The organism is Kitasatospora sp. NPDC049258, from assembly GCF_040678895.1.
In the GTDB taxonomy this organism is placed as follows: Bacteria; Actinomycetota; Actinomycetes; order Streptomycetales; family Streptomycetaceae; genus Kitasatospora.
In genome coordinates this window covers 1-57671 of sequence record NZ_JBFAQT010000013.1, presented here as the reverse complement: position 1 = coordinate 57671, position 57671 = coordinate 1, and the positions used below count along the sequence as shown (strand labels likewise).

Sequence of the window (57671 nt, the reverse complement as noted above, 5' to 3'; positions counted from 1 at the left end):
GGGCCAGCAGTGCGCCGGTGCCCTCGCCGAGCCGCAGGTCGAGGTCGATCAGCGGGCGCAGGCCGAGCTTGGCGAGCGCGGCCTGGTGGCCGGGCTCGGCGGACCGGTGACCGGCAATGCAGGCGGCCAGCACCTCGGGGGCGATGGCCTTGGCGGCGAGCGCGGCGGAGCCGGCGATCACGCCGTCCAGGATCACCGGGGTGCGCAGCGAGGCGGCGCCGAGCAGGAAGCCGGCGATCGCCGCGTGCTCCAGGCCGCCGACGGCGGCGAGGACGCCGATCGGGTCGGCCGGGTCGGGCCGGTGCAGGGCGAGCGCCCGGCGGACGACCTCGACCTTGCGGGTGTGGGTGTCGTCGTCGATGCCGGTGCCGCGGCCGGTGACCTCGGCCGGGTCGGTACCGGTGAAGACCGAGATCAGGGCGGCGGAGGCGGTGGTGTTGGCGATGCCCATGTCGCCGGTGATCAGCACCTTGTTGCCGGCCGCGACCAGGTCGCGGGCGGTCTCGATGCCGACCTCCAGGGCCTTGAGGGCCTCTTCCCTGGTCATCGCCGGGCCCTGGGTCATGTCGTCGGTGCCGGGCTTGACCTTGCGCGGCAGCAGGCCGGTGGAGCGGCCCTGCTGGACCGGCTCGGGCAGCTCGGCCTTGACGCCGACGTCGACCACGCATACCTCGGCGCCGACCTGGGCGGCGAAGGCGTTGACCACCGCTCCCCCGGCCAGGAAGTTGGCCACCATCTGGCCGGTGACCTCCTGCGGCCAGGGGGTGACGCCCTGGGCGTGCACGCCGTGGTCGCCGGCGAAGATCGCCACGCAGGCGGGCTCGGGGATCGGCGGCGGGCACTTGCGGGACAGGCCGCACAGCTGGGCGGCGATTATCTCCAGCATGCCGAGCGAGCCGGCCGGCTTGGTCATCCGCTTCTGGCGGTCCCAGGCCTCGCCGAGGGACTTGGCGTCCAGCGGCCGGATCCCGCGCAGGGTGTCGGAGAGCAGGCTGTGCGGCTCCTCGCCGGGCAGCGCGCGGTTGCCGTACTGCTCCTCGTGGACGACCCAGGCCAGCGGGCGCTTCTTGGCCCAGCCCTGCTGCTGGAGCTCGGGCTCGTCCGGGAAGGCGTCGACGTAGCCGACGCAGAGGTAGGCGACCACGTCGAGGTGCTCGGGCAGGCCGAGCTCGCGGATCATCTCCTCCTCGTCGAAGAAGCTCACCCAGCCGACGCCGAGGCCCTCGGCGCGGGCGGCCAGCCAAAGGTTCTCGACGGCCAGGGCGGCCGAGTACGGGGCCATCTGCGGCTGGGTGTGCCGGCCGAGGGTGTGCCGGCCGCCCCGGGTGCGGTCGGCGGTGACCACGATGTTGACCGGGGTTTCGAGGATGGCCTCGATCTTGATTTCCTTGAACTGCTTGGCCCGGGCCCTGGGCAGCGAGTCCGCGTAGACCTCGCGCTGGCGCTCGGCCAGCGCGTGCATCTTCTGCCGGGTCTTGGCGGACCGGATGACCACGAAGTCCCAGGGCTGGGAGTAGCCGACGCTGGGTGCGGTGTGGGCCGCCTCCAGCACGCGGATCAGCACCTCGTGCGGGATCGGGTCCGGGCGGAAGCCGTTGCGGATGTCGCGGCGCTCGCGGATCACCTGGTGGACGGCGTCGCGGCCGGCCTCGTCGTAGCCGGGGGCCGCGGGCGGACGCTCGGCGGCGGGGGGCTGCTCGGTGGGGGGCTGCTCGGCGGGGAGGTCGGGCTCGGCCGCCTGTGCCGCTTCGGCGGGCTGCTCGGGCTCGGCCGCCTGTGCCGCTTCGGCGGGCTCCTCGGCGGGCTGCGCGGGCTCGGTCGGGTCGACCGCCGTGGTCGGGGCGGGCTCCTCGGCGGCGGGCTCGGGCTGGGCTTCGGGCTGGGCCTCGGGCTGCGGCTCGGCGGGCTCGGGCTGGAGGGCCTGCGGCGCCTCCGGCTCCGGCTCGGCCGCCGCCTCGGCGGGCTGCGGCTCGGGGCGGGCCTCGGACTGCGGCTGCGGCTGCGGCTGCGGCTCGGTGATCGCGACCGGCTCGGCCACCGGCTCGGGGGTGCTCTCGACGGCCGGGGCGAGCGGCTCGGTGAGCAGGTCACCGGTGCCGGCCGCGACCGGTGCGGACAGGCTCCCGGGGGAGGTGAGCGGCTCGACCACCGGCAGGCCGTGCGGCGCGGGGGCCGCGAGGAAGGCCGAGATCCGCCGGTGCTGCGCGGCGGGGGCGGGTGCCTGCGCGGGGATGGTGACGGTCTGCGGCGGCTCCTCGACGGCGACCTCGGCCGGGGCGGGGGCCAGGACGGTCGCCGCCGCCCCGGCCTCGGGGGCCGGCGCGGCGGCGGTCGGGCCCGCCTCGGCGAACACCGGCTCGACGAAGACGGGGGCGACCGGCGCGACCGCCACCACGGGCTGCTCGGCGGGCTGCTCGGCGGCCTGCTCGACCGGCTCGGGCTGTGCGGCTACCTCGACCGGGGGCGCCGCGGGGGCGTCGAGCACGATCGCGGCGGGCGCGGGCGCGGGCTCGGCGGCGGGCTCGGGCTCAGGGCTGGACACGGGTTCGGGGGTGGGCTCGGCGACGGGCACCTCGACGGCGGCCGGCACCTCGACGATCGGCACCTCGACCACGGGCGGGGCCTCGACCACGGGTGCGACCGCGACCGGCTCGACGGCCGGCACCTCGACCACGACGGGCTCGGCGACGGGCGCCACCGGCAGCACCGGCTCCGCGGCGATCGGCGGCGGCACGGGGGTGCCGTGCGCCGGCGTGCCGCCCAGCGGGCGGACCTGGTACGCCTGCGGGTCGAGGCTGCCGGACGGCCCGCGGTCGGCGAGCGAGCGCACCGGTACGTGGCCGGTCATCAGCGAAGGGTCCGGGATCGGCGGGCCGGCGTGCAGCGGGCGCCGCACGGGCTGGGCGGGCGCCGGCGGAGCCTGGGCCTCGACCGGGGCGGGCGCCACCGGCTGCGGGGCCGGAACCGGGGCCGGGGGGACAACCGGTTCTGCGCCTGCCGGCGCGAGCTGCTCCGGCACCAGCTGCTCAGGCACGAGCTGCTCAGGCACCGGCTGCCCGGGCAAGAACTGCGCCGGCACCGGCTGCTGGAGCTCCGGTGCGAACACCTCGGCGACCGGCAGCGGCGGGTTCAGCGGCGGCCAGGAGGGCTCGACCGGGACGCCCGCGGGCGGCGTCTGCGGCAGCGGCTCGGCGACCGTGCGCAGCGGCATGGTCTCGCCCAGCGCGGCGGGCACCGCGACCGGCGGGGCCGGGTGCTCGATCACGTTGACGGTCTCCACGGCACCGAGCAGCGGCTCGCCCCAGGAGCCCTGCGGACCGGGCATCAGGAGCTCGTCCTCCTCCTCGTCCAACTGGTCGAGGAAGGTGTACGCCGGGCGCGGCTCGGTCGCCCAGACCTGGCCGGGCGGCTGCGCGCCGGGCATGCCGGTGCCCTCCGGCGGGCCGAGCGGGTCGGCACCGCCGTGCGGCTGCTCCGGTACTCCCGCGCTCGGGACGCGGCCGCCATCGGTCATGTCAAAGCTCCTTCCAGGCCGCATCCGCGACCTCGGCGGCGCGGCCATGACCGCAGCGCCCAACTCCGCTGGGGCAGGGCCGCGGACGGCCCGCCCCTGCACCTACTGGCGGCCACCGCGCACACGGCGGCCGTCGGCTCCGGCGCGCTGCTCCACCCCGGCGGCGCAGCGGGCCCTGCCGGGCTGGCGCACCATCAGGAACAACGACGGCCCGGGGCAACCGGCACGTCCGCGCCGGAACCCTAGGGCATTCTTCCGGCCCGGCCCGCATCGCGTCGAATGTACGCAAGATGTGTCGATGCAGGTTGCACCGCGTCAAATCGGTACCAACCAGTCCGGATCGGACACGATCCATCGGGTGTGCGCAGCCCGGACGCCACCCTACCGGCCGGGGCCGACGCTCTCTCGAATCCGTGTCCGGATGCGACGTGGATCACCGTCGGCCGCACCGTACACGGTTTCAGGCGGCCTTGGCCCAGAGGATCAGGGTGTGGTCGGCCGGGCCGAAGGAGGGGCGGTCCTGACCGGCGCGCGCCGGAGCGAGCGGCGCGGACTGGAGCAGTGCGCCGTCCACCCGGTAGCCGGCGCCCTCGGCGATCCGCCGGAGCTCCCCGGCCTCGGCCAGGTTGCTGGCCACCACGACCAGGCGGTCCGGCCGCCGGGCCACCACGGCCCGGACCAGTTCGGCGCCGCCGGACCCGACCAGCACCGCGTCCGGCTCCGGCAGTCCGCCGAGCGCCTCGGCGCCCACCCCCTGGACCACCTCGACCTCGACGGCGTGCCGACGGGCGGCCACCGCGAGCCGGGCGCAGGCGGCGGCGTCGGCCTCCACCGCGACCACGGCGGCGCCGAGGCGCGCGGCGTCGACCGCGAGCGCGGCGCCGCCGTCGCCGACCGTCCAGACCAGGTCGCCGGGAACCGGCCCCAGCCGGGCCAGGGCCAACGCGCGGACGTGCGCGGGGAGCTCAGGCTCCTCGTCCTCCGCGCCGGCCCGGGCATCGGCCCCCGCGTACGCCGGGGCGGGCAGGGCCCAGCCGCGCTCCGGCGCGGGGAAGCCGAGCGGGCGCCCGGCGAGCCAGCCGGCCGCCTCGGTGCCGGCGGGGGGCCGGCCGCCGCCGATCACCAGCACCACGCTCGGGTCGCGCCAGTCGCGGTCGGGCACCCGGTCGGAGGTGAGGACGGTGACGTCCTCCTCCGGGGTGCCGAGCGCCTCGCAGACCACGAAGGTGCGGTGCACCCCGTGGAGCATCAGGGCGAGTTCGGCGGGGCCGGCATCGGCGGTGGTGAGGACGGCGACCTTGGGATGGGCCCGGCAGATGTTGGCCGCGCGGCGCAGCCGGCCGCCGTGCACGGAGACCACCTGGGCGTCCTCCCAGGCCATCCCGGCCCGGGCGAACGCGGTGGCGACCGAGGACACCGCGGGCAGCACCTCGAGTTCCAGCCCGTACTCGGGACGCCGCAGGGTGCGCACCACCCCGAAGAAGCCGGGGTCGCCCTCGGCGACCACCACGGCGGCGCCGCGGTGGTCGGCCAGCCGGTGGGCGGCGTCGGCGATGCTGCCGAGTGCGATGCGTTCGGCCTCCGCCGGGACGGGCAGGGCGTTCAGTTGATAGGGCGCCCCCGCCACCAGGGTCGCCCCGGCCAGCGCGGAGGCCGCCGCCTCGGTGAGTGGGGTGCCGTCCCACCCGATGACCGTGATCCGGTCAGCCATCTGCGGCTGTTCTCCCTCGTCCGTCCACCCCGCGGGCGGCCTGCCCCGGCACGCCCCAGGAGAGGCTACCCGGTGCGCTCCCCCGCTCGTCGCAGGACCGATCCGTCCGGACCCGGGCGGCCGCCGGTCAGTCCCGCAGCAGGTAGCGCTGCTCCGCCCAGTCGGGCTGGGGCTCCTCCAGGTCCTCCGGCAGCAGGCTCCAGACGATCAGGTCGGATCTGCTCCCGGCGGCGGGGCGGGTGGTGCGGTCGCCCGGCGCGCGGTCGTCCCGGACTATCCAGGCGCTGCGCAGCACTCCCTCGCTGATGCAGCCGGTCTTCTGGGCGACCTGCTGGCCGGCGGTGTTGCCGGCGGCGGTGCGCAGCTCCAGGCGGTGGAAGCCGCGGTCCTCGAAGAGCCACTGGGCCACGCCGAGCACGGCCTCCGGGGCGTAGCCCTCGCCGCGCGCCCAGGGCGCGGTGATCCCGGTGAGCTCGGTGGAGCGCAGCCGCCAGTCGGTGCCGCGGAGTTCGACCCGGCCGACCACCCGTTGGGTGAGGTGCTCGGTGACCACGAAGCCGATGCCCCGGCCCTCGGCCCGCCGGGCCGGGGCGAGACGGCGGATCCACTCCAGCGCGTGCGCCTCGGTGAACGGTTGCGGGACGGCCGTCCAGGTGTTGACCTGCTCGTCGGCCATCATCGCCACCAGGCTGGGGGCGTCGGCGTCCGCGGGCGGGCGCAGCAGCAGCCGTTCGGTGCTGATGGCGGTCTCGGGGAAGCTCGCTGCCATTGCCGTCTCTCCTCGCCGGGTCGTCGACGCACGGTACGCCGCGCCCCTCCTCGGGCGTGCCAGGGTACCCGCTGTCCCGCGACGGTCCGTCAGGTACGCCGCCGTTGTGACGACGGCTCGTCAGATTCGCCTCCGGCGGTGCCGTCCCCCCTGCATACTGCCCGACCGGGCCCCCGCCGTGGTGCGGCGGGGGCCCGGTCGCGGGGGTCCGTGGGCGGCTCAGAAGGCGGGGATCACGGAGCCCTGGAAGGTGTCGTCGATGTACTTCTTCACCTCGGCGGAGTGCAGCAGCTCGGCCAGCTTCTTGACCCGCGGGTCGGCCTCGTTGCCCTTCTTGACGGCCAGGATGTTGGCGTACGGGTTGCCCGCGGCCTTCTCCAGCAGGATGGCGTCGGTGGCCGGCTTCAGGCCGGAGTCCAGGGCGTAGTTGCCGTTGATGACGGCGGCGTCCAGGTCGTCCAGGGCGCGCGGCAGCTGGGCCGCCTCCAGCTCCTTGAACTTGAGGTTCTTGGGGTTGGTGGCGATGTCCTGGACGGTGGCGGCGGTGCCGGCGCCGCCCTTGAGGGTGATCACGTTGTTGTCGGCGAGCAGCTTGAGCGCCCGGCCCTCGTTGGTGGCGTCGTTGGGGACGCCGACCTGCGCGCCGTCCTTGAGGTCGCCGACGGCCTTGGCCTTCTTGGAGTAGACGCCGAGCGGCTCCAGGTGCACCGGCTCGACCGAGACGATGCTGGTGCCGTTCTTCTGGTTGAAGTCCTCCAGGTACGGCACGTGCTGGAAGAAGTTGGCGTCCGCGGAGCCGTCCTGGACCGCCGTGTTCGGGGTCACGTAGTCGCTGACCACCTTGATGTCCAGCTTGAGCCCCGCCTTGGCCGCCAGGTTGTCCTTGACGTACTGGAGGATCTGGGCGTGCGGGGTGGGGCTGGCGACGACGGTCAGCGCCTTGTTCGGGTCGGCCGAGGCACCGGCGGTGGAGGAGCCGGAGCTGCTGCAGGCGGCGAGCGAGAGGGCGAGGCCGGCGGTGGCGATGACGGTGGTGGTCTTCAGGACGTTACGCACGAAAAGTGCCTTTCTGCGGGGTTGCGGTCGGCCGTCCGGGCCGTGGTGACGGACCGGAGGCCGGGTACTCGCCGGGCTCTGGATCGGCCGGCGGGGTCAGTGGGAGACGAGCTCGTCGTCCGCGGCGCCGCGGCGGCGGCCGCCGAACAGCAGGCCGAGCGGGCTGGGGTAGGAGCCGCGGTGGGCGAGGTGGCGGGCGATCCGGTCGCCGATCAGCTGGAGCACCGTCACGATGACGACCAGCTCGGCGACGATCACCCACATGAAGGTGGTCTGGAAGCGCAGGTAGCCGTAGCGGTACGCCAGGTCACCGAGGCCGCCGCCGCCGACGGTGCCGGCCATCGCGGAGAAGCCGATCAGGGCGATCACCGTGGTGGTGACGGAGGCGACCAGCGCGGGCAGCGCCTCCGGCAGCAGGGTCTTGCGGACGATGGTCCAGGTGGAGCCGCCCATCGCCTGGACGGCCTCGACCAGGCCGGGGTCGACCTCGCGGACGGAGGTCTCGACCAGCCGGGCGAAGAACGGGACGGCGCCGACCGCGAGCGGCACGGCGGCGGCCTGCCAGCCGAGCGAGGTGCCCACCACCCAGCGGGTGAACGGGATCAGTGCCACGATCAGGATGATGAACGGGATCGAGCGGCCGACGTTGACGATGACGCCGAGCACCCGGGCGACCGGCAGGTTCTGCAGCATCCCGCCCTTGTCGGTGAGGACCAGCAGCAGACCGACCGGCAGGCCGATCACGATGGTCGCGGCGGCGGCGACGCCGACCATGCCGAGGGTCTCCCAGGTGGCGGGCCACATCAGGTCCTGCATCTGGTCCCAGGTCAGGGTGTTGCTCATGCCACCGCTCCGTCCGCCGCGCCGAGTACGTCCACCTGCAGGCCCTGCTCGCGCAGGAAGCCGATCGGCACCACGTTGTCCTGGTGGCGGCCGGGCAGTTCGACCCGCATCCGGCCGACCATCCGGCCCGCGATGGTCTCCACCGCGGCGCCCAGGATGTTGATGTCGATCTGGTAGGTACGGGCCAGCTGGGAGATGAACGGCTGGGCCGGGGTGTCGCCCTGGAAGGTGACCTCGACGACGGTGTGGCCGGGGTGGCCGGACCCGAAGTCGCCGAGCGGGAAGAGGTCCCGGGCGAGCTGGGAGCCCTCGGTGGCGAGCAGGTCGTTCAGGGCCCCGGACTCGACCACCCGGCCGCCGCGCATCAGGGCGGCCGAGTCGCAGACCGACTTGATCACGTCCATCTCGTGGGTGATCAGGAGCACCGTCAGGCCGAGCCGCTGGTTGAGCTCGCGCAGCAGCTGCAGGATGGAGCGGGTGGTCTCCGGGTCGAGGGCCGAGGTGGCCTCGTCGGAGAGCAGCACCTTGGGGTCGCCGGCCAGGGCACGGGCGATCCCGACCCGCTGCTTCTGCCCGCCGGAGAGCTGGCTCGGGTAGCTGCGGGCCTTGTCGGCGAGGCCGACCAGGTCGAGCAGCTCGGCGGCGCGGCGGCGGCGCTGGGTCCGGTCCTGGCCGATGATCTCCAGCGGCAGCTCGACGTTCTCCTGCACGGTGCGCGAGGCCAGCAGGTTGAAGTGCTGGAACACCATGCCGATCCGGCGGCGGGCCTCGCGCAGCTCGCGGCCGGCCCGGTGCTCGCTGCCGGCCAGCGCGGTGAGGTCGAGGCCGTCCACGGTGACGGTGCCGGAGCTGGGCCGCTCCAGCATGTTGACGCAGCGGATGAGGGTGGACTTGCCGGCGCCGCTGGTGCCGACGACTCCGTAGACCTCGCCCTCGCGGACGTGCAGGTCGACGCCGTCGAGGGCGGTGACCTCGCGGCCCCGGGAACGGTAGACCTTCCTCAGGTCCTTGGTGGTGATCACAGCTGCTTCCGTTGTTCGTGGGCGGACGGCCGTGCGGCCGGAACGCCGATGGCGGTCAGCGGCATGCCGGGCACGCCGGTGCAGGTGAAAAAAGGGGGGGTCGGTTCGGTCCGTACGTCGATCGTGGCCGCTGGGCGGCGGTGACGCGCGGGGACATGGCCCTAACGAGTCATCAGTGACCCGTGGACCGGTGCGCCTGGGACGGCGCGAAGGGGATTACTCGCTTCGGGGCGCGAGCGGGGGGACGGTGGCCCTCAGCGGTGACACATTCGACGGCACATGCATCGCTCACCTGCCGGCGCGGTGCCGGTGGGGATGCATGTCGTCGTCGCAGTCATGGATGCAAGTAAATCAGACATATGCACGCGGTCCCAATGAGCAGGACCAGCTGTCCGGAATGCGGACACGGCCTTTGTGCGCCAAGGCCGACGGCGCCCGCCTGTGGAGGCGGGCGCCGTCGGCGGGGCGGAGTTCAGGCAGCGAGCGAGGTCGCGACCGGCTTCTCCAGGGTGACGATGCTGAGCCGGCGGGAGACCTCCCGCACGGCGGTCTGGCGGTACCCCTGGCGGGCGTACAGGCGCAGGTTGGCGAGGCTGCGGTGGCCGGTGAACAGCGCGAAGGCACTGACCGCGTGCTCGGCGGTCAGCCGGCGCTCGACCGCGTCCAGCAGGCGGCGGCCCAGGCCGTGCCGCTGGATCCGCGGGTGCACCACCAGCCGGCCGATGTGCCCGACGCCCTGCTCGTCCACCCAGCCGCGCACCGTGCCGACGACCTCGTCGCCGAGCCGCGCCACCAGGACGTGCCGCTCGGCGATCTCCTCCCGGAGGCTCTCCAGGCTCTGCGTCAGCGGATCGATCGACCAGTCCGAGTACAGCTCGGCCTCGCTCTGGTAGCCGAGGTACTGGAGCTTGAGGATCTGCTCCGCGTCCTGCTCGTTCGCCGCCGAGATGCTCACACTCATGCCCATGTACGGGGCCTCCCCATGGATCGTGCCCGGCGCGACGAGTGAGGGTCTCGCACCGGCCGCCTGCCGAGGTGTGCCCGGACGGGGATCGGCCCGGTCCGGGGGATAGCGCACGCCGCGCCCCTCCGGACGGCATCGCCGCCCGCCGGACCGGACCAGCGCTCACGCTCAGTATCCGGAACCACGGGCGACCGTCAAGAGCGACGTTCGCCACCGCTCTACCCAGCGGCCGCCCGCTCTCAACCTCCCGGCCGCCCGACGTGGCGAGCGTCACTCAACCTTCACCGGCCGGCCAGTCCTGGCGCCGGGCCGCCAGGAGCACCCGAAGACAGCCCAGGCAGCGGGATCTGGTCGGGCCGAGCGAGCCGCGCGGCACCCCGAGGCGGCGGGCCAGCTGGCCGTACGTGAGGTCCGGCGAGGCGGCCAGGGCGGCGAGCAGCTCGGGGCAGCGGCCCGGCAGGGTGGCGAGGGCGCGGCGTACGGCGCGGTGGAGTTCGGCGCGGGCGAGGTGCTCGGCCGGATCGAGGTGACGCTGCGTCACGATGGGGACGGGGGTCTCCGGTGGGTGCCGGCGGGCGATGAGGGCCTCCCGGACGGCCAGACCGCGGAGCCAGGCCTGGGTCTGGGCGGGGATTCCGGCCGCGGCCCGTTCCAGCGCCCGGAGCCAGACGGACTGCTCGAGGTCGTCGGGGTCGGCGCCGCTGCCGCGGGCCAGCGCGGCCAGGAAGGGGAGCAGGTCGGGGCGCAGGTCGCGGACGGGGATCACACCGGGTATGACCTCGGCCGCGGGCTCCCGGACACGGCCGGGGGCCGCCGACCACCCGCACGGGAGGGGGAGGTGCCGCAGGGACGGAGGCCACGGTGCGGCGGTCGCACGCCGAGCGCCACTGCCGGGGGGTCGACAGGGGCGCTCGGGGCTGCGGGGGTCAGGGCCGGAGCCACTCCTGCTGGGCGGCCAGGTCGGTCTTCAGCTCTTCGAGTTGGGTGGCGACGGCGCTGGGGGCGGTGCCGCCGCGGCCGTTGCGGGAGGCGATCGCGCCATGGACGCTGAGGACGGAGCGGACCTCGGGGGTCAGGTGCTCGGAGATCTCGGCGAACTGCTGGTCGGTCAGGTCGGCGAGCTCGATGCCCCGGGCCTCGCAGACCTTGACGCAGGCACCGGCGACCTCGTGCGCGACCCGGAACGGGACGCCCTGCCGGACCAGCCACTCGGCGATGTCGGTGGCCAGCGAGAAGCCGGCCGGGGCCAGCTCCTCCAGCCGCTCGCGGTGCACGGTGAGGGTGGCCATCATGCCGGTGAAGGCCGGCAGCAGGACCTCCAGGGTGTCGCAGGAGTCGAAGACCGGCTCCTTGTCCTCCTGCAGGTCGCGGTTGTACGCGAGCGGCAGCGCCTTGAGGGTGGCCAGCAGGCCGGTGAGGTTGCCGATCAGGCGGCCGGACTTGCCCCGGGCCAGCTCCGCGATGTCCGGGTTCTTCTTCTGCGGCATGATCGAGGAACCGGTGGAGAAGGCGTCGTGCAGCGTGATGAAGCCGAACTCCTTGGTGTTCCAGATGATCACCTCCTCCGCGATCCGGGAGAGGTTGATCCCGATCATCGCCGTCACGAAGGCGAACTCGGCGACGAAGTCCCGCGAGGCCGTGCCGTCGATCGAGTTGCCGACCGAGCCGCGCTCGAAGCCCAGCTCGGCGGCGACCGCCTCCGGGTCCAGGCCGAGCGAGGAGCCGGCGAGGGCGCCGGAGCCGTACGGGGAGACGGCGGTGCGGGTGTCCCACTGGCGCAGCCGCTCGGCGTCCCGGCCGAGGGCCTGCACGTGCGCGAGGACGTGGTGGGCGAACAGGACGGGCTGCGCGTGCTGGAGGTGGGTGCGGCCCGGCATCGCGGTGTCCGGGTGGGCCTCGGCGAGGCCCACCAGGGCGTGCTGGAGGTCCAGCAGCAGACCCCCGATGATCTTCGCGTGGTCCCGCAGGTACATCCGGAACAGGGTGGCGATCTGGTCGTTGCGCGAGCGGCCGGCCCGCAGCTTGCCGCCGAGGTCCGGGCCGAGCCGCTCCAGCAGGCCGCGCTCCAGCGCGGTGTGCACGTCCTCGTCGGCGACCGTGCCGGTGAAGGCGCCGGAGTCGACGTCGGCCAGCAGCCGGTCGAGGCCGGCCAGCATCGCGGCCAGTTCCTCGTCGTCGAGCAGGCCGGCCTTGTGCAGCACCTTGGCGTGCGCCTTGGAGCCCGCGATGTCGTAGGGCGCGAGGCGCCAGTCGAAGTGCACCGAGGCGGAGAGCCTGGCCAGTGCCTCGGAGGGGCCGTCGGCGAATCGCGCGCCCCAGAGGCGGACGTCTGCGGGCTGGTCGGCGGGCATCGCTCGGGCTCCTTCAGCGGTAGGGGAGGTCCCGGCTGCCGGGGGTGACAGCCGGGACCGGGTGGGGATGGCTCAGGCCAGGTCGCGCCGGGCCGCGATCTTCGAGGAGAGGCCGAAGATCTCGATGAAGCCCTTGGACATCGACTGGTCGAAGGTGTCGCCGGTGTCGTAGGTGGCCAGGTTGAAGTCGTACAGCGACTGGTCGGACTTGCGCCCGTTGACCACCGCGCGGCCGCCGTGCAGGACCAGCCGGATGTCGCCGGAGACGCTCTGGTTGGCCTCGTTGACGAAGCCGTCCAGCGCGCGCTTGAGCGGGGAGAACCACAGGCCGTCGTAGACCAGCTCGGCCCAGCGCTGCTCGACCTGCCGCTTGTAGCGGGCCAGTTCGCGCTCGACCGTGACGTTCTCCAGCGCCTGGTGGGCGGTGATCAGGGCGATCGCGCCGGGGGCCTCGTAGATCTCCCGGGACTTGATGCCGACCAGCCGGTCCTCGACCATGTCGAGCCGGCCGACGCCCTGGGCGCCGGCGCGCTTGTTGAGCTCCTCGATGGCCTGGAGCACGGTGACCTTGCGGCCGTCGATCGCGACCGGGACGCCGGCCTCGAAGGTGATGACCACCTCGTCGGCCTCGCGCGGGGTGGCCGGGTTCTGGGTGTACTCGTAGACGTCCTCGATCGGGGCGTTCCAGATGTCCTCCAGGAAGCCCGTCTCCACCGCCCGCCCGAAGACGTTCTGATCGATCGAGTACGGGGACTTCTTGGTGGTCGCGATCGGCAGGCCCTTGGCCTCGGCGAAGGCGATCGCCTTGTCCCGGGTCATCGCGTAGTCGCGCACCGGGGCGATGCACTTCAGGCCCGGGGCCAGCGAGTTGATGCCGACCTCGAAGCGCACCTGGTCGTTGCCCTTGCCGGTGCAGCCGTGCGCGACGGTGGTGGCACCGTGCTTGTGCGCGGCGGCGACCAGGTGCTTGACGATGGTCGGCCGCGAGAGCGCGGAGACCAGCGGGTACTGGCCCTGGTAGAGGGCGTTGGCCTTGAGCGCCGGGAGGCAGTACTCGTCGGCGAACTCCTCGCGGGCGTCCGCGACCTCGGCTTCGACCGCGCCGCAGTCGAGCGCACGCTGGCGGATCTTCTCCAGGTCCTCGCCGCCCTGGCCGACGTCGACGGCGACGGCGATGACCTCGGCGCCGGTCTCCTCGGCGATCCAGCCGATGCAGACGGACGTGTCCAGACCGCCCGAGTAGGCGAGTACGACGCGCTCGGTCACGGCTTTCTCCTTCACAAGAGGTAACGAACAGGGCAGGGGAACGGCGCTGTGCGGGATCCCATGCGGCGTTAGGCATAAGTATGCATCACCGCGTATGAAACGCCAAACAGCGTTCCGGGGACGGAATGCGGGCTACTGGACCTTGGCCTGGGCCAGCTGCATCAGGTGGTCGGCCAGTGCCTGGCCGCCCGCCGGATCGCGGCTGATCAGCAGCACGGTGTCGTCACCGGCGATGGTGCCGATCACCTCGTAGACCTCGGCCGCATCGATCGCCGAGGCGAGGAACTGCGCGGCCCCGGGCGGGGTGCGCAGCACCACGAGGTTGCCGGAGGCGGTGGCGGACACCATGAGCTCGCCCGCCAGCCGGGCCATCCGGCCCTCGCTGGCGGACTCCCCCATCGGCGCGCGCGGCGTCCGGTCGCCGCCCTCGGCCGGGACGGCGTAGATGAGCGCGCCGTCCCGGTTGCGGATCTTCACCGCGCCCAACTCGTCCAGGTCCCGGGAGAGCGTGGCCTGGGTGACCACCAGCCCGTCGTCGGCCAGCAGCTTGGCCAGCTGGCTCTGCGAACGGACGGGCTGACGGGTCAACAGGTCCACGATCCGCCGGTGGCGCGCGGTGCGGGTCTGTGGGACCTGCGACGTCGGCCCGGCGGCGGACTGGTCGGAGTGGGGAGCGGTCATACGATGATTCTCCTGGACTGCGCTCAGCTGTTCGCGTCGGGGGCGGGCTCCCGCACCGACCGGAGGATCTCCGGCAGCGCGGCCAGGAAGGTGTCCGCGTCCTGCTCGGACAGCACCAGCGGCGGCACCAGCCGGACGGCGTCCGGCACCGCCGCGTTCACCAGGAAGCCGGCCTGCTGGGCCGCGGCCTGCACCTGGCCGGCCACCGGCTCGGTCAGCACGATGCCCAGCAGCAGGCCGCTGCCGCGGACGTGCCCGACCAGCGGGTCGCCGATCGCCTCGACACCCTGGCGGATCCGCTCGCCGAGCTTGGCGGCGTGCTCCAGCAGGCCCTCGGACTCGATCGTGTCGAGCACCGCCAGCCCGGCCGCGGCGACCACCGGGTTTCCGCCGAAGGTGGTGCCGTGCTGGCCCGGGTGGAGCAGCTCGGCCGCCGGACCGAAGGCGACGGCGGCACCGATCGGCAGGCCGCCACCCAGGCCCTTGGCCAGGGTGACGACGTCCGGCTCGATGCCCTCGAAGGCCTGGTGGGCGAACCAGTGGCCGGTCCGGCCGATCCCGGTCTGGATCTCGTCCAGCACCAGCAGGGTGCCGGTGGCCCGGGTGATCTCGCGGGCCGCCCGCAGGTAGCCCTCGGGCAGCGGGACGGCGCCATTCTCGCCCTGGATCGGCTCCAGGAAGACGGCGGCGGTCTCGGTGCTGACGGCCGCCCGCAGCGCCTCGATGTCGCCGAACGGGACGTGCAGCACCTCGCCGGGCAGCGGGCGGAACGGGTCCTGCTTGGCGGGCTGGGCGGTGAGGGCGAGCGCGCCCATGGTCCGGCCGTGGAAGGCGCCCTCGACCGAGATCAGCTGGGTCCGGCCGGTCAGCCGGCTGATCTTGAACGCCGCTTCGTTGGCCTCGGCGCCGGAGTTGCAGAAGAACACCCGGCCCTCGCGGCCGAACAGCCCGAGCAGCCGCTCGGCGAGCCGGACGGTCGGCTCGGCGATGAACAGGTTGGAGACGTGGCCGAGGGTCGCGATCTGGGCGGTGACCGCCTCGACGATCGCCGGGTGGGCGGTGCCCAGCGCGTTCACCGCGATGCCGCCGACCAGGTCCAGGTACTCCTTGCCGTCGGCGTCCCAGAAGCGGGCGCCGGCGCCCCGCACCAGCGGGATCCGCGGGGTGCCGTAGTTGTCCATCAGCGCGTGCTGCCACCGCTCGGTGAGCTCGGTGTTGGTGCCGGTCATGCCAGTCCCCCCCGTACGGGCACCTCGTCGTCGGGGACGACCATGGTGCCGATTCCTTCGTCGGTGAAGATCTCCAGGAGCAGGCTGTGCTGCACCCGGCCGTCCAGGACCCGGGCGGTGCCCACGCCGGAGCGCACCGCGCGCAGGCAGCCCTCCATCTTGGGCAGCATGCCGGTGGCCAGGGTCGGCAGCATCTCCTCCAGTTCGGAGCCGGTGAGCTTGCTGATCACGTCGTCCGAGTCCGGCCAGTCGCGGTAGAGGCCCTCGACGTCGGTGAGGATCACCAGCATCTCGGCACCCAGCGCCACCGCCAGCGCCGAGGCGGCGGTGTCCGCGTTGATGTTGTAGACATGGCCGTCGGCGCCGCGGGCGATCGAGGAGATCACCGGGATCCGGCCGTCCCCGATCAGCGCCTTCACCGCGCCGGCCTCGATGTTGACGATGTCGCCGACCAGGCCGATGTCCACCTGCTCGCCGTCCACCACGGCGTACCGCTTGACGGCCGTCATGGTGTGCGCGTCCTCACCGGTCATCCCGACCGCGAACGGACCGTGCGCGTTCAGCAGGCCGACCAGCTCGCGCTGCACCTGGCCCGCCAGCACCATCCGCACCACGTCCATGGTCTCCGGCGTGGTCACCCGCAGACCGGCGGTGAACGAGGACTCCAGGCCCAGCTTCTCCAGTTGCGCGCTGATCTGCGGGCCGCCGCCGTGCACCACCACCGGGTGCAGCCCGGCGTAGCGCAGGAAGACCACGTCCTGGGCGAAGGCCGCCTTGAGGTCCTCGTCCACCATGGCGTTGCCGCCGAACTTGATCACGATGGTCTTGCCGTGGAAGCGCTCCAGCCAGGGCAGCGCCTCGATCAACGTGCGGGCCTTGGGCAACGCGGTGTTGTTACGGGCCTGTTCGCCCTTGGGTGCGATCTGCACGGTGTCCCCCGGATCAGGTCGAGTAGGCGCTGTTCTCGTGCACGTAGTCGGCGGTCAGGTCGTTGGTCCAGACACTGACCGCGGCCCGACCGGCCTTCAGGTCGGCGGTGATGACCACCTCGCGGTCCGTCATCGAGACCAGCGAGCGGTCCTCGCCCACGCTGCCGTCGCGGCAGACCCAGACGCCGTTGATCGCGACGTCCAGCCGGTCGGGGTCGAAGGCGGCGGCGGTGGTGCCGATCGCGGCCAGCACCCGGCCCCAGTTCGGGTCCTCGCCGTGGATGGCGCACTTGAGGAGGTTGTTGCGGGCCACCGTACGGGCGACCTCGACGGCCTCCTCCTCGGTGGCGGCGTTGACGATGTCGATCCGGATGTCCTTGCTGGCGCCCTCGGCGTCACCGATCAGCTGGCGGGCCAGGTCGGCACAGACCGTGCGGACGGCCTCGGCGAACTCGACCTGGTCCGGGACGACGCCGCTGGCGCCGGAGGCCAGCAGCAGCACGGTGTCGTTGGTCGACATGCAGCCGTCGGAGTCGATCCGGTCGAAGGTGGTGCGGGTGCCGGCGCGCAGCGCGGCGTCCAGCGCGGGGGCCTCGACGGCGGCGTCGGTGGTGATCACCACCAGCATGGTGGCCAGGCCGGGGGCGAGCATGCCCGCGCCCTTGGCCATGCCGCCGACCGTCCAGCCGGCCGGGCCGGCGACCTCGGCGGTCTTGTGCACGGTGTCGGTGGTCTTGATGGCGATGGCGGCCGACTCGCCGCCGTCCGGGCTGAGCGCCTTGACCGCCTGCTCGACCCCTGGCAGCAGGATGTCCATCGGCAGCCGCTCGCCGATCAGGCCGGTGGAGCAGACCGCCACCTCGCCGGCGCCGGTGCCGAGTTCGGCGGCCACCTTCTCGGCGGTGGCGTGGGTGTCCTGGAAGCCGAGCGGGCCGGTGCAGGCGTTGGCGCCACCGGAGTTGAGGACCACGGCGGCCAGCCGGCCGGCCTTCAGCACCTGCTCGGACCAGAGCACCGGCGCGGCCTTGACCCGGTTGGAGGTGAAGACGCCCGCGGCGGCGAAGGCCGGACCGTCGTTGACCACCAGCGCGAGGTCCGGGGTGCCGGAGGCCTTGATGCCGGCGGTGACACCGGCTGCCCGGAAGCCCTTCGCCGCCGTCACGCCCACGTTCTGACTGTCGGTCACGGTGCGACTCCGTTCAGCGGAAGGCCCAGCTCCTCGGGGAGGCCGAGGGCGATGTTCATGCTCTGCACCGCGCCGCCGGCGGTGCCCTTCACCAGGTTGTCGATCGCGCTGATCGCGATGATCCGCCCGGCGTGCTCGTCCAGGGCGACCTGCACCAGCGCGGCGTTCGAGCCGTAGACCGAACTGGTCTGCGGCCACTGGCCCTCGGGCAGCAGGTGGACGAACGGCTCGCCTGCGAAGGCCTCCGCGTAGGCGGCGCGCAGCGAGGCGGCGGTGGTGCCGGGCTTCGCCTTGGCGCTGCAGGTCGCCAGGATGCCGCGGGGCATCGGGGCCAGGGTCGGTGTGAAGGAGACGGTGATCTCCTCCCCCGCCACCGGGCCGAGGTTCTGCGCCATCTCCGGGGTGTGCCGGTGGCCGCCGCCGACGCCGTACGGGCTCATCGAGCCCATCACCTCGCTGCCGAGCAGGTGCGGCTTGGCCGCCTTGCCGGCGCCGGAGGTGCCGGAGGCCGCCACCACCACGGCCTCGGGCTCGGCCAGCCGGGCCGCGTAGGCGGGGAAGAGCGCGAGCGAGACGGCGGTCGGGTAGCAGCCGGGGACGGCGATCCGCTTGCTGCCCTTGAGCGCGGCGCGGTGGCCGGGCAGCTCGGGCAGGCCGTACGGCCAGGTGCCGGCGTGCGGCGAGCCGTAGAACCGCTCCCAGGTGGCGGCGTCCCGGAGCCGGAAGTCCGCGCCGCAGTCGACCACCAGCACGTCCTCGCCGAGCGCCTCGGCGACGGCGGCGGACTGCCCGTGCGGCAAGCCGAGGAAGACGATGTCGTGGCCGGCGAGCACCTCGGGGGTGGTCGGTTCCAGCACCCGGTCGGCGAGCGGGATCAGGTGCGGCTGCAGGGTGCCGAAGCGGGCCCCGGCGTTGGACCCGCCGGTCAGCGCGCCGATCTCGATCTCGGGGTGGCCGAGCAGCAGGCGCAGCGCCTCGCCCCCCGCGTACCCGCTCGCGCCGGCGACGGCGACTCGCAATGCCATGACGTTCCCTTCTCGGACTTGGCATGAATATACGCAGCTCGGAACATTCATGCAAGGAGCTCCCAGGTAAGGGTACCCTAAATCACTGGGTGGGTCCGTCGGTCGGCGGCCCGGGGTGCCGCTCACCTTCCGGGGCCCGGGTGACGGCCCCGCAGAATGCCGCTGTCCTCAGGGGGAACGGGACCCGGCCGGCGGGCGGCCCGCGGCGGTCAGCCGAGGTCCAGCCGGCGGGCCAGGTCGAGCAGGTCCGGCAGGCGCAGCACCCGGCCGGCGAAGCCCGGCAGCGGGACGTGCAGCGGCTCCCGCCAGCGGGCCGGGACCGCATCGAGGCCGTACACCGCACCGGCCAGGCCGCCGGTGACCGCGGCGACGGTGTCGGTGTCGCCGCCCAGGTCGACCGCGGCGCGCAGGGCGCGCTCGAACGAGCGGGTACTGCGCAGCGCCCACACGGCCGACCCCAGGCAGGGCCAGACCGCCCCGTTGAACTCGGTCGCCCGCTCGGGCTGCCAGTCGGGTGCCAGCACCACCGCGTACCGCTCCCGGTGGTCGGGGTGGACCTCGGCCAGCGCGGCGGGCAGCTCGGCCAGCGGGTCGCCACCGGCCAGCGCGGCGCGGACCAGGGCGTGGAAGAGCGCGGTGCCCTCCCAGGCGGCGCGGTCGCCGTGGGTCAGCGCGGCGATCCTGCGGGCGGCGGCCATCGTCCCGGCCCGGTCGAGGCGGGCGAAGTGGACGGCCGAGGTGGTGGCGCGCATCAGCGAGCCGTTGCCGGCCGCGCGCAGCGTGGACCGGAAGTGGACGCCCGCGGCCACGTCCCAGGGCAGCCCGCCGCCGAGCACGCACTCGGTCTGGATCCCGATGTCCTTGGGCTCGGCGGCGGCCCAGCGGCGGAAGCGGTCGAAGATGTCCGGCAGGTCGAGCCCGCCGCGCTCCAGCAGCGACTCGGCCAGCAGGACGGCCTGCTGGGTGTCGTCGGTGGCCTCGCCCGGCTCCCAGCCCCCGCCGCCGCACATCTCGCCGCCGTCGCCCGTCTCGCCACCGGCACCGGCACCGGCACCGGCACCGGGCGGGCCGTCGTCGGGGAAGCGGGCCGAGAACGCCCCGGGCGGGCCGAACTCGAACGGGGCTCCCAGCGCGTCACCCACCGCGGAGCCCACCACCGCACCGGCCGCCCGGCCGCCCCCCGCTCACCGGCTAGCTCCTGACCGCGCGCAGCACGACGAACTTCGGGTTGCCGGAGACCAGTTCGCAGTTGCCGAACAGCCGGCGCAGCTTCAGGTGGTAGCCGAGGTGGCGGTTGCCGACCACCCACAACTCGCCGCCCTGGCGCAGCGCGTCGCGGGCGCCGGTGAACATCCGCCAGGCGGTCGCGTCGGTGGTCGCCTGGTGGCTGTGGAACGGCGGGTTGTTGAGCACCAGGTCCACCGAGCCGGCCGGGACGCCCGCGAGTCCGTCCCCGACCCGGAAGTCGGCCACCGCGCCGAGGCCGGTGTTGGCCCGGAAGGTGGCTTCGGCGGAGGCGAGGGCCTGGTGCGACTCGTCCACGAAGATCAGCTCGGCCGCGGGGTTGGCGAGCGCCGCAGCCGTACCGACCACGCCGTTGCCGCAGCCGAGGTCCACCACCCGCTCGGGGCCGCGGCCCTGCGGGAGGTGCTGCAGGAAGAACCGGGTGCCGATGTCGAGGCGCTCGGCGCAGAAGGTGCCGGCGTGGTTGGTGACGGTCCGTCCGGACATCGCACCGATGCCGGACGGCAGCGGGTAGCTGAGCGGCCAGGGGTTGGTGGGCCGGGTGCCCTCCTCGCCCCCCTGGTCCGGGGTGCAGAAGATCAGGCGGGCCTTGCGGGCCGCCAGCGAAGTCCGGGTCGGGCCGAGCAGGCGCTCGAAGAGCTTCAGCGTGGAGGTGTGGATCTCGGTCACCATGCCGGTGCCGACCACCACCGTCCCCGGGTGGACGGCGGGGGCCAGGCGGTGCAGCTGATCCTCCAGCAGGGCCAGGCTCTTGGGCACCCGGATCAGCAGGACGTCGATCCGCTCCGGCACCTCGTCCCGGGTGGACAGCAGCCGGACCGCGTCCGGGGCGGCACCGTTGCGCCGCAGGTTCGCCGTGGTGGCCCGCTGGCCGAGGTAGGAGTCGCTGATCTGCACCGGGCTGATCTGTGCCGGGCCGCTCGGCACCGCCCCGGCCGGCGCGGTGGCCAGCGCGGTCGCCAGCGCGCCCCAGCGGTCGCCCAGCACGACGACGGTGCCGGACAGGTCGACCGGCGGCGCGTCGTCGATCCCGGCCAGGTGCCGCAGCAGGTACTCGTCGGCGGCGTCCCAGGCACGGAGCCGGTCGCGGGGGTCCTCGGGGAAGCGGGTGAGGTCGAGGTCGCCCCAGGGCGTCGTGAAGCAGTTCATCGTGGACTCAGGCTAGCCGAGCCCGGGGCCGCCGGAGTTCGCCTCCCGCCCGCGGAGCAGGTTCGCTAGTTTGTTCGCCGACACCGCAGACCAGCTGCGCGAACACGACGGAGACCACCGCCAGCCATGGATGCCACGCACCCCGCCGACGGCCCGCAGACCCCCGAGACCCGGCCGGACCCGGTCTGCTTCCGGCATCCCGGGCGGGAGACCCATGTGCGGTGCACCCGGTGCGACCGCCACATCTGCCCGGACTGCATGCACGAGGCCCCGGTGGGCCACCAGTGCCCGGAGTGCGTCCGGGCCGGCAGCCAGGGCCTGCGGCCGGTGCGCACGCAGTTCGGCGGGCGGGTGAGCGGCGCGCCGTACGTCACGTACCTGCTGATCGGGCTGAACGTGCTCGCCTACCTGGTCGAGCTCGCCCGGCCGTCCGTGGTCGACGACTTCGAGATGCGCGGGCTGGCGGCGCTCGGGCCGGACGGCGGGTACTACATCTTCCACGGGTACCTGCTGCCGCCCGAGCTGCACGGCATCGGGGTCGCCACCGGCGAGTGGTACCGGCTGGTCACCGGAGCCTTCCTGCACCTGCAGCCCACCGAGGGCACCTTCGGGATCGCCCACATCGTGATGAACATGTTCTCGCTCTGGGTGGTGGGCCGGGTGCTGGAGGAACGCCTGGGCGCCACCCGGTACCTGGCGGTCTACCTGCTGTCGGCGGTCGGTGGTTCGGCGCTGCTGTACCTGCTGGCCCCGACCCAGGGCGCGGTCGGCGCCTCCGGGGCGATCTTCGGCCTGACCGCCGCGTACTTCGTGCTCAGCCGCCGGATGCAGCACGACCCGCTGGGTGGCAACCGGCAGATGGTCAGCCTGGTGGTCTGGCTGTTCGTCTCGGCCGGCATCACCTCCTGGCAGGGCCACCTCGGCGGGCTGCTGACCGGCCTGGCCACCGGTGCGGTGCTCGCCTTCGCCCCGCCGAAGCGGCGCGCCGCGGTGCAGGCCGTCGGGCTGGTCGCGGTCGCGCTGGTGCTGGTGCTGCTGGTGGTGCTGAAGACCGGCGACCTCGCCGACACCTACCCCTGGTTGCAGAGCTGAGGCGCCCCTGGTCGCGGCGCGGCCCGGACAGCTGACGACCGGGCCGACGGCCACCGCGGGCCCGGGGTAGCGTCGGCCCATGGACACGGACACCGCCCGGCCCACCCTGCACGGCGCCGCCGTCACCCTCCGCCCCGCCACCGAGGCGGACATCCCGGCGCTGGCCGCCATCCGGGCCGCACCCGAGGTGTACGAGCGCTGGCGCGGCGGCGCCGACCTGGCGGCCGAGGTCGCCGAGGACCTCGCCGACCCGAGCACCCCGACCCTGGCCGTGGAGTACCGGGGCCGGGTGGCCGGGGCCATCCAGTGGCACGCCGAGGAGGAGCCCGACTACCGGCACGCGGGGATCGACATCTACCTCGACCCCGCCGTGCACGGCCGCGGCCTGGGCACGGACGCCGTCCGCACCCTGGCCCGCTACCTGGTCACCGAGTTGGGCCACCACCGCCTGGTGATCGACCCGGCCGCCGACAACGCCGCCGCCATCGCCTGCTACCGCAAGGCCGGCTTCCGGCCGGTCGGCGTGATGCGGCGCTACGAGCGCGGCGCGGACGGCAGTTGGCACGACGGCCTGCTGATGGACCTGCTGGCCGACGAGCTGACCTGACCGGCCGGGTGGACGCGTCCGTGGCCCAGCTCAGGCCTGCGCCACCGCGGCGGCGAGCAGCTGCGCCGCCCGGCGCAGCCGGTGTTCGGGGAGCAGGCCGTAACCGAGGGCGAGGGCCGGCGGGCCCGGGGTCAGCCGCATCGGGGCCACCGGCTCCACCCGCACGCCCCGGGCCAGGGCGGCCGCCACCACCGCCTCCTCCGCGCGATCGGGCGGCAGTTGGAGGTAGAGGTGCAGGCCGGCGGCGACCCCGTGCGGCTCGGCGGCGGGCAACTCGGCCCGCAGGGCGTCCACCAGCGCGTCCCGGCGGCGGCGGTAGCCGGCCCGGACGGTCCGCAGATGGCGGTCGTAACCGCCGCCGGACAGCAGCTCGGCGAAGCTGAGCTGCTCGATCACACCGGTGCCGAGGTCCGCGTAGCGCTTGGCGTGCTGGAAGTCCGCGGCGAGGTGGCCCGGCAGCACCGCCCAGCCGAGCCGCAGCCCCGGGGCCAGCGACTTGCTGAGCGAGCCGAGGTGCACCACCAGGTCCGGGGCGAGGCCCTGCAGGCAGCCGACCGGCTCGCGGTCGTAGCGGAACTCGGCGTCGTAGTCGTCCTCCACCACCACGGCGCCCGACTCCCGGGCCCAGGCGACGAGTTCGGCCCGGCGGTCGGGGGCCAGCACCACGCCGGTGGGGTACTGGTGGGCCGGGGTGAGCACGACGACCGTGGCACCGCAGGCGGCGAGCGCGGCCACGTCCAGGCCGTCCGCGTCGACCGGGACGCCCACCGGTTCGACCCCGTGCGCCCGCAGCAGCGCCAGGGTGCCCGGCGAGCACGGGTCCTCGACGGCGAACCGCCGGTGCCCGCGGCCGGTCAGCACCCGGACCAGCAGGGACAGCCCCTGGGCCACCCCGCTCACCACCGTCACCTCGCCCGGGCCGGCCGCCGCCGCCCGGACCCGGCCGAGGTGGCCGGCCAGTTCGGCCCGCAGCTCGGGCAGGCCCGCCGGATCGCCGTAGCCGAGCCGGTCGTGCGCGGCGGCGGCGAGCGCCCGACGCCCGGCGGCGAGCCAGGCGGCCCGGGGGAAGGCCGCCAGGTCGGGGGTGCCGGGCTTGAGGTCGTACGGCGGTGACGGCGCGGTCCGCTCCGGGAGGCCGGACGCCGGCGGCCGGGCCACGCCGGGCGCGACCCGGGTGCCGGAGCCGTGCACGGCCACCAGATAGCCGGCGGCCACCAGTTGCGCGTACGCCTCGACCACCACGCCCCGGGAGAGCCCGAGTTGGGCGGCCAGCCGGCGGGTCGCCGGCAGCCGGGCGCCCGCCGCCAGCCGGCCGTCCTGGACGGCCCCGCGCAGCGCCCTGGTCAGCTGGCCGGCGAGGTCGCCCAGCGCATGGTCGACCTCGATGATCAGTTCCGACACAGTGGTCCTCCCGATCGCACCCCGAGTGGACCTGTCCGATGGACCACTTCTGCTCCTAGCGTGGCAGACATGCCACTCTCCGACGCCGCCTCGGGCGGACTGCGCGCCGCCGCCGCGATGACCGTACTGGGCTGCTCCACCGGCGCCACCGCCGGGATCACCGCCTTCCCGCTGTACGGCGGGCAGGCCGTGCGCTACCTGCTCGCCGCCGTCCTGCTGCTCGCGCTGGCCCGCCGCGGCGGACCGCTGCGGCCCCGGCCGAGCCCGGCCGAACTCGGCCGGCTCGCGCTGCTGGCCGCCACCGGCCTGTTCGCCTTCAACATCCTGCTGATCCAGGCGCTGCGCCGGACCGACCCGGCCGCCGTCGGCAGCGTGGTGGGCTGCACCCCGCTGCTGCTGGCCGTACTCGCCCCGCTGCTGGCCCGCCGCCGCCCGCAGGGCCGGCTGCTCGCCGCCGCCGCGGTGGTGGTCGCGGGCGCCGCCGTCACCCAGGGGTTCGGCCCCGGCGACCCGCTGGGCTTCCTGTTCGCGCTCGGCACGCTGGCCTGCGAGGCGGCGTTCTCGCTGCTCGCGGTGGACCTGCTCCCCCGGCTCGGCCCGGTCCGGGTGTCCGCGTACACCACGGCGCTGGCCGTGCCGATGTTCGGCCTGACCGGCCTGGCGCTGGACGGCACCCGGCTGCTGCGGATCCCGACCGCCGGCGAGGCGGCCGCGTTGCTCTACCTGTCGGTGGTGCTGACGGTGGTGGCCTTCCTGCTCTGGTACGCGGCGCTCGGCCGGCTCGGCGCCGAACGGGCCGGGCTGTTCGCCGGGTTGATCCCGGTGACGGCCGCGCTCTCCGGCGCGGCCCTGGGCACCGGCGGCCTGCACCCGGGCGAGCTGCTCGGCGCCGCCCTGGTCGGCCTCGGCGTCTGCGCGGGCATCACCACCCGTCAATCCCCGTCCCCGGTACGGCCGGTGGTGGAGCCGGCCGGACGGTGAGCCGGGGGCACTCCCCACCCCGGATCGGCCCGCTGGCCCGATGGGAACGGACCGGCGGGCCGACCAGACTCCTGGTCATGGGAATCGCCAACCGCGCCGCGGCCCTGCTCGCCGCCGCCACCGCCGTCATCGCCGCCACCGCCGTCACCGCCCCCGGCGCCGGGGCCGCGCCCCGCCCGGCCCCACTGCGCTGGGGCAGCTGCCAGGGCGCCGCCGCACCCGAGCAGCAGTGCGCCACCGTCGGAGTCCCGCTCGACCACCGCCGCCCGAACGGCGAGCAGATCACCCTCGCGGTCTCCCGGATCGCCAGCAGCAAGCCCGAACTGCGCCGGGGCAGCCTGCTGCTGATCCCCGGCGGCCCGGGCGGGTCGGGTCTGAACACACCGTCCGCGGTACTCGACAAGCTGCCGGAGGAGGTCCGCGAGCGCTACGACCTGATCGGCTTCGACCCGCGCGGGGTCGGCCGCAGCACACCCGTCGACTGCGGTCTGGCCCACGAGGACCTGTCCATGGTGCGGCTGCGCCCGTGGCCCGCCGCCGACGGCTCCACCGCGCAGAACGCGGCCACCGCCCGCCGGGTCGCCGAAACCTGTCTGCGCAACGGCGGGCCGGTGCTGCGCTCACTCTCCACGGCCAACGAGGCCCGCGACATCGACCGGATCCGCCAGGCCCTGGGCGAGCGCCGGATCTCGGCCTGGGGCACCTCGTACGGCACCTACGCCGGGGCGGTGTACGCCACCATGTTCCCGCAGCACACCGACCGGATCGTGCTGGACAGCAACGACGACCCGGACCCGACGAAGGTCGGCCGCGGCTGGCTGGCCGCCTTCGGCACCGGCGCCGAGGACCGCTTCCCCGACTTCGCGACCTGGGCCGCCGCCCCCGGCAACCCGGACCGGCTCGCCGCCACCCCGGCGGAGGTCCGGCCGCTCTTCCTCGACCTGGCCGCCCGGCTCGACCGCGAGCCGCTGCCGTGGCCGGGCGCCAACCCGGCGGTGCTGGACGGCAACGCGCTGCGCGAGACGATGCTGGAGAGCCTGTACGACGACGAGAAGTTCCCCGCGCTCGCCCGGCTGATCCTCGCGGGCCAAGGCGCCCGGCCGCTGCCGGCCGCACAGAACCCGCCCGACGCGGCGCTGCAGAACACCATCGCCGTCTCGGTCGGGGTGCTCTGCAACGACGTGGCCTGGCCGAGCTCGGGGCACGCCGCGGCGGTCGCCGAGGAGCGCGCGGCCCACCCGCTGACCGCCGGGATGCCGGTCAACGTGATGCCCTGCGCCTTCTGGCCCGCCCCCGCCGAGCCGCCGGTCCGCGTCACCGGCGCCGGGCCCTCGAACGTGCTCCTGGTCCAGAACCTCCGCGACCCCGCCACCCCGTACCGGGGCGCCCTCGCACTGCGCCGGGCCTTCGGCGACCGCGCCCGGATGGTGGCCGTCGACTCCGGCGGCCACGACGCCTACCTGGCGAACGGCAACACCTGCGGCGACACCCTGGTGACGTCCTTCCTCGCCACCGGCCACCGCCCCGCCACCGACATCCGCTGCCCGTCCCAGCGGTGAGACCCGCTGGTCACCGGCTACCTGGCGGGCCCCTGCACGGGGAACCGGGCCTGGTGGGCGAGGCGGCGGTCGGCGCCGGCGCCGAGCGTGCCCAGGAGGTCGTCCAGGGCCAGGAACACCTCCCAGCGCGGGCCGCCGCAGGCCTCGGCCAGCCGGGTGGTCACCAGATCCTCCAGGTCGGGCCGGCGGCTGTTCCTCCAGACCTTGTCGGCCAGGCTGACCAACAGTTCCTCCAGGCTGATCCCGGGCAGCGTCCAGGAGGCATGGGTGCGGGCGGGCCGCGCGTCCGGCTCGGGCACGCCGAGGTCGAGCAGCAGGCGGTAGCCGGCCTCCTCGTGCCGGTGGCCGGGGGTGCTGAGCTCCTCCGGGTGGCGGACCTTGCCGATGTCATGGGTGGCCGCCCCGAACAGCACGCTCGCCGCATCGACCGGCACCTGCGGCCACCGGCCGCCGATGCCCGCCACCAGCCGCGCGGCCACCTCGTGGACGAGCTCCAGGTGGGCACGCAGCCGCGGCGGTGCGCCCACGGCGTCGAGGAGTTCGAGTGCCCGCCCGGGCAGCGGACGGAGGGTCAGCAGGGTGTCGGCCATACCGGCCAGGCTGGCACGGACGGCCCCGCGCCGGGTACCCCCGGCTCCGCTCGAATCGCACACGGGAGCGGTGCTGCCTAGGCTGTCGCCGATGACTGTCGACCGACGCACCCTGCTGCGCGCCGGCGCCCGGATCGCCGGGCTGGCCGCCGGTGCGGCCACGCTCACCGCTTGCGGCGGCGAGCGGGCCGCACCGAGCGCGCCGTCCCCCGCCGGCTCGCTGGCCGCCCGCCCCCGGCCGGCCGATCCGGCGGACGGGGGCAGCCCCGGCGCCACCGCACCGTCCGCCACCGCACCGCCCGCCTCCGGGCCGGCCGCCTCCGGGCCGGCCACCGCCGCCGAGCCGACGGCGAACCCCGCGCTGGCACTGCCGCCGCTGGCCGCCGGCACCCCGGAGGAGGTGATCAACGGATCGCGCAGCCGCCCGCAGGTGGCGCTCACCTTCCACGGCCAGGGCGACCCGGCGATCGCGGAGCGGGTGCTGCAGACCGCGGAGCAGCACGGTGCCCGGCTCACCGTGCTCGTGGTCGGCAGCTGGCTGGACGAGCAGCCGCAGGTGGCCCGGCGGATCCTGGACGGCGGGCACGAGCTGGGCAACCACACCCAGAACCACCTCAACATCTCCGCCCTGAGCGCCGCCCGGATCCACGCCGAGATCGCCGAGTGCGCCGACCGGCTGGAGCACCTCACCGGCTCGATCGGCCGCTGGTTCCGCCCGTCGGCCACCCAGTACGCCACCGCGACCGTCCGCGAGCAGGCCAAGCTGGTCGGCTACCAGCACTGCCTGTCCTTCGACGTCGACCCGATCGACTACGCCGATCCGGGCGCCGACCGGCTGCAGCGCCGGCTGCTGGGCGCGGTCCGCAACGGCTCGGTGGTCGCCCTGCACCTGGGCCACCAGGGCACCGCCGACGCGATGCCCGGGATCCTGGCCGGTCTGGCCGAGCGCGGCCTCGGCGCGGTGACGGCCAGTCAGCTCTGCAGCTGACCCCGCCGTCCGCCGCCCCGGGCGGCATGCCATGCTCGCCCTCATGCGCTACATCGTGATCGGGGCCGGTGCCGTCGGAGGCACGATCGGCGGGCGGCTGTTCGAGAGCGGGCACCGGGTGGTCCTGGTCGCCCGGGGCGAGCACCTGGAGGCGCTCCGGCGGGACGGCCTCGGCCTCACCACGCCCGACGCCGGCCTGCGGCGGCTGCCGGTGCCGGCCGTCGGCGGCCCGCAGGAGCTGGCGCTCGGCCCCGAGGACGTCCTGCTGCTGGCGGTCAAGACCCAGCACTCCGCGGAGCTGCTGGCCCAGTGGGCCGGCCGCCCGGTGGCGGGCGGCGGCACGGCCGGCGAGCGGCTGCCGCTGGTCTGCGCGCAGAACGGGGTGGAGAACGAGCGGCTGGCGCTGCGCCGCTTCCGCCGGGTGTACGGGATGTGCGTCTGGCTGCCCTCCACCCATCTGGAGCCGGGCCAGGTCGCCGCGTCCGGGAGCCCGCTGAGCGGGGTGCTGCACCTGGGCCGCTACCCGGCCGGCCTGGACGACACCGCCGAGCGGATCTCCGCGGACCTGGCGGGCTCGCACTTCGCCGCCCCCGTCCGCGCCGATGTGATGGGCTGGAAGTACGCCAAGCTGCTGAGCAACCTCGGCAACGCGCTGGAGGCGGTCGGCGGCCCGATCGAGGGCGAGCTGCGGCTGGCGCTCCTGGACCGGCTCGGTGCCGAGGGCGCGGCCGTGCTGGCGGCGGCGGGGATCGGCTACCCGGACGAGGCGGAGCAGCGGGCCGAGCGCGGCGACCGGGTCCGGCTGGTGCCGATGCCGGGGACGACGCGCGGCGGCGGCTCCTCCTGGCAGAGCCTGGCCCGGGGCACCGGGGACATCGAGGCGGACCACCTGACCGGCGAGGTCGTGCTGCTGGGCCGCCTGCACGGCGTACCGACCCCGGTCAACGGGGCCCTGCAGCGGCTCGCCAACGCCTTCGCCGCCGAGGGCCGGGAGCCCGGCAGCCTGCCGGAGCGGGAGCTCGCCGCACTGCTGGAGCCCTCAGCGCTCCCCCGCGCCCTCCGCTGAGCCCTCCGCGGGGCCGTGACGGCGACCTCGTACGCGAGGGAGCCCCCCTCCTTCGTCCCGGCGAAGATCGGCATCCCGGCGGTCAGATCGGTGGCCCGCCGCGTCCGGGCCGATGTCCAGCACCACCACCCCGTGCCCCGGCAGTGTCGCCCCGGCCGGGCGGTGCCGGCGGCAGCACACGGGCGGCCGGGGGTACGTCATCCACTCGGGCGCACCGGCGGTCGGCGCAGCGGTTCGGCCGGTCCGGGAGCGCCCGGAGGTGAACGTGCGTTAAGCGGAGTAGTACCGTCGTCCCGGGCGTCGTACCGGGCCGTGGCCACGGTGCTCCGTCCGCAGAGCAGCCGGCTGGGAGACCCCCAGCACCACCGTGAAGGGCAACTGAGTGAGTGACATCGCGCGCGTCGGAGTAGTCGGCTGTGGCCTGATGGGGTCGGGCATCGCCGAGGTCTTCGCCCGCTCCGGCCTCGACGTCCTGGTCTCCGAGGCGACCGGCGAGGCCCTGGAGCTCGGCCGCACCCGGCTGACCAACTCCCTGGAGACCGCGGTCAAGCGCGGCAAGCTGACCGAGGAGCAGCGCGACGAGGCGCTCGCCCGGCTGTCCTTCACCACCGATCTGGCCGACTTCGCCGACCGCGACCTGGTGGTCGAGGCGGTGGCCGAGCGGGAGGACATCAAGGTCCAGATCTTCCAGACGCTGGACCAGGTGATCCAGCGCCGGGACGCCATCCTGGCCTCCAACACCTCCTCCATCCCGATCGTGAAGCTGGCCGCCGCCACCTCGCGCCCGGAACAGGTGATCGGCCTGCACTTCTTCAACCCCGCGCCGGTGCAGAAGCTGGTCGAGGTCATCCCGACCCTGACCACCTCCGCCGAGACCACCGCCCGGATCGAGGCCTTCGCGGTCGAGGTGCTGGGCAAGGAGCCGATCCGCGCCCGCGACCGGGCCGGCTTCGTGGTGAACGCCCTGCTGGTGCCGTACCTGCTCTCGGCGGTGCGGATGTTCGAGACCGGGGTGGCCACCGCCTCCGACATCGACAAGGGCATGGAGGCCGGCTGCGCCCACCCGATGGGGCCGCTGCGGCTGTGCGACCTGATCGGGCTGGACACCATCGTCTCGATCGCCGAGTCCATGTACGAGGAGTACAAGGAGCCGCTGTACGCCGCTCCCCCGCTGCTGTCCCGGATGGTCGACGCGGGCCTGCTCGGCCGCAAGTCCGGCCGCGGCTTCTACGACTACACCGCCTCGGTCTGACCGCCCGCCGCGGCTTCGCCCGACCCGCCGCCGCACGCCCCGGGGTCCCGCCGGTTCGACGGGGCCCCGGGCCGGTGGGAGGCTCGTAGGAAGGGCCGTCTCGCCGGCTGGAGGTGGCGGCGATGGAGATCGTGCTGGTCACCGGTGGCACCGGGCACCTGGGCCGGTGCCTGGTGGAGCAGCTGAAGCCCGCCTACCGGGTGCGGGTGCTGGCCAGGTCGCCGGGGACGGCCGCGGACGTGGACTGGATCCGGGGCGACCTCGCCACCGGGGCCGGGGTAGCACAGGCGATGGCCGGGGTGTCGGCCGTGGTGCACGCGGCGACCTACTCCCCCGCCGCCCGGCGCGGCTACCCGAGACCGGCGGACCTCTGGCGCAGCCCGCCGGAGGTGGACGTGGACGGCACCCGCCGGCTGCTGGAGGAGGCGGCCCGGGCCGGGGTCGGGCACTTCGGGTACATCTCGATCGTCGGGGTCGACCGCCCGCGCGGGCCCTATCTGCGGATGAAGCTCACGGCCGAGGAGCTGGTCCGGGAGTCCGGGGTGCCGTGGTCGATCCTGCGGGCCACGCAGTTCCACTGGCTGCTCGACCGGATGCTCGGCAAGGCCTCGCGGCTGCCGGTGCTCCCGCTGCCCACCCGGCTGCCGGTGCAGCCGGCCGACTCCGCGGACTTCGCCGGCCACGTGGTCGAGTGCCTGCGGGCCGGCCCGGCCGGCCGGTGCGAGGACTTCGGCGGGCCGCAGGTGCTGAGCCTGGGCGCGCTGGTCGACCAGTGGCAGTGGGCCCGCGGCCGCCCGCGCCGGGTGCTGCGCCTGCCCGCCCCGGCCCCGCTGATGCGGGCCGCGTACACCATGACCGCGCCGCAGGGCCGGCGCGGCACCACCACCTGGGCCGAGTGGCTGGACGCGTACGGCCAGCAGTGACCGGGGAGCCCCGGACGTGACGGGACCCGGGAGCGGTATCCGGCTCCCGGGCCCCTGAGGTGCCACCCAACTGATTGCGCCAGCACGTTTAAGAGCTGCGGATCATTTTCACAGTGTCGTGTTCTGCCTTTGAACTACCGTGCCACGAGGAGAGGCACAGGCGGGACTTGAACCCGCATCCGACCCTTCGGTCCGCACCCGGTCGATCTGGCGCTCGGCGGCGAATACTGAGACTGGAGCGAGAGTCTGAATTTCAGGGGGCTGCCTCTACCTCTTGGGCCACCCCGGCAGGTGTGCCGGGGGGAGGACTCGAACCTCCACCGTTACCCCGTCGTCAGCTTCAACATCAGTTTCAGCTTGCGCTGTTGCCAGCGCACCCCTTCGCTCGCACGAGGGGCGATCAGGAGACTACCCGAACAGGTAGCCGAACACGGCCTCGCCGGCCCGCCGGTCGGTGATCTCGGCGCCGTTGGCCTCCTCACGGGCGAACTGCACGGCCTGCTGCAGCTTCTCCACCCGCTCGACCAGCTCGTTGACCCGCTTGGCGGGGAGCGCGCCGGAGAACTTGACGGTGGTCCAGTACCCCACCGGGATGTCCTCGTAGTACACCTCGACCTGGGCGGGGTGCTTGTCAGTCGCCTCGGCCTTGACGTGGTTGCGCGGCACCTTCTTGGTCCGGATGGTCCGCACCGCGTCGGTCTTCCAGGCGTCGGTGGACGGGTCGGGGCTCCAGGCCTCCGAGGCGTCCAGGACGGGCAGCTTGCGGACGAAGGTGTACAGGTCGGCGAGCTGCTTCTCGAGGAAGAGCAGGTAGCTGACCGGCACCTCCTTCAGCAGCGGGCGACCGTCGACGACCACGTCGGCGCGGGCCGAGCAGTTGGCCCAGTCCTTGGTCGCGGTGACGTCGAACAGCCGGGTGAGGGAGGTGGCGGTGGCCCGCAGGATGTCCTCGGCCTTGACCTGGACCCGGGTCGACTCCGGGGGGAGCTGCTCGCCCTCCTCGTCCTTGGGCTGGTACGTGCGGGAGATCCCCGCCAGCAGAGCCGGCTTCTGCAGACCGTGATGGGCCTGCGTGAGCTCCTGGAAGGACTTGGACTTGACGCCCTTTTCGACCGCGATGATCTGGTTCAGTTTCGCCACGTCGGAGAACCTATCAGCGGCTTGACGCACTGTCGTACCAATATTGGGCCGCCGCGGGGCCGGGCCCGGCCCAGCGGCGGCTGTCGTCGGGCGTCCGGCTCAGCTGTTGATGCTGTACGGGTCGCCGTAGACCTTCCACTTGAGCGGCGGGTTGAGGTCGAAGTTCTTGGCGTTCAGGAAGACCGTCTGCTCGGTGTCGACCCTGCTGGTGTCGGCGTGCGCCTCCTCCTTCTTCATCACGACCTTGCGGGCCGCCAGGAAGGCCTTCAGGTAGGCGGTCTCGTCGCCGCCCTGGGCGGGGGACTTGGCCTTCTTGAGCGCGGCCGAGCGGATCCCGCCGAAGCTGTCCGAGTCGCTGCCGGGGCCGTGCATCACGATGGCGTCGTAGTAGATGAACTGGCCGAGCGCGCGCAGCCCGTCCGCCTTGGCCTGGTTGACCGCGGGGTTGAAGTAGACGCGGTCGCGCTCGTCGTTCTGGGCCTTCTGGAAGACGGTGTCCTTGGCCGCGGTGGCCCAGTCCTTCTCGAAGGCGGTGCCGAGGCCGGAGTGCGACTCGCTGCCGTTCACCTTCTTCAGCGCGGGCAGGTACTTGGCGAGGATGTTGCCGGGCTTGAGGTCGGTGTAGTGCTGGACCAGGTCGAGCATGTCGCCGGTGCCCGAGCAGAAGCCGATGATGCCGGCCGTGTAGCCGCGGCCGTCGCCGATGTCCTCGATGTACTTGTACTGGGCCTTCCAGTCGAGCGAGGAGTTCTCGGCGCTGGACACCAGCTGCATCGCGATGTCCTTCTTGTGCGCGTCGTCCAGGCCGACCGCCGCCACCGCCACGGTGGAGCTCTCGGCGTGCCCGACGCCCGCGGTGGCCAGGGTGAGGGGGACCGCGGCGAGCACGATCGCCAGCGCGGTACGGGCCGTCCGGTGGTGAGTTGCCATGTGATGCTCCGTCTGCCGGCTGCGGGCATGGGGGTTCCCGCAGGTCACGTTAGGAAACTTTCCTAACTGATTGAAGCGCTCCGTCGCCCTACCCCGCAAGACCCTTGGCGCAGAAAGCAGTTCATCGACACGGCGCGCACACCGGCCGTCCAATCGGCGCGCACACGACAAGGGCCCCGCCCCCGGATCGACTCCGGGATCGGGGCCCTTGGGCCGTCGTACCGTCAGGCGCCGCGCAGCACCGCGCCGGTGCGCTCGGCGGCCACCGCCACCGCGCCGGCGCGGGCGGCCGAGGCCTCGTCCGCGGTCAGCGTGCGGTCGGTGGCCCGGAAGCGCAGCGAGTACGCCAGCGACTTCTTGCCGGCACCCACCTGCTCGCCGGTGAAGACGTCGAACAGCCGGATCGCCTCCAGGAGTTCGCCCGCGCCGTCACGCAGCGCGCGCTCCACCTCGCCGGCCGGGACGGCCGCGTCGACGATCAGCGCGACGTCCTGGGTGGCCACCGGGTAGGAGGCCACCACCGGGCCGGAGACCCGCTGCCCGCCACCGGCGAACAGCAGGTCCACGTCGATCTCCATCGCCGCGGTGCGCTCGGGCAGGTGCAGCGCCTTGATCACCCGCGGGTGCAGCTCACCGGCGTGGCCGACCACGACCTCGCCGACCAGCAGCTCGGCGCAGCGGCCCGGGTGCCACGGGGCCAGCTGGGCCTGGCGGACCGTCAGCTCGACGTTGGCCGCGCGGGCCACCGTGCGGGCCGCCTCGACGGCGTCCGCCCAGCTCGCGCCCGCGCCCTTGCCCCACCAGCCGGACGGCAGCCGCTCGCCCGCGAGGGCGACGGCGATCCGGCGCGGCTGGTGCGGCAGCGCGGCGTCCAGCTCGGCCAGCTCGGCCTCGCTCGGCCGGCGGTCGACGGGCAGCCGCGGGGCGACGCTGAGCTCCGGCTTGGGCAGGAACACCGTGCCGGTCTCGAAGATCGCGAGATCGGTGTTGCCCCGGCCGATGTTGCGGCGCAGCGCGCCGAGCAGCCCGGGCAGCAGCGTGGTGCGCAGGCCCGGCTCCTCGTCGTTGAGCGGGTTGACCAGCGTCACCGTGCGGCGGCGCTCGTCCCCGGGCTCCAGACCGAGCGCGTCCAGCACGGCCTCGCCGATGAACGGGTAGTTGTTCACCTCGACGTAGCCGGCCCCGGCCAGCGCGACCCCGGCCCGGCGGTGGAAGCGCTGGGCCTCGGTCAGGCCGCGGCCCGGCGGGACGGTGGGCATCCGGGCGGGGACGTTGTCGTAGCCCTCCAGCCGGATGACCTCCTCCGCGAGGTCGTACGGGTCGGTGAGGTCGGGCCGCCAGGTCGGCGGGGTGACCTCGAGGATGTCGGTGCCCACCACGGTGCAGCCGATCTCCTGCAGCCGCCGGGTGACCGTCTCGCGGCTGTACGCGGTGCCCGCGACCCGGTCCGGCAGGTCGGCGTCGATCGCGATGGTGCGCAGCGGGTGCGGCGCGGCGATGTCGGTGACCCCGGCCTCGGCGGTGCCGCCGGCGATCAGGACCAGCAGGTCGACGGCGCGCTGCGCGGCGGCCCGGGCGGCCTCCGGGTCGACGCCGCGCTCGAAGCGCTTGGACGCCTCGGAGGGCAGCTTGTGCCGCTTCGCGGAGCGGGCGATGGCGACCGCGTCGAAGTGCGCCGCCTCGACGATCACCTCGGTGGAGCCGGTCACCTCACCGGTCTCCGGGTCGAGCACCGGGTCGAGGATCTCGGTGCTGGCGCCGCCCATCACGCCGGCCAGGCCGATCGGGCCGCTGTTGTCGCAGATCAGCAGGTCCTCGGGAGACAGCTTGCGCTGCACGCCGTCCAGCGTCGTGAGGCTCTCGCCCTGGGCCGCGCGGCGGACCTGGATCGGGCCGTCCACCCGGTTGCGGTCGTAGGCGTGCAGCGGCTGGCCGACCTCCAGCATCACGTAGTTGGTGATGTCGACGGTCAGCGAGATCGGGCGGATGCCCGACTTCTGGAGCCGGCGCTGGAGCCAGATCGGGGACTGCGCGGACGGGTCCACGCCGGTCACCGTACGGGCCACGAAGCGGTCGCAGCCGATCGGGTCGGCGACCTTGACCAGGTAGCCGTAGGAGTTGGCCGGCGGCACGTCCAGCAGCGCCGGGTCGGCCAGCGGCAGGCCGTACGCGGCGGCGGCCTCGCGGGCCACCCCGCGCATGGACAGGCAGTAGCCGCGGTCCGGCGTGACGGCGATGTCCAGCACCTCGTCGACCAGCTGGAGCAGCTCGATCGCATCGGTGCCGGGCTCGTACTCCGGCGGGAGCACGATGATGCCGTCGTGGTCGTCGCCCATGCCCAGCTCGCGGGCGGAGCAGATCATGCCGGCCGAGGTGTGGCCGTAGGTCTGCCGCGCGGCGATCGGGAACGGGCCGGGCAGCACGGCGCCCGGCAGCACCACGACGACCTTGTCGCCGACCGCGAAGTTGGTGGCGCCGCAGACGATCTCCTGCGGCTCGCCGGTGCCGTTGGCGTCGCCGACGTTGACGAAGCAGTGCCGGATCGGCTTCTTGAAGCCGGTCAGGGTCTCGATCGAGAGCACCTGGCCGACCACCAGCGGGCCCTTGAGGTCGGCGCCGAGCTGCTCGACGGTCTCGACCTCCAGGCCGGCCCGGACCAGGCGGGCCGCCACGTCGCGGCCGGTCTCACCGGCCGGAAGGTCGACGTACTCGCGCAGCCAGGAGAGCGGGACGCGCATCAGATCTCCATCCCGAACGGGAGGGTGAAGCGGACGTCACCCTCGACCATGTCGCGCATGTCGGCGACGTTGTGGCGGTTCATCAGGATTCGCTCCAGGCCGAGGCCGAAGGCGAACCCGCTGTAGCGGCTCGGGTCGACGCCGCAGGCGACCAGCACCCGGGGGTTGACCACGCCGCAGCCGCCGAGCTCGATCCAGCCCTCGGAGGAGCAGGTCCGGCACGGGCGGTCCGGGTTGCCGACGCTCTCGCCCCGGCAGACGAAGCACTGCAGGTCGATCTCGGCGCTCGGCTCGGTGAACGGGAAGTACGAGGGCCGCCAGCGCAGCTCCAGGCCGTCGCCGATCAGCTTGGACACCAGCTGCTCGATGGTGCCCTTGAGGTCGGCGAAGGTGATGCCCTCGTCCACCGCCAGACCCTCGACTTGCCGGAACACCGGGGTGTGGGTGGCGTCCAGCTCGTCGGTCCGGTACACCCGACCGGGGCAGACGACGTAGATGGGGGGCTCGCGGTCGAGCATGGTGCGCGCCTGCACCGGGGAGGTCTGGGTGCGCAGGACCACGCCGGAGTCCGGCGTGCCGTCCGGGGCCTGGACGAAGAAGGTGTCCTGCATGGAGCGGGCCGGGTGGTCCTCGTGCAGGTTGAGGGCGTCGAAGTTGAGCCACTCGGCCTCCACCTCGGGGCCCTCGGCGACCTCGTAGCCCATGGCCACGAAGGTGTCCTCGATCCGCTCGGCCAGCGTGGTCAGCGGGTGCCGGGCGCCGCGCGGGGCACGGTCGTACGGCAGCGTGACGTCCACCGCCTCCTCGACCAGCACGCGGGCGTCCCGCTCCGCCTCCAGCTCGACCTGACGCTTCGCCAGTGCCTGGTTGACGGCGCCGCGGGCCTGGCCGATCAGCTTGCCGGCGGCGGCCTTGGCGTGCGGCGGCAGGGCGCCGATCTCGCGGTTGGCCAGCGACAGCGGGGAGCGGTCGCCGGTGTGGGCGACCTTGGCGGCCTTCAGCTCGTCGAGGCTGCCGGCCGCGGCGAAGGCCGCGACGGCCTCGTCCCGGGCCTGCTCCACCACCTCGGGCTTGAGTGCCTCGACCTCTACCGGGTCGTACGACTTATTGGGTGCGGACATCTCTATCTTTCCCGTGCTCCTGCTGGTGAAGGGTCCTGATCGAACAGCTCGCCCTTGCGTCACGCCCGGTGTGGCCCGGTCGCGGGCAGCCGCTCCCGTGGTTCGCAGGAGGGGTGTCCGCGGCTCGGCCGCGCAGGGCGTACCACAACGCCAAAGGTCGAGTGTAGTCGTAGCGCGCGCAGGGCCGATCGCAGGTGCGCGGGGCCCTCGCACGGCGAAGCCCGCCGGTCCGGCGGCTCCAGCGGCTCTCAGAGCATGAAGTCCGGCACTCCGGCGGGCAGGATAAATCGGAACTGGGCGCCGCCGCCGGGGGCGCGGCTGATCCGGATGGTGCCGCCGTGGGCCTCGACGATGCCCTTGACGATGTAGAGGCCCAGGCCCGTCCCGCCGCGCTTGGAGCCGCGCCAGAAGCGGGTGAAGACGCGCGGCATCGACTCCTCGGGGATGCCGCTGCCTTCGTCGCTCACGGTGACCGCTGTTCCTTCCAGGACCCGGGGCGGGGTGCCCGGAGGCTCCCAGCCGGCCGCCTCGACCACTTCCTTGGCCGGCGCCACCTCGATGGTGACAGTGCCCTCGCCGTGGCGCACCGCATTTTCCAGCAGGTTGCCCAGCACCTGGTCGATCTTGTCCGGGTCCGCCCAGAGCGGCCCGGACAGCTCGCCGACCCGGATGTCGAAGCGGTCGGCCGGGATGCCCGCCGCGACCTTGCCCTCCACGTGCCGCCGGACCGCGGCCGGCAGGTCGATCACCTGCTTGCGGACCTCCAGGCGGCCCGCGTCGATCCGGGAGATGTCCAGCAGCTCGGCGATCAGCCGGGTGACCCGGTCCGCGTCGGCGTCGACCGTCTCCAGCATCACCCGCTTCTGGCCGTCGTTGAACCGCTCCCACTTGGCCAGCAGCGTGGCGGTGAAGCCCTTGACACTGGTCAGCGGCGAGCGCAGCTCGTGCGCCACGGTGGCGATCAGCTCGGCGTGGCTGCGCTCGGTGCGCCGCCGGGCCTCGGTGCCGCGCAGGCAGACCACCACCCGCTCGACCGGGCCGCGCGGGTGCTCCCGGACGTACCGGGCGGAGGCCAGCACCTCACGGCCGCCGGGCAGCAGCAGGTTGCGCTCCGGCTGGCCGGTCCGCACCGCCAGGCCGCCGTACGGGTCGGTCAGCGGCCACCAGCGGCGGCCGTCCAGGTCCTCCAGCGGGAGCGCCTGCTCCAGCGACCGGCCGAGCACCGCGCCCGCCGCCAGGCCGGTGATCCGGGCGGCGGCGCTGTTGAAGACGGTCACCCGGCCCTGGTCGTCGGCGACCACCAGCCCGTCCGGAAGGTCGTCCGGGTCGAGCCGTGCACCGCTGCCCACCATGGGTGTCCCTCCCGCTTACCCAGCGTGTTGCCGCCCCGACGCAGACCCTAGCGTCCCTACCCCCGTGCGCGACAGCCTCCGGGCGAGCGCTGTGCCCGGGCCGAGGCGTAGAGGCAGACGGCGGCGGCCGTGGCGAGGTTGAGGCTCTCGGCGTGTCCGTGGATGGGCACGCGCACCACCTCGTCGGCCAGTGCGCGGGTCTGCTCCGGCAGCCCCCAGGCCTCGTTGCCGAAGACCCAGGCACCGGGCGCGCCCAGGGTGCCCTCGTCCAGCTCCTGGTCGAGGTCGCGCTCCCCCACGCCGTCGGCGGCCAGCACCCGCACGCCGGCCTCGCGCAGCCGGGCGACGGCCTGCTCGATCGGCACCCCGGTGGCGAACGGCAGGTGGAACAGGCTGCCGACGGAGGCCCGGACGGCCTTCGGGTTGTAGAGGTCCACCGAGGCGTCGGTGAGGATGACGGCGTCCGCCCCGGCCGCGTCGGCGGTCCGCAGCACGGTGCCCGCGTTCCCGGGGTCGCGGACGTGCGCGAGCACCGCGACCAGCTGCGGGCGGGCCGCCAGCACCTCCTCGAAGGGGGTGTCGATGAACCGGCAGAGCGCGACGATGCCCTGCGGGGTGACCGTGTCGCAGATCTCCGCGATCACCTCGTCGGTCGCGGTGAGCACCGGGAGCCCCGCCGCCAGCGCCGCCTCGACGATCTCGGCGTGCCGCTCGGCCGCCTCGAAGGTGAGGTAGATCTCCACCACGGCGTGCTCGCCCGAGCCCGGCAGCCGCCCGAACGCCACGGCTTCCCGGACGGCCTGCGGGCCCTCGGCCAGGAAGCGGCGCTCCTTGCTCCGCTGGTTGCGCTTGGCGAGCCGGCGGGCGGCGACCACCCGCGGGGAGCGCAGGGAGGTGAGCAGGGGGGTGTCGGTGCTCTGCATGCTCTCGTTCTCTGAGTGGGCCGGGAGTGGGCCGGGCACGGCCGGAGCCGGGCGCGACGGGCCGCGGCGGGCCGCCAACGAATCGGACCCGCAGGCCGTGGGGCCTGCGGGTCCGGACACCTCAGCTGTGATCCGCTCGGGATCAGGCAGCGGCGGCCTTCGGCGCGTTCACGTCGGCCGGCAGCGCCTTCTGGGCGACCTCGACGAGCACGGCGAACGCACCCGCGTCGTGCACGGCCAGCTCGGCCAGCATCTTGCGGTCGATCTCGACGCCGGCAGCCTTCAGGCCCTGCACGAAGCGGTTGTAGGTGATGCCGTTGGCACGGGCCGCAGCGTTGATGCGCTGGATCCAGAGCTGGCGGAAGTCGCCCTTGCGCTTCTTGCGGTCGTTGAAGTTGTAGACGAGCGAGTGGGTGACCTGCTCCTTGGCCTTGCGGTACAGGCGCGACCGCTGGCCGCGGTAACCGCTGGCCCGCTCGAGGATGACCCGGCGCTTCTTGTGGGCGTTCACTGCCCGCTTGACGCGTGCCACTTGATTACTCCTTGGGTTGGACCGCGGACTGCTTCACGCGGTCCGTCATTCGATTGGGTCGGGAAGGATCAGCCGGTCCCACGGCGAGGCCGCGGGCGGGCGATCACTTGCCCAGAAGCTTCTTGATCTTCTTGGCGTCGGCCGGAGCCAGCACGACGGTGCCGGCCAGCTTGCGGGTCAGCGTCGAGGGCTTGTGCTCCAGCAGGTGGCGACGGCCGGCACGCTCGCGCAGCACCTTCCCGGAGCCGCTGATCTTGAAGCGCTTGCTGGCGCCGCTGTGCGTCTTTTGCTTCGGCATGTCGCCGTTTCTCCTCATCGTCCGCCCCTTGGCCCGCACACTGCTGCGCGGGCCCGGGGCACAGGCCCCTCCCCACCCGGTGTCGGGTTCGGAGGGCGGTTCTCGGTCACCGGGGCGGATGCCCCGGTACCTGGTGGCCGATCGCTCGGACGAGCCGTGAGCCACGGGGGCTCAGGCGTCCTGAGCGGTCTCGGCCGGCTGCTCGACCTCGGCGGCCGGGGCCTCGACGGCCTCGACGGCCTCGTCGCTCTCGGCGTCCTCGGCCACATCCAGGGCCTCATCGGCCTCGATGTCGTCCTCGGCGTCCTCGGCGATCGAACCGGGGGTCCGGCCCTGGCGCTCGGCCTTGCGGGCGTCCGCGATGGCACGGGCCTCGGCCATGGCCTCGGTCTTCTTCTTGTGCGGACCAAGAACCATGATCATGTTTCGGCCGTCCTGCTTGGCCGAGGACTCCACGAAGCCCAGGTCCTGGACGTCGTCCGCGAGCCGCTGCAGCAGTCGGAAGCCCAGCTCGGGGCGGGACTGCTCACGACCGCGGAACATGATCGTGATCTTGACCTTGTCGCCCTGCTTGAGGAACCGGACGACGTGACCCTTCTTGGTGTCGTAGTCGTGCGGGTCGATCTTCGGCCGGAGCTTCATCTCCTTGATGACCGTGTGCGCCTGGTTCTTGCGCGCCTCACGGGCCTTCATGGCCGACTCGTACTTGAACTTGCCGTAGTCCATGAGCTTGCAGACCGGCGGCCGCGCGGTGGCGGCGACCTCGACCAGGTCGAGGTCGTACTCCTGGGCAAGCTCCAGCGCCTTGGCGAGCGGCACGATGCCGACCTGCTCGCCGCTGGGACCGACGAGTCGCACCTCGGGGACGCGGATCCGGTCGTTGATGCGGGGCTCGGTGCTGATGGGGCCTCCTCGGTTGCACCTTTTTTCGATGCGGCCGTCGGACGGCGGTCGCACGTAGTGGCATTCGACCACTGGGCGGGGCTTCATTCATGCTGCGCTGCGAACAGCACCGCAAGCACGAAAAAAGCCCCGCACGGTGACAGGCGGGGCTCCACACAATCCTGGGCGCCGGGTGAGGGCGCCACTGGCGACCTGCGACCCTCGCGGGCGCCTGTCGCGGACCGTACCCGTCGACCGTGAGGACGAAGCGGGTGGGAGACTGTCGCGGTTGCCCTCTCGGGCCTCCTGGGTGGAGCCTCCACTTGCTGGCCGGGAACCCATACGGGTGCCAGGCCGGTCAGTCTCGAAGCATACAGCCTTTCCCGCCGCGCCGGTATTCCGCCCCTCCGCGGCCCGGGGCCGCCCACCTGCGGCGCACCCGGTGGACCGGGCCTGGGTACGCTCGCTGTGTACCCAACCCGGCACGACGGAGTGAGCCATCTTGACCAGCCAGCCCGAGCAGCACGAAGAGCACACCGGCGACGAGGCGGCCATCGGCTTCGACGACCTGACCCGCGACATCGCGGAGGTGCCGGCCGTCGAGGTGATCACCACCGTGGCGGTCCACCTGATGAGCGCCGCCGCCGTCAAGTGCGGGCTCGCCGAGGGCGGCGAGAAGGACAAGGACCTGGACGAGGCGCGCAAGCTGATCACCGCGCTGGCCGGCCTGGTCACCGCCGGGGCCCCGGAGATCAGCAACTTCCACGCCGCACCGCTGCGGGACGGGCTGCGCTCGCTCCAGCTGGCCTTCCGCGAGTCCTCGCTGGTGCCGGACGCCCCCGGCTCCGGCCCCGGCGAGAAGTTCACCGGGCCGGTCTACTCCTGACCCCGCGCGCACGGCGCCCCCGGAGCTCCCCGCTCCGGGGGCGCCGGCCGTTCGGGGCGCGGCGGCTGTTCGGGGGCGCCGGCAGTTCGGGGGCGCCGGCTGTTCGGCGGTGAAGCTCAGCGCCGGTGGAGCGGGTCCTTGGGCAGCGCGGTGGTGGCCGGCACCACCGCGAGCTGGAGGCCGCGGTCCAGCCTGACCCGCAGCACCGGATCGGCGGTCAGCGCACCGGCCAGCCGGTCGACCGCCGCCCGCAGCTGCTGCTCGGCGAGGGCCGCGTCCAGCACCACCACCAGGGTGCCGTCCGCCTCCTCGGCCGCCTGCAGGTGCCCGACCGCGACGGCGGGCTCCGCCGCCAGCAGTGCCCGCACCGCCGTACGGACCTCGGGGTCCGCGTGCGGCGGGAGGTACGCGCGGTTCTCCGCCACCGCGCGCAGCCGGGCACCGCTCAGCGGGAAGGCGACCGGGCCGGCCGGGTCCAGCAGCAGGGTGTCGGCGCGCTCGGAGTACGCCACCATGGCGGCCTGCGGGGCGGCCACCGGGGCCGGGCGGGCGTCGGCCCGCCAGCGGGCCATCGCCTCCAGCGAGGTGAAGGCCGGCAGCGCCCGGCGGCCGTCCGGCGCCTCGATCACCGGGACGGCCATGTCGCTGGTCTTCTCGTGTCTGAGCCCGTTCGCATCGGTCTCCACCTCGCCGAGCAGGGCCACGATCGGCACCAGCAGCCGGCTCGCGGTCAGGGCGCCGAGCAGCTCGCCCTCCGCCGTCCGGTCCTGGGCCCAGCCGGCCAGGGCCGCGGCCAGGCGGGGGTCGGCGGTGCCGTCGTCGTCGGAGAAACCGGGGTTCGGGATGTTCTTGGGCTCCACCCCGTGAGGGTATGCCACCCGGCCGCGCGGGCCGGCACCCGCAGGAGCCCCGGTACAGGACCTACCCAGCGGTAGCGCCGTGTGGCAGTCTGCGCCCATGGCCAACCTGCACCCCGCCCCGGGCACCGCCGGCGACCGCGCCCGGTACGACCGCGCCACCGCGCATCTGGACGCGCCGCTGGCCATGGTCGACCTGGCGGCCTTCGACGCCAACGCCGCCGACCTGGTGCGGCGGGCGGCCGGGAAACCGATCCGGGTGGCCAGCAAGTCGGTGCGCTGCCGGGCCCTGCTGGAGCGGGTGCTGGCGATGGACGGCTTCGCCGGGATCATGAGCTTCACCCTGGCCGAGTCCATCTGGCTGGCCCGCTCCGGCTTCGAGGACATCCTGCTCGCCTACCCGTCCGCGGACCGGGCCGGCTACGCCGAGCTGACCGCCGACCCCAAGCTGGCCCGCGCGATCAGCGTGCTGATCGACGACCCGGCCCAGCTCGACCTGATCGACCGGGCCCGCGAGGGCGACGAGCAGGTCCGGGTCTGCCTGGAGCTGGACACCTCGCTGCATCTGCTGGGCGGCCGGATCCGGGTCGGCGCCCGGCGGGCCCCGATGCGCACCCCCGAGGAACTCGGCGCCTTCGCCGAGCTGGTGCACACCCGGCCCGGTTTCCAGGTGGTCGGCCTGATGGCGTACGAGGGGCACATCGCCGGGGTGGGCGACCGGATCGCCGGGCGGCCGGTGCGCTCGCGGGCGATCCGGCTGATGCAGGCCAAGGCCCGGGCCGAGTTGGTGCAGCGGCGGGCCGCGGTGGTGCGGCGGCTGCGGCAGGTGGCGGACCTGGAGTTCGTCAACGGCGGCGGCACCGGCAGCGTGGAGAGCACGGTGGCGGAGCGGGCGGTGACCGAGGTGGCCGCGGGCTCCGGACTGTACGTGCCGCGGCTGTTCGACAACTACCGCTCGTTCCAGGGGCGGCCGGCCGCGCTGTTCGCCCAGCCGGTGGTGCGGCGGCCGGGGGTCGGCGTGGTGACGGTGCTCGGCGGCGGCTACCCGGCCTCGGGCGCGGCGGGGGCGGACCGCTCCCCCGTGCCGCACCTGCCGGCGGGGCTGCGCTACGACCCGCAGGAGGGCGCGGGCGAGGTGCAGACACCGCTGCTCGGCTCGGCCGCCGACGACCTGCTGATCGGCGACCGGGTCTGGTTCCGGCACGCCAAGGCGGGCGAACTGTGCGAGCGCTTCCCGGAGTTGCACCTGGTCGAGGGCGACCGGGTGACGGAGACCGTGCCCACCTACCGGGGCGAGGGCAAAACCTTCCTCTGATCGTCAGGGGCGGGCCCTATGCTGACGATCGGTCGGATTGCTGATCGGAAGGGGGCCGTCATGGAGACGGAGATCGTCGCACTGGCGACATCGGGCGCGACCACGCTGGTCGGGCTGATGGTGACCGAGCTCTGGTCGGAGGCCCGCGGGCGGTTCGCCGCGCTGTTCGGGCGCCGCAGCGAGGCGGTCTGCGAGGATCTGGACGCGGTCCGCGCGGAGTTGCTGGCCGCCGAGGACCAGGACGCCGCGGCGGCGGGCGCGGAGGCGGAGTGGACCGCCCGGCTGCGGCGCGCGCTGGCGGCCGACCCGGCGGCCGCCGCCCAGCTGCGGGCCCTGCTCGACGAGTTGGCACCGCACCAGCCGGCGCCGGCCGCCGGGTCGGTGCACAACACCATCACCGGGGGCGAGTTCCACTCCCCGGTCATCCAGAGCGGCCGGGACACCACCTTCGGGCGGTGACACCACCGCGTCCGGCCCCCGGCGGCTGCCGGGGGCCGGACGGGCATGGCGAGGCGGGGCGGGGGCGGGCCGCTCAGGTGCGGGTGCCGCCCGAGCCGCCGCCGAGGGCCGGGCCGTCGTAGGCGGCGATGCCCGCGACGATGGTGTCCATCACCTTGACGTCGGGCGCCTTGCCGTCCACGTCGAAGCCCAGATGCACGGTGGCCAGCTGCTTGCCGTCCCCGGTCGGGAAGACCACGGTCTCGACGTAGCCGTCGTTGCCCTGCGACGCGTCCACCTTCCAGCGGACCAGGTAGCCGTCGTGGCCGGCCACGGTGACCGGCTCCGACTTCAGCTCCTCGTGCGACTTGACGTCGCCGTAGGACTCCTTGGCCGCGGCCGCGATGTCGGTCAGCGCCACCTGCTTGGCGTCGGTGCCCGCCACCTTGCCGGTGACCGCACCGCCCAGCGAGCAGGTGCTCTTGCCGTCGGCGCAGGTGTACTCGCCGATGGTGAGGGCCGCGTAGCCGTCATCGGTGCTGCCGCCCTGCCAGCCGCTGGGGACGGGCAGGGTGATCCCGTTCACGGCGTCGACGGCCGGGCCGCCGGCCTTGCCACCGGGCCTCCCCCCGCCCGGGCCACCACCCGGGCCACCACCCGGGCCGCCGTTCTGGCCACCCTGGCCGTTGCCCTGGCCGCCGTTCTGGCCGTTGCCCTGCCTGTTGCCCGGAGCGTTGCCGCCCTTGCCGCCGATGCCGCCGCCCGGGCCGCGGAAGTCCTGGGAGCGCGGGCCGGGCCGCTCGACCGCCCGGCTGTCGCCGGAGCGGCCGTCCATCGCCAGGTAGGTCACCCCGGATCCGACCGCCAGACCGACCAGCGCCGCCACCGAGGCGGCCAGCAGGACCGCCCGGCCCGGACCGCGCCGGACCTTGGGCGCCACCGGCTGGTCGACGGCCGACGGCAGCTCGGGGTAGCGCACGGTCGGGCCGGTGCCCAGCACCTCGCCCTCCAGCACCCGGCCGTCCGCGTGCTCGGCCGCACCGTCGACCGGCGCGGGCCGGGTGGCGGTGGTCCATCCGTTGCCGTCCCACCAGCGCTCGGGCCGCGGGTCGCCGGTGAGGTCCTTGGGGTCCGGGTACCACCCGGCGGGAATCTGCTCGCTCACACCGGAGAAATCTAGGCGCCCGCGGGTAAGCGCGGAATCAGCTCGACCTGAGAACGGCCTTTCCCCGATGAGATTCGGATGAGAAAGACACGCCCTCCCCCCGGATCGCCCCAGCAGCCGCTTCCCGCCCCGCGAGACGGCAGAATTCGCGGCATGACCCCACGGCCCGTCATCGGCATCAGCACCTACCTCACCACGGCGGCCTGGGGCCGCTTCGACCACCGGCTCGCGGTCATGCTGCCCGAGCGCTACCCGGCCCTGGTCCGGGCCTCCGGCGGCCTGGCCGTCCTGCTGCCCCCGGACGCGGCCGAGCACGCCCCGGCCGCCGTCGCCCGGCTGGACGGCCTGGTGATCGCCGGCGGGGAGGACATCGACCCGGCCCTGTACGGCGAGCAGCCGCACCCCCGCACCGAGGCCCTCGCGCCCGAGCGCGACACCTGGGAGGCCGCGCTGCTGCGCGCGGCCGCGGCCGTGCGGCTGCCGGTGCTCGGCATCTGCCGCGGGATGCAGCTGCTGAACGTGGTCCGCGGCGGGTCGCTGCTCCAGCACCTGCCCGACCTGGTCCGGCACGAAGGCCACGCGGGCGGCCCGAACAGCTACGGCCGGCACCTCGTCCGGCCGGTCCCCGGGACGCTGCTGAGCGGGCTGCTCCCGGAGCCGGGCGTGGTGGTGCCGACCTCGCACCACCAGGCGGTGGACCGGCTCGGCGAGCGGCTGACGGTCTGTGCCCGGGCCGAGGACGGCACCGTCGAGGCGGTGGAGGACAGCACGGGGGCCGGCTTCGTGCTCGGCGTGCAGTGGCACCCGGAGCAGGGCGAGGACCTGCGGGTGATGCAGGCCCTGGTCGGCGCCGCCGCGACGGCCCGGGCCGGCCGGCTGGTCCCGGTGGGCTGAGGCGGTTCGGCAGCTGCCGGGGGCCGTTCGGTGGCCCTCGTGGGGGCCGTTCGACGGGAACGACAACGGTCACCAGTGCAGTCTTTGGATCTTCCTCCGATCTGCGGTTCACTTCGTGGACGGGCAGTGCGGCCCGGCCAACGGAACGTGCGGGAGAGGATCTCGATGGGCGGCCACGACCACCAGCACGACGAGCACGACCACGGCGGGCAGGGCGGGCACGGCGGGCACTCGCACGGGGTGGCCGCCGACGCCGACCGGCGCTGGCTGCTCAGCGCGCTCACCCTGATCGTGGTCTTCATGGCCGGCGAGGTGGTGGTCGGCTTCGCCGCCCAGTCGCTGGCGCTGATCTCCGACGCCGCGCACATGCTGACCGACGCGGCGTCCATCGTGCTCGCGCTGATCGCCATGCGGCTGTCCGCCCGGCCGGCCCGCGGCGGCTACACCTACGGGCTCAAGCGGGCCGAGATCCTCTCCGCCCAGGCCAACGGCGTCACCCTGCTGGTGCTGTCCGCCTGGCTCGGCTACGAAGCCGTCCAGCGGCTGATCCACCCGCCCGAGGTGACCGGCGCCCTGGTGCTGATCACCGCGCTGGTCGGCATCGTGGTCAACATCGCGGCGGCCTGGTGCATGTCCAAGGCCAACCGCAGCTCGCTGAACGTCGAGGGCGCCTTCCAGCACGTCCTGACCGACCTGTACGCCTTCATCGCCACCGCGGTGGCCGGCCTGGTGATGATCACCACCGGCTTCGTCCAGGCGGACGCGATCGCCTCGCTGATCGTGGTGGCGCTGATGCTGAAGGCCGGCGTCGGGCTGGTCCGGGACTCCGGGCGGATCTTCCTGGAGGCCGCCCCGGCCGGCATCGACCCGGACACGGTGGCCGACCGGATGGTCACCGAGCCCCTGGTCGAGGAGATCCACGACCTGCACATCTGGGAGATCACCTCGGGCCAGCCGGCGCTCTCCGCCCACATCCTGGTGACCCCGGGCGGGGACTGCCACGCCGTCCGCCGGGAGCTCCAGCGCCGGCTGCGCGAGGAGTACCGGATCAGCCACAGCACCCTCCAGGTCGACCACGTCGGCGAGGAGGAGGCCCAGGGCCTGCTGCAGATCACCGGCCCCGGCACCGAGCCCTGGGAGCACTGCGCCGACGCGCACGGGCCGATCCACCGCAGCGGGCCGCACGAGCACTGATGCCGACGGTTCGTCAGTGGTGTGCGGCATGATCTGAGGGTGACCGCACCCCGACTGATGCTGCTCGACACCGCCAGCCTCTACTTCCGCGCCTACTTCGGCGTGCCGGAGTCCGTGAAGTCCCCCGACGGGCAGCCGGTGAACGCCGTCCGCGGCCTGCTCGACTTCGTCGCCCGGCTGGTCCAGGACCACCGCCCGGACCACCTGGTCGCCTGCATGGACGCCGACTGGCGGCCGCAGTGGCGGGTGGACCTGATCCCCTCGTACAAGACCCACCGGCTCGCCGAGCAGGCCGCCGAGGGCGCCGGCACCGAGGAGGAGATCCCGGACACCCTGGCGCCGCAGGTGCCGGTGATCGAGCAGGTGCTGGACGCGCTCGGCATCGCCCGGGTCGGCTGCCCCGGCTACGAGGCCGACGACGTGATCGGCACGCTCACCGCGCGGGCCGCCGGGCCGGTCCAGATCGTCACCGGCGACCGGGACCTGTTCCAGCTGGTCGACGACGGCCGGGAGATCACGGTGCTCTACCCCCTCAAGGGGGTGGGCAGCCTGCAGATCACCGACAACGCGCTGCTGCGGGAGAAGTACGGCGTCGACGGGGCCTCGTACGCGGACCTGGCCGCGCTGCGCGGGGATGCCAGCGACGGCCTGCCCGGGGTCAAGGGGATCGGCGAGAAGACCGCGGCGCAGCTCCTGCAGACCTACGGCGACCTGGCCGGGATCCGGGCGGCCGCGCTGGATCCGGCCTCGAAGCTGACCCCGGCCCGGCGGCGGAACCTGGTGGAGGGGGCGGCCTATCTGGACGTGGCGCCCACCGTGGTGCGGGTCGCCGCCGACTGCCCGCTGCCCGACCACGACCCGGCGCTCCCCATCGAGCCGCTGGACCCGATGACCCTGGAAGACCTCTCCACCCGCTGGGGCCTGGGCAGCTCCCTGGAACGTGTCCTCGCCGCGCTCGCGTCCGCGACGCACCCGTAGCGACGGATCCCCGGAGCGGGGAAACGCTCGGTTGCCCTGGCGAGGACGCGACCCGGGCAACGGTGCGTGCTGGTGCCCAGGTCACGGGGGTGCGGCGGTGGACGCGTACCGGGGTGCGCCGCGGAAGGTGGTAGACCGTAGGCGTGCGGCAGAACTCGGCGGCGGACGCCGTCCCAGCAACGGCCCAGGGTGCGGGGGCCGTCGCGGCGGACCTCGAAGGACGGATCGGGCGAGCCGAGTGGCCCGCCGGCGGACGGCTGCCGGGTGAGCAGGCGCTGGCCCGGGAGTACGGGACGACCCGGGCCCGGGTGCGGACGGCGCTGGCGGCGCTGGCCCGGCGCGGGCTGGTGGTGTCGCGGCCGAATTCCGGCTGGTACGTGCAGGCCGGCTTCCGGGCGCAGACGGTCGGCGAGCTGCGCCCGTTCTCGGGTTGGGCCGCCGGGCACGGGCTGGACTTCGGCGGGCAGGTGGTGCGGCGCGAGCGCAGCGGGGCGAACGCCCTGGAGGCGCGGCTGCTCGGGATCGGTCTGGGCGACCGCGTGTTGCGGTTCGTGCGGGTGCGTACGCTGAACGGCCGGCCGGTGATGGTGGAGCGCTCGGCCTGGGCGCCGTGGGTGGAGCCGATGGTGGACCGGCTGCCCGACGACGTGCCGTCGGTCTTCGACGGGCTGGCCGAGGCCGGGGTCCGGATCGCGCTCGGCGGGCACCGGATCGAGGCCGTCGCGGCCTCCAGCGAGGACGTCCGGCTGCTGGGGGTCCGGCGCTCCGGCCCGCTGCTCCAGGTGACCCGGACCGGTGAGACCGCGGCCGGCCGGCTGGCCGAGCTGGCGGTGGACCGGTACCTGCCGGAGGTGGTCGCCTTCGACGTGCGGCCGGGGGACGTGAACCGGACCCTGCTGGATCCGCCGCACTGATCGCGGGGCCGGAAACCGGCCCAGTGCGCGCAGTCGGCGACCGAGTCCGGCCGCCCGGCCATCGAGTCGATGAGGCGTCGTGCCGTGTTCACGGTTGATTCATCGCGAGCGCTTCTGATCTGAATCGCCCTCATGCGGGCAGTTCGGCTCACCAGGAGTGACAGATGACGACCGACCCCCGACTCTCCCCGTCCGACGACGCCTCGCCGCAGGTGGTGGTCCCGCAGTCGGTCCTGCGCTCGGGGCTCTCCCGGCGCGGCATGCTCAAGGCGATGGGCCTGCTCGGCGGCGGCTCCGCGCTGGCCGCGGGCAGCGCGACCGCCCGGCCGACCGACGGCACCGAGGCCGGGCCGGTCGCCTACGCGCTGCCCGACGGCTTCACCGGCACCATCGCCGACCTCAAGCACGTGGTGATCCTGATGCAGGAGAACCGGTCCTTCGACCACTACTACGGTGCGATGCCGGGCGTGCGCGGCTTCAACGACAAGCAGGGGCTGCGCTTCCCCAACGGCACCGACGTCTTCTCGCAGCCCAGCGGCTCGTCCGTGGTCAAGCCGAAGCACGTGACCACGGTGGCGCAGAGCACCACCGGCCTGGCGCACGACTACGGCACCGGCACCGGCGCCTGGAACGGCGGCCGCTACAACAACTGGATACCGGCCAAGGGCAGCGCCACCATGAACTACCTCACGGGCGAGGAGATCCCGTGGCAGTGGTCGCTGGCCAGCACCTACACCCTCTGCGACAACTACCACTGCTCGGTCATGGGCCCGACCACGCCCAACCGCCTCTACCTGTGGACCGGCACCTCGAACGGCGTCACCTCCAACGGCGGCGAGACCTCCGGCAACCGCGCCTGGCAGACCTACCCCGAGGCGCTGCAGGCGGCCGGGGTCTCCTGGCGGGTCTACGTCGACAACAACGACGGCGACGGCTGGCGCGGCGACTACGAGGACAACCCGATCCGCGGCTTCGCCACCTTCACCCCGAGCGCGGCCAACCTCGCCGACCCGGTGAAGACCGCCCCGGGCACCGGCGTGGTCTGGCGGGCCAACTCCTTCCCCTACGCGCCCGACGGCCTGCCCGACGACGACAGCGACACCAACCTCAACGGCGTGCTGGGCGAGTTCATCGCGGCCTGCGCCCCCGGGGCCGAGCACCCGCTGCCGCAGGTCTCGTGGATCGTCTCACCGTACGAGTGGTCGGAGCACCCCTCGGCCAACCCGGAGCACGGGGCGCACTACACCAACCGGGTGCTCAAGGCGCTGCAGAGCAACCCGGACATCTGGAACCACACCCTGCTGATCCTCAACTTCGACGAGAACGACGGCTACTTCGACCATGTGCTGCCGCCGGTCCCGGAGGCCGGCACGGCGGGCGAGTTCTCCGGCGGCACCCCGATCGGCTACGGCGCCCGGGTCCCGATGACCCTGGTCTCGCCATGGACCAGGGGCGGCTGGGTCAACTCCGAGGTGTTCGACCACACTTCGGTGATCCGCTTCCTGGAGGTGTGGACCACCTCGCTGGGCACCCCGGCCCGGAGCACCACCATCACCCCGTGGCGGCGGGCCGTCAGCGGCGACCTGACCAACGCGATCGACTTCACCCGCCCGCTGCTCGGCACCCCGTCGCTGCCCGACACGGCGGCGCTGGTGGCGATCGCCCGGGCCGGCGGCGCCATCGCGGGCCAGGTGCCCTCCGAGGACAAGTGGACCGACCACCCGGCGCTGCGCCCGCGTCCGCTCCCGTTCCACCCGCAGGGCACGTTCAGCGAGAACCGCGCCACCGGCAAGGTCACCGCGCATCTGAGCCTGGCCGGCGGGCCGGCCGGGAAGGCCGTCAGCCTCCAGGTCTTCCCGGACAAGTACAAGGCGTTCACCAACACCCCGTTCACCGTCAGTGCCGCCGCCGGACGCGAATACACCTGGGACGCCGCCGCCTACCAGGGCCGCTACGCCTTCTCGGTCTACGGCCCGGACGGCTTCGTGCGCTCCCACGCCGGCACCGTGCTGCCGGCCGGCCAGAACAACACGGGAGTGCCGCGGGTCGACGTGGAGCTGGTCACCGGGGCCACCCCGATCGTCGTCCTCACGCTGCGCAACGACGGCCTGCAGCAGGTCCGCTACACGCTGACCGCCAACGACCACGTGGGCGGCGTGCAGCACCTCTGGGTCGCGCCGGGTGCCGCCCAGAGCGTCAACTGGCCCACGGCGGACGGCTACTACGACGTCGTCCTGACCGCCGACACCGGTACCGGCTGGAGGCACCGGTACGCCGGCCGGGTCGCCCGGACCATCGCCTGACCAACCCCTCCGACCTGGAGCACCCCGCATGCGCATCCCCTCGCGGCGCCTCACGGCAGCCTGCCTCTCGACCACGCTGACCCTGGGCAGCCTGGTCCTCGGCCTGGCCGGTCCGGCCGCCGCAGACCCGACCCACGACCAGCGCGACGCCGTCCAACCGGTGGTCTCGTACACCTTCGACAACGATTCCGGGAACACCGTCACCGACGGCTCCTCGCACGGCAACAACGGCAGTTGGACCGGCACCCCGGCGTACGCCCCCGGCGTCTCGGGCCGCGCGCTGCACATCGGCGGCGGCAAGAACTTCGTGACGCTGCCCCGGGTGGCCGGCCAGACCGACGGCTCGGGCAGCTTCTCCTTCGAGACCTGGTGGTACGACAACACGTCCACCGCCGACGCTCCGCTGGTGGCCAACCAGAACTTCGCCTCCTGCGCCAACCCCGGGTTCACCTTCTACCACGTGAGCGGCACCTACCAGCAGCGCTCCTGCTACGGCGTCGGCGGCACCAAGACCTACAGCACCACCCGCACCGCCACCATCCGGGGCGGCTGGCACCACCTCGCGGTGGTGCAGGACGCGACGGCGCACACATACGCGTACTTCGTGGACGGCGCGCTGTTCTCGACCACCCCGACCAACTCGGGCAGCAGCGCCGCGAACTTCAACTCCGGCAGCCCGATCCGGATCGGTCAGGACGGCACCGGAGCGTACAGCGCCACCGACGACGCGCTGGTCGACGACTTCACCTTCTACAACCAGGCGATCACCGCCGACCAGGTCGCCGCCGACTTCGCGGCCACCGACCCGGCCACCCACTTCCCGGTGACGGTGACCGGCGACGGCCACGGCACCGGCACGGCCGCCGTATCGGCCCCGGCCGCCAACACCCAGGACAGGCTCACCGCCGCACCCGACCCCGGCTACTCCTTCGCCGGCTGGACCCCGGTGACACCGCCGGACCTGGCGATCGGCGCGGACGGCTCGTTCACCGCCCCCGGCACGGCCGTCACGGTCAAGGCCGCCTTCCGGCCGAACACCTACACGGTCACCTTCGACGGCAACGGCGCGGACGGCGGCAGCACCGCCGCCCAGCAGCTGACCTACGACCGGCCCGCGGCGCTGACCGCGAACGGCTTCACCGCCTCCGGCAAGCAGTTCGCCGGCTGGAGCACCGGCCCCGACGGCCCGAGCGCCTACCCGGACCTGGCGCAGGTGCGCAACCTCACCGCCACCGACCGGGGCACCGTCACGCTGTACGCCCGCTGGGCCCCGGCCGGCGCCTTCCAGGTCACCGCCACCGGTGACGAGCACACCACCGTGCGCACCTCGACCGACCAGGCCGGCGCGTGGGCGCTGCCCGGCACCCGGGTCACCGCGACCGCCACCTCGGCGACCGGCTACGGCGCGACCTGGCAGGCGGTCTCCCCCGCCGGCCTGGCCGTCGAAGCCGACGGCTCCTTCACCATGCCCGGGCAGGACGTGGTGCTGAAGGCCGTCTCCTCGCCCAACCGCTACACGGTGGCCTTCGACGGCAACGGCGCCGACGGCGGCGCCACCAAGGCCCAGCAGCTGAGCTACGACCAACCGGTCGCCCTCACCGCCGACGGCTTCAGCCGCACCGGCTACAGCTTCCTGGGCTGGGCGACCTCACCCACCGGCGCGGTGGCCTACTCCGACGGCCAGCAGGTCGCCAACCTCTCGGCCGCAGGTGGCGCGACGGTGACGCTGTACGCGGTCTGGGGCCGTTACCGGGCAGCGGGCGACACGGTCGCGCCGGTGGCCTCGTACGACTTCGAGGCCGACCAGGGCGGCGCCGTCACCGACGGCTCCGGCCACGGCAACGACGCCGCGTGGAAGGGCGCCGCCACCTACGCCCGCGGCTTCTCCGGCCGGGCCGCCCACATCAGCGCCGGCCAGGTGATCCAGCTGCCGAAGGCCGCCGGGCAAACCGACGGCTCGGGCAGCTTCTCGTTCTCCATGTGGTGGGGCGAGTACGCCGAGACCGTGGACGGCCCGCTGGTCAGCAACCAGGACTTCAACGCCTGCAACAACGCCGGCCTGTCGTTCTACAACGTCTCCGGTACCACCACGACCCGCGCCTGCTGGGGCACCACCGCCGGCGGCACCCGGCAGTACCTCGCGACCAACCCGGCTGCGCTGCAGGGAAACTGGCACTACCTCACGGTGGTGGTCGACCGCAAGGCGCAGACCGTCGCCTCCTACCTGGACGGCAGCCTCTTCACCACGTCCACGGCCGGCCAGTTGACCTCGGCCACCAGCTTCGCCTCCGGCCTGCCGTTCATGATCGGCCAGGACGGCACCGGCGGGTACGGCGCCTCGGTGGACGCCTTGGTCGACGACTTCGACTTCTACGACCAGGCGCTGACGCCCGCCCAGGTCGCCAACGACTACCGGGCCACCAAGCCCGCCGCCACCGCGCTGCCGGACGCCTCGACGGTCGACCTGCCGATTCCGGTCGCGACCCTGTCGCCCGGCTTCGTCGCCGACACCTTCCACGCCCCGCCGGTGCGCACCGGCGGGCCGATCAAGCAGCCGCTGGCCGCGCTCTGGTACGGCGGCACCGCCCGCTCGTTCACCAAGGTCGGCGGCGACTCCTGGCTCGGCGTCGGCGCCGACGGCACGGTGACCGGCACCGCGCCGGGCAGCGCGCCGCAGCACCCGGGCACGATCACGGTGCAGGCCACGGACGGCACCACCACCGCGCAGATCACCGTCGAGGTCCCGGTCGTCGCGGCCGCGGACGCCCCGCAGGTGGCCGCTGCCACCTGGAACCTCTGGGACAACGGCGGCCACGTGTCCGACGCGCTGCCCAAGGACCTCGCCGTGATCGCCGCCAACGGTCTCGGCGTGATCGCCGTGCAGGAGGACGGCGGCACCGGAGCCCACCGGCTCGCCCAGGCCCTCGGCTGGTACGACTACGAGGGCGGCAACGGCCTCGGCATCGTCTCGGCCTGGCCGATCTCCGCCACCACCGCGGCGACCACCTCCGTGCCCGCGGTCGCGGCCACCGTCGACGTCGCCGGCCACCAGCTCCGGGTCTGGAACACGGCGCTGGACGAGACCGGCTACGGCCCGGACCGGGCCTGCGCCCCGGGCGGCGCCGACGCCGGGCAGCTGGTCGCCGCCGAGCGGTCGAGCACCCGCTACGCCCAGGCCCAGGCGGTCGCCGCGGCCGTCAAGGCGGACACCGCGGGGGCCCGGCCGGTGCTGCTGCTGGGCGGCCTGGCCTCCCCGTCGGCCGCCGACTGGACGGCCGGCACGGCGGCGGCGCACTGCGACGCCGGTGCGGTGGACTGGCCGGTCCCGGACGCCTTCGCGGCCGCCGGCCTGACCGACACCTTCCGGGCCGCCCACCCGGACCCGGCCGCCGACCCGGGCACCACCTGGTCCCCGGTCACCGCCACCGCCTCGAAGGACCGGATCGACTACGTCTACGGCGCGGGCGACGACCTGCACGTGCTCGGCTCCAACACCTTGGTGGCCGGCTGGCCGTCGGCCACCGACGTCCGGTCGAACGCCTGGACCAGCGACCACGCCGCCGTGGTCACCACCGTCACGCTCGGCACCCCGCAGCCGCCGGCCGCGGCCCCGACCGTGGCGGTCGCCCACAACGCGCTGGTCCACCAGGCGGGCCACGGCCCGGCCGACGACGCGGAGCTGCGGGCGGCCGTCGGTGCCACCGCGAGCCCGGCGGACGCGGCGGTGACGCTCGACACCGGCGCCCTGGACCGGCTGACCCCGGGCTGGTACACCGTGCTGGTGACGGCCGTCGCGGACGGCCGGGTCTCCGCACCGGTCGCGGTGACCGTGCACGTGGTCCCGGTCGCCCGGCTCTCCGTGGGCAACCCGACCGTGCAGGCGCCCGGCCTCGGCCTGACCTCATCGGCGGTGCTCGCGGGACTCAACCCCCGGCTGAACGTGCCCGGGGCGGTGGCCGTGGACCTCTCGACGGTCGACACCTCCCGGACCGGCGACTACCCGGTGACCGTGACCGGCACCGACGAGTTCGGCTTCACCGCCACCGCGAGCGCCACCGTGCGGATCACCTCGGCGGACCTCCCGCCCGTGGTCACCGCCTCGCTCTCCCCGGCCGCGGCCGACGGCGCCGACGGCTGGTACCGCGCCACGCCGACCGTCTCCGCCGCCGCCACCGACGACTCGGGCACCGCCCCGCGCATCGAGTACCAGGCCGGCGACGGCGGGTGGAGCGGCTACCAGGGTCCGATCCCGGTGCCGGACGGCATCCGGACCTACCGCTTCCGCGCCACCGACAACGCCGGCCACACCTCGGCGCCGGTCCCGGTGACGGTGCGTGCCGACGGGACGGCGCCGGGGACCAGCGCGACCACGGCGCCCGGCGCGACGGTCATCGCCCCGGTGACCGTGACGCTGACCGCGGCCGACGCCACCTCGGGCGTCGTCCGCACCGAGTACCGGGTCGACGGCGGCCGGTGGACGACCTACACCGGCCCCTTCACCGTGGCCCCGGACTTCACCGACCGGAGCGTCGCCTTCCGTTCGACCGATGCCGCCGGCAACACCGAGCCGGACCGGCAGCTGACGGTACCGGCGATCCGGCCGGTCGGCCCGGAGCTCTCCGTCGCCGCCCCGGCCGTGCCGTACGGCACGGCGGCGACGGTGCGGGTGGCGGTCTCCTCCCCCGGCCTGCCGGCGAGCGGCACGGTGGTCCTGACCGAGGGCGCCACCGAGCGCGGCCGGGCCGTGCTCGCCCAGGACGGCACGGCGGTCCTCACCCTCCCGATCGGCCTGGCCGCCGGCGCGCACCCGCTCCTGGTCTCGTACGGGGGCAGCGCCCTGCTGACCCCGGTCACCCGGACGCTGACCGTCACGGTGACCCTGCCGACGGCCTGGCAATCCTCGGCGGTGTACCTGGCCGGGGACCGGGTCTCCTACCAGGGCCGGCTCTTCGAGGCCTCCTGGTACGCCCGCGGCCAGCAGCCGGGCGACCCGACCGGGAGCTGGCAGGAGATCGCGCTGACCGAGGACGGCACCGCCGCCTGGACGGCCTCCCGGGTCTTCCGGGCCGGCGACCTGGCGTCCTACGGCGGCAAGGTCTTCAAGGCCCGCCAGTACACCCGGAACCAGGCCCCCGGGAACCCGAACGGCCCCTGGGAGGAGCAGGCCCCGGCCGGCCCGGACGGCATCGCGCCGTGGACCCCGAGCACGGTGTACATCGCCGGCGACAAGGTCCGCTACCTCGGCGTGGTCTACCAGGCCCGCTGGTACACCCGCACCCAGACCCCGGACACGGCCAACGGCCCCTGGAAGAAGCTGGGATAGCAGTCGTCGGCACACCGCGGAGCGGCGGTACGGGCGCCCAGGCGCAGTGACAAGCAGTGACCAGCGCCCGTGCGTACGGGAAGAGGAGC

47 protein-coding genes (1 of these 47 running past the window's edge) are annotated in these 57671 nt (G+C 74.1%); 17 read left to right on the top strand and 30 right to left on the bottom strand.

The window, feature by feature from the left end; genetic code table 11:
* The 17 genes from cobT to AB0K43_RS13620 form a co-directional block, all read right to left on the bottom strand.
* A protein-coding gene (gene cobT / locus AB0K43_RS13700; RefSeq protein WP_363639166.1) for a nicotinate-nucleotide--dimethylbenzimidazole phosphoribosyltransferase crosses the window boundary here: on the bottom strand, positions 1–3514 show its 5' portion. The gene continues 80 nt to the left of window position 1, outside the view; 3514 of the gene's 3594 nt are visible here — the first part of the coding sequence; the start codon lies at positions 3512–3514; its stop codon lies off the left edge, out of view.
* A 460-nt stretch (positions 3515–3974) separates the two neighbouring features.
* Positions 3975–5225, bottom strand: a complete 1251-nt coding sequence (gene cbiE, locus AB0K43_RS13695) for a precorrin-6y C5,15-methyltransferase (decarboxylating) subunit CbiE (protein WP_363639164.1) — start codon at positions 5223–5225, stop codon at positions 3975–3977.
* A 127-nt stretch (positions 5226–5352) separates the two neighbouring features.
* A complete protein-coding gene (locus AB0K43_RS13690; RefSeq protein WP_363639162.1) occupies positions 5353–5994 on the bottom strand; it encodes a GNAT family N-acetyltransferase in 642 nt (213 codons plus the stop codon).
* A 219-nt stretch (positions 5995–6213) separates the two neighbouring features.
* Positions 6214–7050: a MetQ/NlpA family ABC transporter substrate-binding protein gene (locus AB0K43_RS13685; RefSeq protein WP_363639160.1), complete on the bottom strand. Its 837-nt coding sequence runs from the start codon at positions 7048–7050 to the stop codon at positions 6214–6216.
* A 96-nt stretch (positions 7051–7146) separates the two neighbouring features.
* Positions 7147–7881: a methionine ABC transporter permease gene (locus AB0K43_RS13680; RefSeq protein WP_363639372.1), complete on the bottom strand. Its 735-nt coding sequence runs from the start codon at positions 7879–7881 to the stop codon at positions 7147–7149.
* A gap of 8 nt (positions 7882–7889) precedes the next feature.
* A complete protein-coding gene (locus AB0K43_RS13675) occupies positions 7890–8915 on the bottom strand; it encodes an ATP-binding cassette domain-containing protein (protein ID WP_363639158.1) in 1026 nt (341 codons plus the stop codon).
* A 472-nt stretch (positions 8916–9387) separates the two neighbouring features.
* Complete coding sequence (locus AB0K43_RS13670) at positions 9388–9882, bottom strand: GNAT family N-acetyltransferase (RefSeq protein WP_363639157.1); 495 nt, start codon at positions 9880–9882, stop codon at positions 9388–9390.
* Positions 9883–10153: 271 nt separating this feature from the next.
* A complete protein-coding gene (locus AB0K43_RS13665) occupies positions 10154–10645 on the bottom strand; it encodes a sigma-70 family RNA polymerase sigma factor (protein WP_363639155.1) in 492 nt (163 codons plus the stop codon).
* 160 nt (positions 10646–10805) lie between these two features.
* Positions 10806–12230 carry an argininosuccinate lyase gene (gene argH, locus AB0K43_RS13660; RefSeq protein WP_363639153.1) on the bottom strand — a complete coding sequence of 475 codons (1425 nt, stop codon included), beginning with the start codon at positions 12228–12230 and terminating at the stop codon, positions 10806–10808.
* A 72-nt stretch (positions 12231–12302) separates the two neighbouring features.
* Positions 12303–13496 carry an argininosuccinate synthase gene (locus AB0K43_RS13655; protein WP_363639151.1) on the bottom strand — a complete coding sequence of 398 codons (1194 nt, stop codon included), beginning with the start codon at positions 13494–13496 and terminating at the stop codon, positions 12303–12305.
* Between the two features lie 132 nt (positions 13497–13628).
* Positions 13629–14177: an arginine repressor gene (locus AB0K43_RS13650; RefSeq protein WP_350638527.1), complete on the bottom strand. Its 549-nt coding sequence runs from the start codon at positions 14175–14177 to the stop codon at positions 13629–13631.
* 23 nt (positions 14178–14200) lie between these two features.
* Positions 14201–15406 carry an acetylornithine transaminase gene (locus tag AB0K43_RS13645; RefSeq protein ID WP_363639149.1) on the bottom strand — a complete coding sequence of 402 codons (1206 nt, stop codon included), beginning with the start codon at positions 15404–15406 and terminating at the stop codon, positions 14201–14203.
* Positions 15403–16335 (bottom strand): acetylglutamate kinase, encoded by a 933-nt coding sequence (gene argB / locus AB0K43_RS13640; RefSeq protein WP_363639147.1) that lies wholly within the window; start codon positions 16333–16335, stop codon positions 15403–15405. Before argB ends, AB0K43_RS13645 begins: the two co-directional genes overlap by 4 nt.
* 13 nt (positions 16336–16348) lie before the next feature.
* Positions 16349–17503 (bottom strand): bifunctional glutamate N-acetyltransferase/amino-acid acetyltransferase ArgJ, encoded by a 1155-nt coding sequence (gene argJ, locus AB0K43_RS13635; protein ID WP_363639370.1) that lies wholly within the window; start codon positions 17501–17503, stop codon positions 16349–16351.
* Positions 17504–17517: 14 nt separating this feature from the next.
* Complete coding sequence (argC, locus tag AB0K43_RS13630) at positions 17518–18546, bottom strand: N-acetyl-gamma-glutamyl-phosphate reductase (RefSeq protein WP_363639145.1); 1029 nt, start codon at positions 18544–18546, stop codon at positions 17518–17520.
* Between the two features lie 209 nt (positions 18547–18755).
* Positions 18756–19703, bottom strand: a complete 948-nt coding sequence (locus AB0K43_RS13625; RefSeq protein WP_363639143.1) for an ADP-ribosylglycohydrolase family protein — start codon at positions 19701–19703, stop codon at positions 18756–18758.
* A gap of 34 nt (positions 19704–19737) precedes the next feature.
* Complete coding sequence (locus tag AB0K43_RS13620) at positions 19738–20940, bottom strand: methyltransferase (protein ID WP_363639141.1); 1203 nt, start codon at positions 20938–20940, stop codon at positions 19738–19740.
* 126 nt (positions 20941–21066) lie between these two features.
* Here AB0K43_RS13620 and AB0K43_RS13615 point away from each other — a divergent pair, with 126 nt between their 5' ends.
* Positions 21067–22032: a rhomboid family intramembrane serine protease gene (locus tag AB0K43_RS13615; protein WP_363639139.1), complete on the top strand. Its 966-nt coding sequence runs from the start codon at positions 21067–21069 to the stop codon at positions 22030–22032.
* Between the two features lie 79 nt (positions 22033–22111).
* Complete coding sequence (locus tag AB0K43_RS13610; protein ID WP_363639137.1) at positions 22112–22639, top strand: GNAT family protein; 528 nt, start codon at positions 22112–22114, stop codon at positions 22637–22639.
* 30 nt (positions 22640–22669) lie between these two features.
* On the opposite strand, the gene AB0K43_RS13605 is transcribed toward AB0K43_RS13610, so the two are convergent.
* Positions 22670–24040 carry a PLP-dependent aminotransferase family protein gene (locus tag AB0K43_RS13605; RefSeq protein WP_363639135.1) on the bottom strand — a complete coding sequence of 457 codons (1371 nt, stop codon included), beginning with the start codon at positions 24038–24040 and terminating at the stop codon, positions 22670–22672.
* 69 nt (positions 24041–24109) lie between these two features.
* Between AB0K43_RS13605 and AB0K43_RS13600 the strand changes: the two genes are divergently transcribed.
* Both AB0K43_RS13600 and AB0K43_RS13595 read left to right on the top strand, forming a co-directional pair.
* A complete protein-coding gene (locus AB0K43_RS13600; protein WP_363639133.1) occupies positions 24110–25021 on the top strand; it encodes a DMT family transporter in 912 nt (303 codons plus the stop codon).
* A 77-nt stretch (positions 25022–25098) separates the two neighbouring features.
* Positions 25099–26580 (top strand): alpha/beta hydrolase, encoded by a 1482-nt coding sequence (locus tag AB0K43_RS13595; protein WP_363639131.1) that lies wholly within the window; start codon positions 25099–25101, stop codon positions 26578–26580.
* Positions 26581–26597: 17 nt separating this feature from the next.
* Here AB0K43_RS13595 and AB0K43_RS13590 read toward each other — a convergent pair whose 3' ends face one another.
* A complete protein-coding gene (locus AB0K43_RS13590) occupies positions 26598–27170 on the bottom strand; it encodes an HD domain-containing protein (protein ID WP_363639129.1) in 573 nt (190 codons plus the stop codon).
* Positions 27171–27261: 91 nt separating this feature from the next.
* On the opposite strand from AB0K43_RS13590, the gene AB0K43_RS13585 reads away from it, so the two are divergent.
* From AB0K43_RS13585 to AB0K43_RS13570, 4 genes are all read left to right on the top strand, one after another.
* Positions 27262–28158, top strand: coding sequence for a polysaccharide deacetylase family protein (locus tag AB0K43_RS13585; RefSeq protein WP_363639127.1), 897 nt, complete (start codon positions 27262–27264; stop codon positions 28156–28158).
* 43 nt (positions 28159–28201) lie between these two features.
* Positions 28202–29224, top strand: coding sequence for a 2-dehydropantoate 2-reductase N-terminal domain-containing protein (locus tag AB0K43_RS13580; RefSeq protein WP_363639125.1), 1023 nt, complete (start codon positions 28202–28204; stop codon positions 29222–29224).
* Between the two features lie 382 nt (positions 29225–29606).
* Positions 29607–30476 carry a 3-hydroxybutyryl-CoA dehydrogenase gene (locus AB0K43_RS13575; protein ID WP_363639123.1) on the top strand — a complete coding sequence of 290 codons (870 nt, stop codon included), beginning with the start codon at positions 29607–29609 and terminating at the stop codon, positions 30474–30476.
* A 122-nt stretch (positions 30477–30598) separates the two neighbouring features.
* Positions 30599–31399, top strand: a complete 801-nt coding sequence (locus tag AB0K43_RS13570) for an NAD(P)H-binding protein (protein ID WP_363639121.1) — start codon at positions 30599–30601, stop codon at positions 31397–31399.
* 408 nt (positions 31400–31807) lie between these two features.
* On the opposite strand, the gene AB0K43_RS13565 is transcribed toward AB0K43_RS13570, so the two are convergent.
* The 9 genes from AB0K43_RS13565 to infC all read right to left on the bottom strand — a co-directional run bounded on the left by AB0K43_RS13565 (position 31808) and on the right by infC (position 41366).
* Positions 31808–32539, bottom strand: a complete 732-nt coding sequence (locus tag AB0K43_RS13565; protein ID WP_363639119.1) for a hypothetical protein — start codon at positions 32537–32539, stop codon at positions 31808–31810.
* Between the two features lie 99 nt (positions 32540–32638).
* Positions 32639–33469 carry a chitosanase gene (locus AB0K43_RS13560; protein ID WP_363639117.1) on the bottom strand — a complete coding sequence of 277 codons (831 nt, stop codon included), beginning with the start codon at positions 33467–33469 and terminating at the stop codon, positions 32639–32641.
* Between the two features lie 224 nt (positions 33470–33693).
* A complete protein-coding gene (gene pheT, locus AB0K43_RS13555) occupies positions 33694–36207 on the bottom strand; it encodes a phenylalanine--tRNA ligase subunit beta (protein WP_363639115.1) in 2514 nt (837 codons plus the stop codon).
* The gene (pheS, locus tag AB0K43_RS13550) at positions 36207–37328 is read right to left on the bottom strand and encodes a phenylalanine--tRNA ligase subunit alpha (protein WP_363639113.1); all 1122 of its coding nucleotides are present in this window, start codon (positions 37326–37328) and stop codon (positions 36207–36209) included. Before pheS ends, pheT begins: the two co-directional genes overlap by 1 nt.
* A gap of 248 nt (positions 37329–37576) precedes the next feature.
* Positions 37577–38680 (bottom strand): ATP-binding protein, encoded by a 1104-nt coding sequence (locus AB0K43_RS13545; protein ID WP_363639111.1) that lies wholly within the window; start codon positions 38678–38680, stop codon positions 37577–37579.
* 56 nt (positions 38681–38736) lie between these two features.
* Positions 38737–39603: an RNA methyltransferase gene (locus tag AB0K43_RS13540; protein WP_363639109.1), complete on the bottom strand. Its 867-nt coding sequence runs from the start codon at positions 39601–39603 to the stop codon at positions 38737–38739.
* A 142-nt stretch (positions 39604–39745) separates the two neighbouring features.
* The gene (gene rplT, locus AB0K43_RS13535; RefSeq protein ID WP_363639107.1) at positions 39746–40135 is read right to left on the bottom strand and encodes a 50S ribosomal protein L20; all 390 of its coding nucleotides are present in this window, start codon (positions 40133–40135) and stop codon (positions 39746–39748) included.
* Between the two features lie 103 nt (positions 40136–40238).
* Positions 40239–40433 (bottom strand): 50S ribosomal protein L35, encoded by a 195-nt coding sequence (gene rpmI, locus AB0K43_RS13530; protein ID WP_148647646.1) that lies wholly within the window; start codon positions 40431–40433, stop codon positions 40239–40241.
* Between the two features lie 171 nt (positions 40434–40604).
* Complete coding sequence (infC, locus tag AB0K43_RS13525; RefSeq protein WP_363639368.1) at positions 40605–41366, bottom strand: translation initiation factor IF-3; 762 nt, start codon at positions 41364–41366, stop codon at positions 40605–40607.
* Positions 41367–41817: 451 nt separating this feature from the next.
* On the opposite strand from infC, the gene AB0K43_RS13520 reads away from it, so the two are divergent.
* Positions 41818–42201: a DUF1844 domain-containing protein gene (locus AB0K43_RS13520; protein ID WP_363639105.1), complete on the top strand. Its 384-nt coding sequence runs from the start codon at positions 41818–41820 to the stop codon at positions 42199–42201.
* A gap of 116 nt (positions 42202–42317) precedes the next feature.
* Here AB0K43_RS13520 and AB0K43_RS13515 read toward each other — a convergent pair whose 3' ends face one another.
* Positions 42318–43061, bottom strand: coding sequence for an SseB family protein (locus tag AB0K43_RS13515; protein WP_363639103.1), 744 nt, complete (start codon positions 43059–43061; stop codon positions 42318–42320).
* Positions 43062–43158: 97 nt separating this feature from the next.
* Here AB0K43_RS13515 and AB0K43_RS13510 point away from each other — a divergent pair, with 97 nt between their 5' ends.
* Positions 43159–44373: an amino acid deaminase/aldolase gene (locus AB0K43_RS13510; protein ID WP_363639101.1), complete on the top strand. Its 1215-nt coding sequence runs from the start codon at positions 43159–43161 to the stop codon at positions 44371–44373.
* Between the two features lie 60 nt (positions 44374–44433).
* On the top strand, positions 44434–44832 hold the full coding sequence (locus tag AB0K43_RS13505) for a hypothetical protein (protein ID WP_363639099.1): 399 nt from the start codon (positions 44434–44436) through the stop codon (positions 44830–44832).
* Between the two features lie 73 nt (positions 44833–44905).
* On the opposite strand, the gene AB0K43_RS13500 is transcribed toward AB0K43_RS13505, so the two are convergent.
* Entirely contained in the window at positions 44906–45976 is a 1071-nt protein-coding gene (locus AB0K43_RS13500) for a DUF2510 domain-containing protein (protein ID WP_363639097.1), read from the bottom strand.
* A gap of 153 nt (positions 45977–46129) precedes the next feature.
* Here AB0K43_RS13500 and AB0K43_RS13495 point away from each other — a divergent pair, with 153 nt between their 5' ends.
* The 6 genes from AB0K43_RS13495 (at position 46130) to AB0K43_RS13470 (ending at position 57582) form a co-directional block, all read left to right on the top strand.
* Entirely contained in the window at positions 46130–46870 is a 741-nt protein-coding gene (locus AB0K43_RS13495) for a gamma-glutamyl-gamma-aminobutyrate hydrolase family protein (RefSeq protein ID WP_363639095.1), read from the top strand.
* Positions 46871–47035: 165 nt separating this feature from the next.
* Positions 47036–48064, top strand: coding sequence for a cation diffusion facilitator family transporter (locus AB0K43_RS13490; RefSeq protein WP_363639093.1), 1029 nt, complete (start codon positions 47036–47038; stop codon positions 48062–48064).
* Positions 48065–48121: 57 nt separating this feature from the next.
* Complete coding sequence (locus AB0K43_RS13485) at positions 48122–49042, top strand: 5'-3' exonuclease (protein ID WP_363639366.1); 921 nt, start codon at positions 48122–48124, stop codon at positions 49040–49042.
* A 143-nt stretch (positions 49043–49185) separates the two neighbouring features.
* Complete coding sequence (locus tag AB0K43_RS13480; protein WP_363639091.1) at positions 49186–49956, top strand: GntR family transcriptional regulator; 771 nt, start codon at positions 49186–49188, stop codon at positions 49954–49956.
* Between the two features lie 164 nt (positions 49957–50120).
* Positions 50121–52259, top strand: coding sequence for an alkaline phosphatase family protein (locus AB0K43_RS13475; RefSeq protein WP_363639089.1), 2139 nt, complete (start codon positions 50121–50123; stop codon positions 52257–52259).
* 28 nt (positions 52260–52287) lie between these two features.
* A complete protein-coding gene (locus AB0K43_RS13470) occupies positions 52288–57582 on the top strand; it encodes a LamG-like jellyroll fold domain-containing protein (protein ID WP_363639087.1) in 5295 nt (1764 codons plus the stop codon).
* Positions 57583–57671 lie beyond the last annotated feature (89 nt).

Coding starts and splice junctions, on each gene's coding strand:
- cbiE (WP_363639164.1), bottom strand. CDS start 5,225: ATGGCTGACCGGATCACGGTCATCGGGTGGGACGGCACCCCACTCACC.
- AB0K43_RS13690 (WP_363639162.1), bottom strand. CDS start 5,994: ATGGCAGCGAGCTTCCCCGAGACCGCCATCAGCACCGAACGGCTGCTG.
- AB0K43_RS13670 (WP_363639157.1), bottom strand. CDS start 9,882: ATGGGCATGAGTGTGAGCATCTCGGCGGCGAACGAGCAGGACGCGGAG.
- argH (WP_363639153.1), bottom strand. CDS start 12,230: ATGCCCGCCGACCAGCCCGCAGACGTCCGCCTCTGGGGCGCGCGATTC.
- AB0K43_RS13650 (WP_350638527.1), bottom strand. CDS start 14,177: ATGACCGCTCCCCACTCCGACCAGTCCGCCGCCGGGCCGACGTCGCAG.
- AB0K43_RS13645 (WP_363639149.1), bottom strand. CDS start 15,406: ATGACCGGCACCAACACCGAGCTCACCGAGCGGTGGCAGCACGCGCTG.
- argC (WP_363639145.1), bottom strand. CDS start 18,546: ATGGCATTGCGAGTCGCCGTCGCCGGCGCGAGCGGGTACGCGGGGGGC.
- AB0K43_RS13620 (WP_363639141.1), bottom strand. CDS start 20,940: ATGAACTGCTTCACGACGCCCTGGGGCGACCTCGACCTCACCCGCTTC.
- AB0K43_RS13615 (WP_363639139.1), top strand. CDS start 21,067: ATGGATGCCACGCACCCCGCCGACGGCCCGCAGACCCCCGAGACCCGG.
- AB0K43_RS13610 (WP_363639137.1), top strand. CDS start 22,112: ATGGACACGGACACCGCCCGGCCCACCCTGCACGGCGCCGCCGTCACC.
- AB0K43_RS13600 (WP_363639133.1), top strand. CDS start 24,110: ATGCCACTCTCCGACGCCGCCTCGGGCGGACTGCGCGCCGCCGCCGCG.
- AB0K43_RS13595 (WP_363639131.1), top strand. CDS start 25,099: ATGGGAATCGCCAACCGCGCCGCGGCCCTGCTCGCCGCCGCCACCGCC.
- AB0K43_RS13590 (WP_363639129.1), bottom strand. CDS start 27,170: ATGGCCGACACCCTGCTGACCCTCCGTCCGCTGCCCGGGCGGGCACTC.
- AB0K43_RS13585 (WP_363639127.1), top strand. CDS start 27,262: ATGACTGTCGACCGACGCACCCTGCTGCGCGCCGGCGCCCGGATCGCC.
- AB0K43_RS13580 (WP_363639125.1), top strand. CDS start 28,202: ATGCGCTACATCGTGATCGGGGCCGGTGCCGTCGGAGGCACGATCGGC.
- AB0K43_RS13570 (WP_363639121.1), top strand. CDS start 30,599: ATGGAGATCGTGCTGGTCACCGGTGGCACCGGGCACCTGGGCCGGTGC.
- AB0K43_RS13560 (WP_363639117.1), bottom strand. CDS start 33,469: ATGGCAACTCACCACCGGACGGCCCGTACCGCGCTGGCGATCGTGCTC.
- pheT (WP_363639115.1), bottom strand. CDS start 36,207: ATGCGCGTCCCGCTCTCCTGGCTGCGCGAGTACGTCGACCTTCCGGCC.
- pheS (WP_363639113.1), bottom strand. CDS start 37,328: ATGTCCGCACCCAATAAGTCGTACGACCCGGTAGAGGTCGAGGCACTC.
- AB0K43_RS13545 (WP_363639111.1), bottom strand. CDS start 38,680: ATGGTGGGCAGCGGTGCACGGCTCGACCCGGACGACCTTCCGGACGGG.
- AB0K43_RS13540 (WP_363639109.1), bottom strand. CDS start 39,603: ATGCAGAGCACCGACACCCCCCTGCTCACCTCCCTGCGCTCCCCGCGG.
- rpmI (WP_148647646.1), bottom strand. CDS start 40,433: ATGCCGAAGCAAAAGACGCACAGCGGCGCCAGCAAGCGCTTCAAGATC.
- AB0K43_RS13510 (WP_363639101.1), top strand. CDS start 43,159: ATGGCCAACCTGCACCCCGCCCCGGGCACCGCCGGCGACCGCGCCCGG.
- AB0K43_RS13505 (WP_363639099.1), top strand. CDS start 44,434: ATGGAGACGGAGATCGTCGCACTGGCGACATCGGGCGCGACCACGCTG.
- AB0K43_RS13495 (WP_363639095.1), top strand. CDS start 46,130: ATGACCCCACGGCCCGTCATCGGCATCAGCACCTACCTCACCACGGCG.
- AB0K43_RS13490 (WP_363639093.1), top strand. CDS start 47,036: ATGGGCGGCCACGACCACCAGCACGACGAGCACGACCACGGCGGGCAG.
- AB0K43_RS13485 (WP_363639366.1), top strand. CDS start 48,122: ATGCTGCTCGACACCGCCAGCCTCTACTTCCGCGCCTACTTCGGCGTG.
- AB0K43_RS13475 (WP_363639089.1), top strand. CDS start 50,121: ATGACGACCGACCCCCGACTCTCCCCGTCCGACGACGCCTCGCCGCAG.
- AB0K43_RS13470 (WP_363639087.1), top strand. CDS start 52,288: ATGCGCATCCCCTCGCGGCGCCTCACGGCAGCCTGCCTCTCGACCACG.